Source organism: Streptomyces sp. NPDC020898, assembly GCF_044333925.1.
Lineage (GTDB): Bacteria > Actinomycetota > Actinomycetes > Streptomycetales > Streptomycetaceae > Streptomyces.
The window spans coordinates 1-57,671 of the sequence record NZ_JBIRRV010000014.1 but is presented as its reverse complement, the minus strand read 5'-3'; the positions used below and the strand labels follow the sequence as shown (position 1 = coordinate 57,671).

General features: G+C 69.5%; 44 protein-coding genes and 6 pseudogenes (1 of these 50 running past the window's edge). 30 read left to right on the top strand and 20 right to left on the bottom strand.

From position 1 onward, the window contains the following. Positions 1-359, bottom strand: the 5' end (the start) of a protein-coding gene (locus ACH4TV_RS34695; protein ID WP_398405227.1) for an RICIN domain-containing protein. The gene continues 1,738 nt to the left of window position 1, outside the view; the window shows 359 of its 2,097 coding nt (coding positions 1-359); its start codon is at positions 357-359; its stop codon lies off the left edge, out of view. 493 nt (positions 360-852) lie between these two features. On the opposite strand from ACH4TV_RS34695, the gene ACH4TV_RS34690 reads away from it, so the two are divergent. After that, positions 853-1,938: a LacI family DNA-binding transcriptional regulator gene (locus ACH4TV_RS34690; protein ID WP_398405226.1), complete on the top strand. Its 1,086-nt coding sequence runs from the start codon at positions 853-855 to the stop codon at positions 1,936-1,938. Positions 1,939-2,405: 467 nt separating this feature from the next. Here the strand turns inward: ACH4TV_RS34690 and ACH4TV_RS34685 are convergent, their stop codons facing one another. Further along, the gene (locus tag ACH4TV_RS34685) at positions 2,406-2,597 is read right to left on the bottom strand and encodes a DUF6381 family protein (protein WP_398405225.1); all 192 of its coding nucleotides are present in this window, start codon (positions 2,595-2,597) and stop codon (positions 2,406-2,408) included. Positions 2,598-3,335: 738 nt separating this feature from the next. Then, positions 3,336-3,857 carry a hypothetical protein gene (locus ACH4TV_RS34680; protein WP_398405224.1) on the bottom strand — a complete coding sequence of 174 codons (522 nt, stop codon included), beginning with the start codon at positions 3,855-3,857 and terminating at the stop codon, positions 3,336-3,338. A gap of 409 nt (positions 3,858-4,266) precedes the next feature. On the opposite strand from ACH4TV_RS34680, the gene ACH4TV_RS34675 reads away from it, so the two are divergent. The 4 genes from ACH4TV_RS34675 to ACH4TV_RS34660 all read left to right on the top strand — a co-directional run bounded on the left by ACH4TV_RS34675 (position 4,267) and on the right by ACH4TV_RS34660 (position 8,172). Then, complete coding sequence (locus ACH4TV_RS34675) at positions 4,267-4,674, top strand: sterol carrier protein domain-containing protein (protein ID WP_398405223.1); 408 nt, start codon at positions 4,267-4,269, stop codon at positions 4,672-4,674. A gap of 85 nt (positions 4,675-4,759) precedes the next feature. Beyond that, positions 4,760-5,545, top strand: coding sequence for a DUF899 domain-containing protein (locus ACH4TV_RS34670; RefSeq protein ID WP_398405222.1), 786 nt, complete (start codon positions 4,760-4,762; stop codon positions 5,543-5,545). A 335-nt stretch (positions 5,546-5,880) separates the two neighbouring features. Continuing rightward, the gene (locus ACH4TV_RS34665; RefSeq protein WP_398405221.1) at positions 5,881-7,029 is read left to right on the top strand and encodes an acyl-CoA dehydrogenase family protein; all 1,149 of its coding nucleotides are present in this window, start codon (positions 5,881-5,883) and stop codon (positions 7,027-7,029) included. A 105-nt stretch (positions 7,030-7,134) separates the two neighbouring features. Then, complete coding sequence (locus tag ACH4TV_RS34660; RefSeq protein WP_398405220.1) at positions 7,135-8,172, top strand: sulfotransferase; 1,038 nt, start codon at positions 7,135-7,137, stop codon at positions 8,170-8,172. Positions 8,173-8,264: 92 nt separating this feature from the next. On the opposite strand, the gene ACH4TV_RS34655 is transcribed toward ACH4TV_RS34660, so the two are convergent. Both ACH4TV_RS34655 and ACH4TV_RS34650 read right to left on the bottom strand, forming a co-directional pair. Next, positions 8,265-9,722: a DUF1996 domain-containing protein gene (locus tag ACH4TV_RS34655; protein WP_398405219.1), complete on the bottom strand. Its 1,458-nt coding sequence runs from the start codon at positions 9,720-9,722 to the stop codon at positions 8,265-8,267. 196 nt (positions 9,723-9,918) lie between these two features. Further along, the gene (locus ACH4TV_RS34650; RefSeq protein WP_398405218.1) at positions 9,919-10,497 is read right to left on the bottom strand and encodes a TetR/AcrR family transcriptional regulator; all 579 of its coding nucleotides are present in this window, start codon (positions 10,495-10,497) and stop codon (positions 9,919-9,921) included. A gap of 109 nt (positions 10,498-10,606) precedes the next feature. On the opposite strand from ACH4TV_RS34650, the gene ACH4TV_RS34645 reads away from it, so the two are divergent. Further along, complete coding sequence (locus ACH4TV_RS34645; protein ID WP_398405217.1) at positions 10,607-12,817, top strand: MMPL family transporter; 2,211 nt, start codon at positions 10,607-10,609, stop codon at positions 12,815-12,817. A gap of 127 nt (positions 12,818-12,944) precedes the next feature. On the opposite strand, the gene ACH4TV_RS34640 is transcribed toward ACH4TV_RS34645, so the two are convergent. Then, complete coding sequence (locus ACH4TV_RS34640) at positions 12,945-14,609, bottom strand: ABC-F family ATP-binding cassette domain-containing protein (protein ID WP_398405216.1); 1,665 nt, start codon at positions 14,607-14,609, stop codon at positions 12,945-12,947. Positions 14,610-15,367: 758 nt separating this feature from the next. Here ACH4TV_RS34640 and ACH4TV_RS34635 point away from each other — a divergent pair. Then, complete coding sequence (locus tag ACH4TV_RS34635) at positions 15,368-16,240, top strand: alpha/beta fold hydrolase (protein ID WP_398405215.1); 873 nt, start codon at positions 15,368-15,370, stop codon at positions 16,238-16,240. Positions 16,241-16,446: 206 nt separating this feature from the next. Here ACH4TV_RS34635 and ACH4TV_RS34630 read toward each other — a convergent pair whose 3' ends face one another. After that, entirely contained in the window at positions 16,447-17,265 is an 819-nt protein-coding gene (locus ACH4TV_RS34630; RefSeq protein ID WP_398405214.1) for an acyl carrier protein, read from the bottom strand. A 385-nt stretch (positions 17,266-17,650) separates the two neighbouring features. Then, positions 17,651-18,295: pseudogene (locus tag ACH4TV_RS34625) on the bottom strand (MFS transporter); the annotation flags it as partial. Positions 18,296-18,818: 523 nt separating this feature from the next. On the opposite strand from ACH4TV_RS34625, the gene ACH4TV_RS34620 reads away from it, so the two are divergent. Continuing rightward, positions 18,819-20,372 carry a hypothetical protein gene (locus ACH4TV_RS34620; protein WP_398405213.1) on the top strand — a complete coding sequence of 518 codons (1,554 nt, stop codon included), beginning with the start codon at positions 18,819-18,821 and terminating at the stop codon, positions 20,370-20,372. Positions 20,373-20,966: 594 nt separating this feature from the next. Continuing rightward, positions 20,967-22,106 carry a hypothetical protein gene (locus tag ACH4TV_RS34615; protein WP_398405212.1) on the top strand — a complete coding sequence of 380 codons (1,140 nt, stop codon included), beginning with the start codon at positions 20,967-20,969 and terminating at the stop codon, positions 22,104-22,106. A gap of 414 nt (positions 22,107-22,520) precedes the next feature. On the opposite strand, the pseudogene ACH4TV_RS34610 reads toward ACH4TV_RS34615, so the two are convergent. After that, positions 22,521-23,452 (bottom strand): annotated as a pseudogene (locus ACH4TV_RS34610) (ADP-ribosylglycohydrolase family protein). A gap of 631 nt (positions 23,453-24,083) precedes the next feature. Between ACH4TV_RS34610 and ACH4TV_RS34605 the strand changes: the two are divergent. Continuing rightward, the gene (locus ACH4TV_RS34605; protein WP_398405211.1) at positions 24,084-24,524 is read left to right on the top strand and encodes a VOC family protein; all 441 of its coding nucleotides are present in this window, start codon (positions 24,084-24,086) and stop codon (positions 24,522-24,524) included. 452 nt (positions 24,525-24,976) lie between these two features. Here the strand turns inward: ACH4TV_RS34605 and ACH4TV_RS34600 are convergent, their stop codons facing one another. Next, entirely contained in the window at positions 24,977-26,026 is a 1,050-nt protein-coding gene (locus ACH4TV_RS34600) for a GDSL-type esterase/lipase family protein (RefSeq protein WP_398405422.1), read from the bottom strand. A gap of 800 nt (positions 26,027-26,826) precedes the next feature. Further along, positions 26,827-27,186: pseudogene (locus ACH4TV_RS34595) on the bottom strand (DUF6461 domain-containing protein); the annotation flags it as partial. Positions 27,187-27,388: 202 nt separating this feature from the next. Between ACH4TV_RS34595 and ACH4TV_RS34590 the strand changes: the two are divergent. Next, complete coding sequence (locus ACH4TV_RS34590) at positions 27,389-28,123, top strand: dienelactone hydrolase family protein (RefSeq protein WP_398405210.1); 735 nt, start codon at positions 27,389-27,391, stop codon at positions 28,121-28,123. Between the two features lie 74 nt (positions 28,124-28,197). On the opposite strand, the gene ACH4TV_RS34585 is transcribed toward ACH4TV_RS34590, so the two are convergent. Further along, positions 28,198-29,142: a hypothetical protein gene (locus ACH4TV_RS34585; protein WP_398405209.1), complete on the bottom strand. Its 945-nt coding sequence runs from the start codon at positions 29,140-29,142 to the stop codon at positions 28,198-28,200. A gap of 143 nt (positions 29,143-29,285) precedes the next feature. On the opposite strand from ACH4TV_RS34585, the gene ACH4TV_RS34580 reads away from it, so the two are divergent. Next, positions 29,286-30,086, top strand: a complete 801-nt coding sequence (locus ACH4TV_RS34580; RefSeq protein ID WP_398405208.1) for a hypothetical protein — start codon at positions 29,286-29,288, stop codon at positions 30,084-30,086. Between the two features lie 430 nt (positions 30,087-30,516). Beyond that, positions 30,517-32,436 carry a hypothetical protein gene (locus ACH4TV_RS34575; protein ID WP_398405207.1) on the top strand — a complete coding sequence of 640 codons (1,920 nt, stop codon included), beginning with the start codon at positions 30,517-30,519 and terminating at the stop codon, positions 32,434-32,436. A gap of 622 nt (positions 32,437-33,058) precedes the next feature. Here ACH4TV_RS34575 and ACH4TV_RS34570 read toward each other — a convergent pair. The 3 genes from ACH4TV_RS34570 to ACH4TV_RS34560 all read right to left on the bottom strand — a co-directional run bounded on the left by ACH4TV_RS34570 (position 33,059) and on the right by ACH4TV_RS34560 (position 35,797). Beyond that, on the bottom strand, positions 33,059-33,664 hold the full coding sequence (locus ACH4TV_RS34570) for a Fic family protein (protein WP_398405206.1): 606 nt from the start codon (positions 33,662-33,664) through the stop codon (positions 33,059-33,061). After that, entirely contained in the window at positions 33,651-34,349 is a 699-nt protein-coding gene (locus ACH4TV_RS34565) for a hypothetical protein (RefSeq protein ID WP_398405421.1), read from the bottom strand. The genes ACH4TV_RS34570 and ACH4TV_RS34565 overlap by 14 nt, the downstream gene beginning before the upstream one ends. 518 nt (positions 34,350-34,867) lie before the next feature. Then, a complete protein-coding gene (locus ACH4TV_RS34560; protein WP_398405205.1) occupies positions 34,868-35,797 on the bottom strand; it encodes a serine protein kinase RIO in 930 nt (309 codons plus the stop codon). 211 nt (positions 35,798-36,008) lie between these two features. On the opposite strand from ACH4TV_RS34560, the pseudogene ACH4TV_RS34555 reads away from it, so the two are divergent. From ACH4TV_RS34555 to ACH4TV_RS34545, 3 genes and pseudogenes are all read left to right on the top strand, one after another. Then, positions 36,009-36,296 (top strand): annotated as a pseudogene (locus tag ACH4TV_RS34555) (hypothetical protein); the annotation flags it as partial. A 575-nt stretch (positions 36,297-36,871) separates the two neighbouring features. After that, a complete protein-coding gene (locus ACH4TV_RS34550) occupies positions 36,872-37,165 on the top strand; it encodes a hypothetical protein (RefSeq protein WP_398405204.1) in 294 nt (97 codons plus the stop codon). A gap of 364 nt (positions 37,166-37,529) precedes the next feature. Then, on the top strand, positions 37,530-38,489 hold the full coding sequence (locus ACH4TV_RS34545; RefSeq protein ID WP_398405202.1) for a DUF1152 domain-containing protein: 960 nt from the start codon (positions 37,530-37,532) through the stop codon (positions 38,487-38,489). A gap of 241 nt (positions 38,490-38,730) precedes the next feature. On the opposite strand, the gene ACH4TV_RS34540 is transcribed toward ACH4TV_RS34545, so the two are convergent. Continuing rightward, complete coding sequence (locus ACH4TV_RS34540) at positions 38,731-39,756, bottom strand: LD-carboxypeptidase (protein WP_398405200.1); 1,026 nt, start codon at positions 39,754-39,756, stop codon at positions 38,731-38,733. Positions 39,757-39,973: 217 nt separating this feature from the next. Beyond that, positions 39,974-40,153, bottom strand: coding sequence for a hypothetical protein (locus ACH4TV_RS34535; RefSeq protein ID WP_398405198.1), 180 nt, complete (start codon positions 40,151-40,153; stop codon positions 39,974-39,976). 419 nt (positions 40,154-40,572) lie between these two features. On the opposite strand from ACH4TV_RS34535, the gene ACH4TV_RS34530 reads away from it, so the two are divergent. The 4 genes and pseudogenes from ACH4TV_RS34530 to ACH4TV_RS34515 form a co-directional block, all read left to right on the top strand. Beyond that, positions 40,573-41,949 (top strand): erythromycin esterase family protein, encoded by a 1,377-nt coding sequence (locus tag ACH4TV_RS34530; protein ID WP_398405196.1) that lies wholly within the window; start codon positions 40,573-40,575, stop codon positions 41,947-41,949. 158 nt (positions 41,950-42,107) lie between these two features. Next, positions 42,108-42,359 (top strand): annotated as a pseudogene (locus ACH4TV_RS34525) (hypothetical protein); the annotation flags it as partial. Between the two features lie 97 nt (positions 42,360-42,456). Then, positions 42,457-43,080 (top strand): hypothetical protein, encoded by a 624-nt coding sequence (locus tag ACH4TV_RS34520; RefSeq protein ID WP_398405194.1) that lies wholly within the window; start codon positions 42,457-42,459, stop codon positions 43,078-43,080. Between the two features lie 41 nt (positions 43,081-43,121). Beyond that, positions 43,122-43,518, top strand: a pseudogene (locus ACH4TV_RS34515) (transposase family protein); the annotation flags it as partial. A 58-nt stretch (positions 43,519-43,576) separates the two neighbouring features. Here ACH4TV_RS34515 and ACH4TV_RS34510 read toward each other — a convergent pair. Together ACH4TV_RS34510 and ACH4TV_RS34505 are read right to left on the bottom strand one after the other, a co-directional pair. Continuing rightward, on the bottom strand, positions 43,577-43,969 hold the full coding sequence (locus ACH4TV_RS34510) for a nuclear transport factor 2 family protein (protein WP_398405192.1): 393 nt from the start codon (positions 43,967-43,969) through the stop codon (positions 43,577-43,579). A gap of 361 nt (positions 43,970-44,330) precedes the next feature. Then, a complete protein-coding gene (locus ACH4TV_RS34505; protein ID WP_398405190.1) occupies positions 44,331-44,693 on the bottom strand; it encodes a winged helix-turn-helix transcriptional regulator in 363 nt (120 codons plus the stop codon). 55 nt (positions 44,694-44,748) lie between these two features. Between ACH4TV_RS34505 and ACH4TV_RS34500 the strand changes: the two genes are divergently transcribed. The 7 genes from ACH4TV_RS34500 to ACH4TV_RS34470 all read left to right on the top strand — a co-directional run bounded on the left by ACH4TV_RS34500 (position 44,749) and on the right by ACH4TV_RS34470 (position 52,256). Further along, positions 44,749-45,996 carry an MFS transporter gene (locus tag ACH4TV_RS34500; protein WP_398405188.1) on the top strand — a complete coding sequence of 416 codons (1,248 nt, stop codon included), beginning with the start codon at positions 44,749-44,751 and terminating at the stop codon, positions 45,994-45,996. Positions 45,997-46,504: 508 nt separating this feature from the next. Then, the gene (locus ACH4TV_RS34495; protein WP_398405186.1) at positions 46,505-47,254 is read left to right on the top strand and encodes an SDR family oxidoreductase; all 750 of its coding nucleotides are present in this window, start codon (positions 46,505-46,507) and stop codon (positions 47,252-47,254) included. A 418-nt stretch (positions 47,255-47,672) separates the two neighbouring features. Next, the gene (locus ACH4TV_RS34490) at positions 47,673-48,509 is read left to right on the top strand and encodes a helix-turn-helix transcriptional regulator (RefSeq protein WP_398405184.1); all 837 of its coding nucleotides are present in this window, start codon (positions 47,673-47,675) and stop codon (positions 48,507-48,509) included. A 247-nt stretch (positions 48,510-48,756) separates the two neighbouring features. Then, complete coding sequence (locus tag ACH4TV_RS34485; RefSeq protein ID WP_398405182.1) at positions 48,757-49,350, top strand: TetR/AcrR family transcriptional regulator; 594 nt, start codon at positions 48,757-48,759, stop codon at positions 49,348-49,350. 113 nt (positions 49,351-49,463) lie between these two features. Beyond that, positions 49,464-50,201: an NADPH-dependent F420 reductase gene (locus tag ACH4TV_RS34480; RefSeq protein WP_398405180.1), complete on the top strand. Its 738-nt coding sequence runs from the start codon at positions 49,464-49,466 to the stop codon at positions 50,199-50,201. Positions 50,202-50,324: 123 nt separating this feature from the next. After that, positions 50,325-51,146, top strand: coding sequence for an NADPH-dependent F420 reductase (locus ACH4TV_RS34475; RefSeq protein WP_398405420.1), 822 nt, complete (start codon positions 50,325-50,327; stop codon positions 51,144-51,146). 813 nt (positions 51,147-51,959) lie between these two features. Continuing rightward, positions 51,960-52,256, top strand: coding sequence for a hypothetical protein (locus ACH4TV_RS34470; RefSeq protein WP_398405178.1), 297 nt, complete (start codon positions 51,960-51,962; stop codon positions 52,254-52,256). A gap of 127 nt (positions 52,257-52,383) precedes the next feature. Here the strand turns inward: ACH4TV_RS34470 and ACH4TV_RS34465 are convergent, their stop codons facing one another. Next, entirely contained in the window at positions 52,384-52,557 is a 174-nt protein-coding gene (locus ACH4TV_RS34465) for a hypothetical protein (protein WP_398405176.1), read from the bottom strand. 700 nt (positions 52,558-53,257) lie between these two features. Here ACH4TV_RS34465 and ACH4TV_RS34460 point away from each other — a divergent pair. From ACH4TV_RS34460 to ACH4TV_RS34450, 3 genes are all read left to right on the top strand, one after another. Then, the gene (locus ACH4TV_RS34460) at positions 53,258-55,651 is read left to right on the top strand and encodes a hypothetical protein (protein WP_398405174.1); all 2,394 of its coding nucleotides are present in this window, start codon (positions 53,258-53,260) and stop codon (positions 55,649-55,651) included. 50 nt (positions 55,652-55,701) lie between these two features. Then, positions 55,702-56,145: a Scr1 family TA system antitoxin-like transcriptional regulator gene (locus tag ACH4TV_RS34455; RefSeq protein WP_398405419.1), complete on the top strand. Its 444-nt coding sequence runs from the start codon at positions 55,702-55,704 to the stop codon at positions 56,143-56,145. A 67-nt stretch (positions 56,146-56,212) separates the two neighbouring features. Beyond that, complete coding sequence (locus tag ACH4TV_RS34450; RefSeq protein WP_398405172.1) at positions 56,213-56,971, top strand: GNAT family N-acetyltransferase; 759 nt, start codon at positions 56,213-56,215, stop codon at positions 56,969-56,971. Positions 56,972-57,671 lie beyond the last annotated feature (700 nt).

Here is a 57,671-nt window from a genome sequence, read left to right as displayed (position 1 = left end):
TCGTCGGTGACGATCCTCCCGTTGCTGTCACGGGCGCCCTGCCACCAGCCGTCGTCGATATTGACGTAGTCGTAGCCGGCGGCGGCCATGCCGGACGAGACGAGGGCGTCGGCCTGGGCCTTGATGGTGTTGTAGTCGATGCTGCTGGCGAAGCTGTTCCAGGAAGCCCAGCCCATCGGTGCCGGCGGAACCGCGACCTGGTTGCTGGTCACCGCGACGGGCTCGGTCCGGCCGAGGTCCGCCGACGGCGTCCGGCCACCGCCCGCGGCCGCGAGCCCGGCGAAAGCCAGACCGAGGGCCAACGCCTGGACGGCGATACGTCTTGTCCAGCGGGCCACGGCGGTTCTCCCTGATGACATGAAGTCGACCCTTTCCAATCCAATGTGCAAATAGCGGGCACCGGCCTCCTGCGGCCAAAAATGTTACCGTTCACATTTTTGCTCCGCAGGGCTCGGCAACGGACAGCGTGGCAAGGGAAGGCCGGGATGAGGCTTTCACCAAGGGGAATCACGAGGCGGAACCTGTGGGTGGGTTCCTGCACGCCTCCGGCACCGGTCGTTAACGTGCCGGTGACGCAGCAGCAGTGTGAACGGTAACAATTGGCCCCGCAATACTTCGCGTGGAACTTTTCTCCTGGCCTCCCGTCAGGCGACGGCGGAGGAGGCGCGGGGGTCGGCCAAACGGCTCGATCCGGAGCCGTCGAAGCAGGTCGTCACCGCTGCGGGTACGGTATGGCCGTCGGTCCTCAGGGAGTGGACGTCAGCGCCTTCTCAGGGGCATCGAGGACACCGCGATCGGCTGTCACCGCCGCTGTCACCCCCTGGCCAGTCCCGACGAGGAGCCGTCCCCACCATGCAGGAAGCGACGCCCGCCCCCCGCTCCGGCGGGGAACCGCAGGCTCCGAAGACCGTCAGCATCCGGGACGTCGCCAGGGAGGCGGGCGTGTCCCACCAGACCGTCTCCCGGGTCGTCAACGGTCACCCCAAGGTCAAGGAGTCGACCCGGGCCCGGGTCCTGAACGTCATCGCGGAACTGGGCTACACGCCCAACCGGATGGCCCGGGCCCTCGCCGGAGGTGCGGTGCGCTCGGTGACCGTGCTGACCTCCGACACCTCCTTGTACGGGGCCTCGGCGACCCTGAAGGGCATCGAGGAGGCGGCGAGGGCGGCGGACTTCGCCGTCGGGATCAGCGTGCTCGGCACCGGCTCGGCCCAGCAGCCCGCCGATGTCGCGGCCCGGGTCAGCAGGCCGGGGGAGGCGGTGCTGGTGATCGCCTTCGACGCACCGGGCGTACAGGCGTGGGAGGCACTGCCCGCCGGGTTCCCGGCAGCGGCGGCGGTGGAACGGCCCGAGGACGGCAGTCCCGGCGACCGGCCCCACCTCTGGCTGGACGACCGGGCGGCGGCAGCCCAGGCCACCCGCTATCTCCTCGGACTCGGCCACGAGACCGTGCACTACCTGGCGATCCCTTCCTCCACCACCCGCATCGGCCAGCGCACCGAGGGCTGGCGCGACGCCCTGCGGGCGGCCGGAAAGCCGCTCCCGGAACCTCTCGACGCGGGCTGGAGCCCTCGCTCCGGCTACCTCGGCGCCCGCTCGCTGCTGGTCGACCCGTCGGTCACGGCCGTGCTCTGCGGCAACGACGACCTGGCACTCGGTGTACTCCGCGCGGCCAGGGAGGCGGGCCGTGACGTGCCGGGGGACCTGAGCGTGGTGGGCTTCGACGACGCCCCCCACTCCGCCTACGCACACCCCGCCCTGACCACTGTCCGCCTCGACTTCGAAGGTCTCGGCCGGGGCTGCTTCGGCCTGCTCCACCGACTCCTGGAGCCCGATACCGCCCCGGCGTTGCCCCTGTGGGCCGAACCGGAGCTGATCGTGCGGGAGAGCAGCGGCCCGGCCCCGCTGTGGCGGGGCGGCCCTCGGACTCAGGGCTGAACACCTCGGCCGGCTGGCAGGCGTCGGGAAGATGGCCTGTACGAGGAACTGCTCGACCTCGTCTGATCGGTCACGCCCGCTTCGTGCAGGGCGAACCACACGCGGTCGCGGGTCAGCGGGAGCTGTGCGAAGCGGACGACGTCGCGTCCCGCAGGATGCTTGCCACGGGCGGGGCGAGGGGCGGAGCTTTCGCTCACCTGCCTTGCGTCGAGCGGCCGATGGCGTCCGGCCCTTCCATGAAGGGGAGATCGGTGTGCGAAATGGCGGCGTTCCGGGGAGCTGGTAGCGACTGAAGGCGGCCGACTCGATCTCGCCGCGTACGCCGACGCGCACGGCGCAGCGCAGAGCGAGCGCAGGATGGCGGAGCACTGCCGGCTGTGGGGGCGCAGACATGCATGACCGGCCGGTGGCCTCGCGCGGGAAGGGTCGCGGGGGAGGCCACCGGCCGGTGCAGGTGCAGGGTGCTGTTACACCATGGGGTCGGTGTCCCCGCTGCCCGTGCGGCCTTGCTGCTCGATCTGTTCCTTGAGCCGGCTGGCCTTGTCCTTGAGCCGCTGACGCTCGCCCGGGTCAGTGGCGCGCTCCGCGGCCTGTTCCAGTTCCTGTGCCTTCTGGCGCATCTGCTGGGCACGACCGCCGGATTCGCCTGCAACGCTCATGATCACTCCTTGGGTGATGGGGAAGAGCGGGCCACCCCAGCGAAACAGTGCGCACGCTGCCGCGCATCTCGAACGCTCACTCACCGTCATCCGCCCAGCCCCCAGCCTTGCCCAGGAGGGCGCGAGGATCTCCCCGGACTGCGATCGGGCCGCGTGACGAGCCGGACACCGACAACGGTGGCCGGCCGTTGCCGGCCACCGCAGTCGAGGGCCCGCACCACGCCCGCCCACGGCGCTGGGACGAACAGGCACCTCGGTAACGAGGTTGTCCGACAATCGCATGGCCCCGTACGGGGGACGCAGCCTCATTCGATGGGGCCAAGCAGGGAAGAGGGCGTATCACCCGCGTGCGCGGTCGCGTTGCAGAAGCATGAATGGCTTCGCCACCACCGGGCGTCTCCTCTGGGAGAACACGGAGCAACAGACGCCGTGCCGCCAAGGCACCAGAACGCCCCAAGGGGACCCGCCCATCTACGCCGCGCTCGTCAGGGAGTGGCAGGCGAGAGGCCGGCTGCTTCCAGGCGCGCGGGACGCACAATCGGCTTCCCTCGCCTCCGCCGACCCCGCCATGACCTCACAGCAACAGCACCCGGCCACCGTGCGGGGCCCGGGCCGGTGGGATCGCGTCGCCGAACTGCCTCTGGCGCGCCAGGCCGAGTAGGTCACCCCACGCTGAGGTACCCGCACGCGGGAGCGCTCGGTCGTGTATGGCTGTGCTCAGCAGTGGGTGCGCAGGCGTCAGCCCGGCCGGCCGCCAGCCCTGGGGCGGGATCCCGCGGTCGGTGCCCCGCACGTCGGGCACCGTCCCGTCGTGTCAGCCTGCGCGGTGCGTCTTCCGAGCGTCAGTTGCAGGGCCAGTTCCACGGCGGCGGGAACGAACAGCGCACCGGTGCCGTCGGGCGGGACCAGCCAGCGCAGGCGTCCTGCGGCTCGATGCGGTGCGGGCACCGCGATCCACGAGCCTTTGCCCGCGTACCGGATGCCGGTGCCGATCCAGCGGCCTGCGGGGTCCGGCGGCAGGAAGAAGGCCACCCGGCGGGCCGCGGTGTCCGCGAGCGCGGGACCGGGCGCCTGCGGGATGCACAGCAGGGCATCGAGGGCCGGCATGGCCAGCTCCTCCGGCACGCTCAGGACGTCCCAGTACCGTCCGCAGGCCAGCACCGCTGCCCCGGTCTCGCCGTTCCACTCCCGCTTGCAGTCCCGCGGGTCGGTCGCGGCGGCGGCAAGCCATTCCACGGCCTGCTTCGTGACGGTGCGCATGGTGTGCCTCCGGGATCCGTTGGCCCGCGCGAGCGGGCGCACTGCCCCCATCACCTGTTGGGGGCGGCCTGACCAGGCAGGTTCATGCTGGTAGATATTTCTACTGCGCGGAAGGGGTGGCGAACCGTGGCGAATACCTCCGAAATGTTCGCTCCTCGAATGCAGGTTCCCTCAGCTCCGGCAAGCCGTTCAGGATCATGAAAGTGAGGTCCCGGGAGTGCAGCAGCAAGAGGTCATCTGTGCGGAGTTCACCTCGCGATGGGCGGCGAACTGCGGTGGTATGCGTTGAAAAAGGGCGCGATCCACGGGACATGGGCCGCGCGACCCGGTCCAGCTCGGCGACCAGAACCGGTGTGAGGACCTGGAGCGGGTCGAGGAACAGTTGCACGTCCTCTGCCTTGCCGACGCAGTGGACGAGACGCTGCCACACCTGCTGACCGACCCGCGAGCGTTGGCCCTGACGGGACGCCGCTACGCCACTCCGCTGGATGTGGTCCTGAGCGTCGAGGACGACTTCTGCCCCTGGAACACCGGGCGTTACCGGTTGCAGGCCGAGGCGGACGCGGTCATCTGTGAGCGTACGGACGCCCCCGCCGATCTTCAGCTCACCGCAGCCGAGCTCGCAGCGGCCTTTCTCGGCGGCACCACGCTCGCCTCGCTCGCAGCCGCGGGCCTGGGCGAGGAACTGCGAGCCGGTGCGCCGGCCCGCATCTCGCGCGCCTTCCGCGCCGACCGCGAGCCCTTCCACCCCGGCGGCCGGGCGTTCCCCGCCTACCAGCAGACGGCAACTCGCCGAGGACGCCCACCGCCGCGATGAGTTCCGGCCGGGGCGCGAGTCTGTTCTGGTGAGCGTCGTACGACGTCGTACGGCGCTGCCCGCACGAGACACCACGGAGGAGACCATGACGACCACGCCAGGCAACGCGAGCAGCAAACTTCCCGGCAGGCCGCCGGTCGTCGACCTGGCCACCTGGCAGGCGGCGCGCGAGGAACTGCTGGTCCGCGAGAAGGCGCACACCCACGAGGGCGACGCGATCGCCGCGGCCCGGCGGCGGCTGCCGATGGTCGAGATCGACGGCACGGTCGAGGTCACCGGCGCCGACGGACCGGTCCCGTTCCTCGACCTGTTCCAGGGCCGCGACGAGCTCGTGGTCTACCAGCACATGTGGTACGACGGTGCGCCGCACCAGGGGCAGTGCGAGGGCTGCACCACCACGGCCTGGCATCTGAAGGACGCCGTCTATCTCAACGCCCGGGGCGTCTCGTTCGCCGTACTGACCTCGGGCCCGTGGGACGAGGTGGCCTCCTTCGTCGAGTTCATGGGCTACACCCAGCCCTGGTACTCGGTGCGGGGCGTGGAGGCGCCGGTCGGCGGCGACATGGGATACCTCGCCAGTTTCCTGCGCGACGGCGACCGCGTGTTCCTCACCTACTCCACGACAGGCCGTGGCAACGAGCCGGTCAACGGGTCCCTCAGCCTGCTCGACATGACGCCCTACGGCCGCGGCGAGGCATGGGAGGACCACCCCGAGGGGCAGCTGTCCGAGGGCCGCGAGGCCTGCTGGTACTGGCGCTCGGACGCCGACGGCGTCGCCACGTGGGGCCCGACCAGCCGGCCCGTGCCGCAGTGGACCCGCCCCGGTGCGACGCCCGTGGAGACCCTCGGCCGACACGGCCACCACCACTGACGCGTCTTCATCGGCTGCGTCGGCAGGAGGCGTCAGGCGCCGGGCGCCCGACGCAACCTCCGGACGATGCGAACCGCCCCACGCGCTCCATCGGCGGGCGGTTCGCCCGGAAGGCGAAGGTGGTCCCCGCCATCGGCGACCCCACCGACCACGCGTACCCCGAGCGCGCCCGCCACGGACCCCGTCCCGGCGGGCGTGTTCGCCTGTGGGAAGGTGAGGGGAACCCGCTCTTCGTCAAGTCCCCCTGTCTGAGCGACAGTTGACGCACCTGGCGTGAGGTGGGGCGGGAACCCGGGCGGGGGAGTGAGCCGGTCGGCGATGCGAGGGGATTTCTCATGACGACTTCGACACAGAGCCTGGACCGGGTGCTGGCGCTGGTCGAGGAGCGGCGGGCCGAGTTCGAGGAGAAGCGGCACGTTCCGCGAGACGTGATCGACGTGTTCAAGGACGCGGGACTCTACCGGGCGAGCGCGCCGAGGCGTTTCGGAGGCGATGCCCTTCCTCCCGCGGAGTTCCTCCGCCTCATCGAACGGATATCGGTCGTCGACGGCTCGGCCGGCTGGGTCGCGAGCTTCGGCTCGTCCCTGGTCTACCTCGCCGCGCTACCGCTCGACACCCAGGCCGAGCTGTACGCCGACGGACCCGATGTCGCCTTCGCGGGCGGCCTGTTCCCCGTACAGCCCGCCGAGCGCGTCGCGGGTGCCGAGGGCGGCGGCTACCGGGTCTCGGGCCGGTGGAGGTTCGCCAGCGGCTGCATGGGCGCGGACGTCCTCGGCGTCGGCATCAGGACCGGTGAGAACAAGACCGGTGAGGAAAAGGCCGGACGGCCCCGCACCGCCGTACTGCGACCAGGCCAGGTGAAGATCGTTGAGAACTGGGACGTCATCGGTCTGCGGGGCACCGGCAGCCATGATCTGGTGGTCGACGGGGTCGTCGTACCCGAGGAGTGGACGTTCGTCCGCGGCAGCGCGCCCACCGTCGACGAACCCCTCTACCGCTACCCGACCCTCCCCTACGCCTCCCAGGTCCTGGCCGTCGTCGGCCTCGGTGTCGCCCGCGCCGCACTCGACCACGTGATCGCGCAGGGTGGCCGGTCCGGCTACACCGGCGCCCCCAAGCCCGCCGAACGCGCCGGCTACCGCATCGCGGCCGGCCAGGCGGAGGCCCAACTCCGGTCCGCGCGCGCCTTCTTCTACGAGGCCACGGAGGAGGCCTGGGCCACGGTCCAGGCGGGCGACCCCGCGACCGCCGACCAGGCGAGCATGCTGCGCCTGGCCTCCACCCACCTCGCCAAGACCTCCTTCGAGGTCGTCCGAACCGCCTACCAACTCGGCGGCATCGACGCCGTCGCCGACGACAGCCCCCTCCAGCGCCACCTGCGCGACGCCTCGGTCGTACCGCAGCACGCCTTCCTCCAGGAGGGCATGTACGACGGCGCCGGCGCGGTCCTCATGGGCGTCCAGCCCTTTGCCGGCTACCTCTGAACGGGGCAGGACCTGTCGGATCGGGCAGAGAGAGTTGGACAGACCGACGGTGACCGGTCCCTCGTGGACGTACGACGCACCGGTCGCACCACTCGAAAGGGGATCATGCGTTCTCTGACCTTCGTCTTCGGTACGGGGCGCAGCGGCTCGACGGCGCTGTCACGCATCCTCAACGCCCACCCGGACGTGCTGAGCCTGAACGAGTACATGGCCTCGGTGGGCGACGCGTCCTTCCCCGAGGGGAAGGTGGACGGCGAGGAGTTCTGGCAGGCGCTCTTCGGGCCCGCGCCGCATTTCGAGCGGATGATCCGCAGCGGGCTGCCGCTGCCGGAGTTCCTCCACACCCGCCGCCCCGGCAGGTACTCGGCGCGGACCGCGGACATTCCCGCGCTTTCCCTGATGGTGCTGCCCCACCTCACCGACGATCCGGACGGACTCCTCGACGAGCTCGGCGCCGCGGTGGTCCGGTGGCCCGGGCGCCCCGCCGCCGAGCATCACCGCGCCCTGTTCGACCTGCTCTGCACCCGGTTCGGACGCACCGCCGTCGTGGAGCGCTCCGGCTACTCGACGGGCTGGGCCCCGAAGTTGCGGGAGGCATTCCCGGAGGCCAGGTTCGTGCACATGTTCCGCGACGGCCCGGACTGTGCCCTGTCCATGAGCCGCCATCCCGGATACCGCACGATCTTGCTGCTCCGCGAGATCAGGACCCGCTCCGGTGTCGACAGCTTCGCCGACCTGACCCCCGAGCACATCCGCGCGCTGCCCCCGGACCTGGCGCCCCTGCTCGACGAACGCTTCGACCCCGCCCTCGTACGCGACCGGCACATCCCGCTGCGGACCTTCGGTGCCCTGTGGTCCGAACTCGTCACCGAGGGAACGGAGTTCCTCGCCCGGCTCCCCGCCGATCGACGTACCACCCTCGGCTACGAGAACCTCCTGGACCACCCTGGCGAAGAGCTGACCCGCCTGGCGCAGTTCATCGGCGTGGACCCCGTGCCACGTTGGCTGCGCACCGCGTCCGCGCTGCTCGACCACGGCCGACGAGGCTCCGCCCGGAGCCTGCCCGCCGCCGAACTCGCGGAACTGCGGGACAGCTGCACGCCGGGCACCCACGTCCTGGCCGGGGCGACCGGTCTGAACTGACGTACCGCCGCGTTCCGTTCATGGCGGTGGGCGCCGTCAGCACGACGACGCCCACCGCTCGGTACCCGGTACCGGGTACCGGATATTCGGACCTAGCTGCACTTACGTCCGGTGTTGATGCACTGGACCGCCTTGTTCATCACCTTCGGGTCGAAGACGTTGATGAAGTCACCGTGGTCGGTGATCGGCTTGTGCGCCTGCTCGGGGAAGCCGTCCAACGCGTAGAACGGACTGGTCTTGCCGTTGTCCTTCACACTGGGCGCCTTCACGGCGTACACCAGTCGCTGCACCAACTGCGGGATGGCCTTGAAGCCGGTCGCGCAGTTGCCGTTGGCGTCAGCGAAGGCCACGTGCGTACGGTGGTTGGCGCTGTCGATGTTCGTGCCGTCCCAGCAGCTCTGGAACTTGAAGGTGCGCACCACGTTGCTGCCGCGGGGGCAGAGCGGGTACTTGTCCTTCAGCTGCACCTTGTTCTCGAAGCCGGTGCAGCTCCAGGAGGCGTTGGCGTTGGCGGTGCCGTTGACGAACGCCTTGGCGTCACCGGTGATGATGCGCAGGAACTTCGGCATCGCGACCACCTTGCCGCGGGGGCTGCCCACGAAGTCCAGGGTGGCCTGCTTGGCCGTGAGGATCCGGCCGGTGTTGCCTTCGGCGCCGCCGCCCAGCTTGTCGTTGTCGAACTCCTTGGTGCCGTCCTGCAGGCGCACCACCGGCCAGTAGTAGGACGACTTGTCGCCCTTGTTCTGGCAGCTGGTGCCGGCCTTGGCGAAGTCCTGGTCGCTGGAGAAGGCGTCGTTGTCCTGGTTGCCGACGTAGTCGTGCACGTGGTGGGCGCCGTTGGTGACACCGGGCGCGACGATGACGTTGTCGCTGTTGTACAGCTTGTTGGCGTTCACCCCGCACTTGGTGACGAAGGAACCCTTCGAAGCCTGCGCAGACCTGGCCGGCGCACGCACGTTGGACTTCACCTTGGTGATGTCCACGAAGTCGGCGGCGACGGGGCCGTTGCCGGTCGCGCCGGCATTGGTGTTGTTGCCACCCGGACTGGCGGTGGGCTGACCGGCGGTGGGCTGGCCGCCGGTGGCGCGCAGCGTGCAGGCCGCCAGAGCGTCAAGGCCCTGCGGCTTGGCCGTCACACGGCCGATGGCGATGGCGATCCGGTCGATCGTCGCCTTCCGCTTGTCCTTCAGCGGCCCAATGATCGCGTTCTGGGCGAAGTTGGGGTCCTGCGCGATCGCCCTCTGGGAGGTGGAAAGGCGCTGGTATGCCTCGGAGATCTGCTTGTCGAGGAGTGCCAGTTCCTTGTCGACCTGGGCCTTCGCCTGAGCGGGCACCGATGTCAACTGCTGGCCGACGTCGGGGCAGTCGATGGTGGAAACCGTTCCGCCCGCGAGCACCTGGTTCTGGGCAGAGCCCTTCGCCGCGCTGGTTTCGTCGGCCGAGGCGTAGATGTTGACCGCCACCAGTCCACCGGCTCCGACGGCCAATGCGGCCGCAGCGCCTACCGCCCGACGGGCAGTCTTCGATCTTTTTCGCGTGTTGCGTCTCATCAGGCCTCTCAAGGACATCTCCGGAGCCGGCAGGACTCCCGGCATGGGCGAAGCGCCGTCCTCAGATACGCATGTGGGCGCGGAATGCTCAGCGGATTCTCAGTTTCATAGGTTCCTCCAACCGCATAACGGTGCATCAACTCCCAACCCGGGCTTGGTTACCTTCCGGTAATCATTGGGGCCGGTTCCAGTGGGTCTACCCGCTCCGCGGGGTGTCGATGGCGTCGGCCCCGGCGCGCAGGAACGTCATCGCCGTGTCGATGTCGGCTTCCTGGGTGTGGTGGCAGAGCTCGCCGATGACCGCCGCCGCTGCCGCGGCCACCATCCGGGGGCCGAAGTCGTCCGGGGCGACACCCCGCTCCTCGGCGAAGATGCAGACGCCCTCCTGGATGGCCTCCGCCAGTCGGGCGTTGGTGACCGCCCTGAGTTGCGGATTGACGTCGAGCATCCGGTCCTCGAGGTCGTCCAGGTCGCCGCGCCCGGCGATCTCACTTCGCAGCCAGTCCTCCAGCGCGTCCAGGGTCGTCTGCCCGTCCGGCCGTCCGCGCAGCGCCGCGCCCAGCCGGTCCGCGAACGCGTCGAAGTGGGATGTCGCCAGCTCCAGCTTCGACGGGAAGTACAGCGTGACCGTACGCGGCGACACCTCCGCGGCCGCCGCGATGTCGGCGATCGTCGTCGCTTCGAAGCCGCGGTCGGCGAACAACTCGTACGCCGACCGGAGGATCGCCTCCCGGCGGCGCGCCTTGGAACGTTCCCGCAGACCCTCGCTCATCATGACCGGCACTTTACCATCGACGGTTAAGTTACAGTCGACTGCAAAAATGCCTTACGGTGTAGCGAGTCGGGGTCGGAAGGCCCGGACTCCGGACGAGAGGGGAACGGACATGGCGTCACGCCTGTACACCTGGGGGCGATGGGCGGTACGCCGTCGCGGCCGGGTCATAGCCGTCTGGCTGCTGCTGCTCGCCGTCGTGGGCGGCCTCGGGATCACCCTGCACGGCAAGGCGACCACCGAGTTCTCGGTGCCGGGGATCGAGTCCCAGCAGGCCCAGGACCTCCTGGGGGCGAAGTTCCCGGAGGCTGCGGGCGGGGTGGCCCGCGTGGTCTTCGCGGCGCCCGAGGGCGTCGGCCTCACCGGGCCGAAGACGTCGGCGGCCCTCGACGCGAGCCTGGCGAAGGCCGCCCAGGTGTCGGGAGTCGTGGACGTCTCCGACCCGCTGAGGGCGAAGACGGTCTCGGCGGACCTGCGGATCGGCTACGCCGACGTCCACTTCCGCCAGCAGGCCGCCGACGTGCCGGAAGCGGCCAAGGACGCGCTGTCCCACGCGATGGCCCCGGCCCGGGACGCCGGCCTCGACGTCGAGTTCGGCGGCTCGGCGATGGAGCCCAAGACCGAGGTCGGCGGCCCGGCAGAACTGGTCGGCGTGGTGATCGCGTTCGCCGTCCTGGCCCTGGCTCTCGGCTCCCTCGTGGCCGCCGGACTGCCGATGCTGACCGCCCTCGTGGGGGTGGCGATCGGCGTCCTCGGCGTGCAGTTCGTGTCCCGCTTCCTCGAGATGACCAGCACCGCCACGGTCCTCGCCCTGATGATCGGGCTGGCCGTGGGCATCGACTACGCCCTCTTCCTCATCTCCCGCCACCGCGAACAACTCGCCGACCTGGAGGCCGACGTCGAGGAATCGATCGCACGCGCCGTGGCCACCGCCGGCGGCGCGGTCGTCTTCGCCGGGGCGACCGTGATCATCGCGCTGGCGGCGCTCGCGGTCACCGGCATCCCGTTCCTGACGGTGATGGGGCTGGCCGCCGCGGTCACCGTGCTGCTGGCGGTCCTGATCGCCCTCACCCTCGTACCCGCCGTCCTCGCCCTGTTCGGAGAGCGGCTACGGCCGCGCAGCCGTCGTACGGCCGAACGCACCCCCGGTGCCTGGGGCCTGGCCTGGGCCCGCGCGGTCACCCGCAAGCCGCTGCTCGTGCTCCTCGCCGGTGTGATCGGACTGCTCGCGCTCGCCGTACCCGCCAAGGATCTGCGCCTCGGCCTGCCCAGCAACGCCTCGCAGCCCGTCGACAGCACCCAGCACAAGAGTTACGACCTGCTGACGGAGGGCTTCGGGCCCGGATTCAACGCCACCCTGACGGCCGTGGTCGACCTGAGCGGCATCCCCGCCGCCGACCGCACACCGACCGTGACGGACCTGCGGACGACCTTGGCGAACGACCGGGGTGTGGCCGTCGTCGCCCCGCCGGTCACCAACGCCGACTCGACCCTCGCCCTCATCGCCGTCGTCCCGAAGACCGGGCCCGACGCCCGGGCCACCACCGACCTCGTGCACCGGCTGCGGGACAACGCGCCCACCGTCGACAGGGCGGGCGGCACCCTCTACATCGCGGGGACGACCGCCGCCGCGATCGACGTCTCCGGCAAACTGTCCGACGCGCTCCCGCTGTTCATCGCCATCATCGTGATCCTGGCCCTGATCCTGCTGACCATCGCCTTCCGGTCACTGCTCGTTCCCGTCAAGGCCGCGCTCGGCTTCCTGCTGTCGGTCGCCGCGTCCCTGGGCGCCACCGTGTGGGTCTTCCAGGACGGCCACCTCAACGGCATCCTCGGCATCCCCTCGGCCGGCCCGGTCACCAGCTTCCTTCCGGTCCTCCTCATCGGAGTGCTGTTCGGACTCGCCATGGACTACGAGGTCTTCCTCGTCAGCCGCATGCGCGAGCACTACGAGCACTCCGGCGACGCCGCCGAGGCCGTCATCCAGGGCGTGGCGCGCAGCGGACGGGTCGTCAGCGCCGCCGCACTGATCATGGTCGCGGTCTTCGGCGGCTTCGTCTTCAACCACGACCCGATCATCAAGTCCATCGGCTTCGCCCTGGCCTTCGGTGTCCTCGTCGACGCCTTCGTCGTCCGCATGACCCTCGTACCGGCGGCCATGGCGCTGCTCGGCCGCCGCGCCTGGGGCCTCCCCGGCTGGCTCGACCGGATCACGCCGGACGTCGACATCGAGGGGGCGAAACTTCCGGGGCGGGAGCCGTCCGCAGAGGGTGGGGGAGCCGGGGCTGGGGGAGAGGGGAAGCGCCACGAGGTCGCCGTTTAGTGCGAGCCTTACGAGTCCTGCTGCGGCGGCTGCGGCGCTCAGGTCCGCAGCGCCGCGTCCACCGTGTCGTGGCCGAACGTCAGATGCCGGGCCCGTCATGGCGGAGGCGCCCTGACGGGCCACGCGGTCAGCACCTGCGGCCGGCACGCAGCTCCAACTGCTCCCCCTCGAAGCCCTCCTGGAAGCCGCGGTCGTGCGACACCATGACCACCGCCCCCGGGTACGCCGCGAGCGCCGCCCGAAGGTCCTCGACCAGGTCGAGCGCGATGTGGTTGGTCGGCTCGTCGAGGACGAGGAGGTCCACGGGACGGGTCACCAGGCGGGCGATCTGCAGCCGCCGCTGCTGTCCCGCGGACAGGGCGGCGACCGGGACATGCAGGTCCTCCTCGCGGAACAGGCCCAGTGCCAGGAGCTGTTCGGCGTACTCGTCCGGCAGCCCGGGGCGCCCGGCCGCGAACGCGGTGAGCAGCGGAAGCCGGGTGGAGTGCGCGGGCAGTTCCTGTGCGAGGTAGCCGATCCGGCCGGGGCGGCGGGCCGTGCCCGCGTCCGGCTCCAGGTCGCCGGCCAGGACGCGCAGCAGCGTCGTCTTGCCCGCGCCGTTCTCGCCGGTGACCAGCAGTCGCTGTCCGGGCGCGATCACCAGGAGCCCGTCCAGACGCAGCCGCTCGCCGACCCGTACGCCGTCGAACTCGGCGAGGGGGCCCGGGGCGGGGCCGCCCGCCGCCGACAGCGCCGCCGTGAAGCGGAGCGGCGCCGGCGGCTTCGCCACCGGGTTGCGCTGCAGTTGGGCCAGGCGCTCCCGGACCGAGCGCACCTGCCCGCCGAGCTTCGCCTCGTGCGAGCGGCGGTGCTTGCCGAAACCCTGCTTCGGATCGCGGCCGGTGAGGGCGAGGCGCCTCCCCGCGGCCTCCAGCAGCCCCTGCGCGCGAGCCACCTCCTCGACCCAGTCCGCGTACCGCTGCTCCGCGCCGCGCCGGGCGGCGGCCTTCGCGGCGCGGTAGCCGGCCCAGCCGTCGCCGTACCGGAGCACCGTGCGCGCATCCCGGTCGACCTCGAGGATCGTGGTGGCGACGCGCTCCACGAACCCGCGGTCGTGGGTGACCGCGACGACGGTGCCGCGGTGTGCGCGCAGGTGCTCCTCCAGCCAGCGCACGGCCGCCGCGTCGAGGTGGTTCGTCGGTTCGTCGAGGAGCAGCAGCTCGGGGGCAACGGCCAGGACACAGGCGAGCGCGAGCCGCGACTGCTCGCCGCCGGAGAGCGAGCCGAGCAGGCGGTCGCGGGTGATCCGGGCGAGCCCGAGCCCGTGCAGGGCGGCATCCACGCGGGCGTCCGCCTGGTATCCGCCGCGTTCCTCGAATGCGATCAGCAGATCCCCGTACGCGGCGAGATCCTCATCCGTCGCCTCGCCGAGGGACTCCTCCGCCAGCCGCAACCGGCGCTCCAAGTCGCGCAGTTCGGTGAGCGCGAGGTCGACGGCGTCCTGCACGGTGCGGTCCGTGTCGAGGTCGGGCGTCTGGGCGAGATGGCCGGTGCCGCCGGGGAAGCTGACGGTGATCTCCCCGGAGTCCGGCATCTCGGCTGCGGCGAGCAGCCGCAGCAGGGTGGACTTGCCGGAGCCGTTCTCACCGATGACGGCTGCCTTCTCGCCCGGCCGGACGGTGAAGGTGACCTGGTCGAGGACGATCCGGGTGCCGTAGGACTTGGTAAGGCCCTTGACGGACAGCTGCGCCACGCCGGCTGAGGCGTCGGCGGGTACTGCGGAATGGGCGGCGGTATGGGCGCGGTCGCGCATAGGACTTCCCTGGGCATGCGAAGGGTCGACGGGCAGCAGAAACGGCGGCATCGGCCGTGCCCGGACTCAGACGAAGAAGAGGAAAGCCATACCCCTACCCTAACAAGACGAACCGTCTCGCCTCAATGTCATTGTGCTTCTTTGCCCAGCCCGGTTCGGCCGGATTCGCTGGACCAACAGGGTGTCGAGGGCTCAGGGACAGAGGTCGCCGCCTGCGAACGGCTCGGACGCCATGGGCAGAATGTCCAGATCCCTGCTTCTGGCGGGTGAAGTCGGTTTGCTGGACGACTGACGTCCAGCAGCCTTCGGAACGAAGGCCGCCCTTGTCGCTCCGCTCCTCGGTATCAGCGATCGGACGATCCACGTCCGGCGTCGCCGGCACCTCGTCGAGACGGGGCAGCTGCCCGTCACGAGCAGCAGTGACCGGTCCGAACTCGCCGCGGCCCGCGAGCGTATCGTCGAGCTGGAAGCCGAGTCGGCCATCCGCCGACGGGCTGCCGAACTGCTGGGTGAGATGACGTCCCCAGCTGTGCCCGATCCCTCCCTTCGCCTCCCTGGATCCCGAACCCCGGGTTGATTCCCGCTGGCGAGAGTGAGGCTTGGAACCGCGTCCGGGCTGACCTACGGTGAATGAAGTACGCGCCGGACCTCAACCCGGTCGGATGCATCTGGCGTCTGCTGTGGCACGGCCGGCTGTCCGACGTTGTCTTCCCCGCCCCCGAGCACATCATCCGGACGATCCCGAGAGGGAGGATCCCATGTCGTTTGGACTCGGACCCGTTTCGCACCGCACCGTGGACGTCGATGGCATCGAGATCTTCTACCGCGAGGCGGGAGAACCCAACGCTCCGGTGCTGCTGCTTCCGCACGGCTATCCCGGGTCGTCCTTCGTCTACCGGCACCTGCTGATCGCCCTCGCGGACCGGTGGCGCCTGATCGCCCCCGACCTGCCCGGGTTCGGCTACAGCGGGACACCCTCAGCGGACGATTTCAACTACACCTTCGACGCCTACGTAGACTTCCTGTTCGATTTCACCCAGGCGATGAGCCTGGACCGGTACGTCATCTGGCTGCACGACTACGGGTCACAGTTCGGGCTCCGGCTCGCGATGCGCGAACCCGCACGGGTGGCCGGCCTGATCATCCAGAACGGCGACATCTACGAGGACGAGTTCGGACCGAAGTACGACGGCCTGCGGAGGTTCTGGACCCACCCCGGCCCGGAATCGCGGCGAGGCATCGCCCAGCACGTGAGTCTCGACGGATTCCGCGACGAGTTCACCGGCGAGCTCCCGGCGGAGGTGGCCGACCGTGTTCCTCCGGACCTGTGGACCCTTCACTGGTCCCTGATGTCCGACCCCGCCCGGGTGGCCAACCTCGTCCGGCTCCTGGAGGACCAGCCCACCACGCTGGCCTGGTTCCCCCGAGAACAGGCATACCTGCGCGAACACCAGCCCCCGACCCTGATCGTGTGGGGCACGCACGACGGCTACATGCCCGAAGCCGCCGCCCGCGCCTACCACCGCGACCTCCCCAGGGCCGAGTTGCACCTGCTCAACGGGGGACACTGGCTGTTGGAAACACACCTGGCCGAGGTTGTCCCCCTGGTCCGGGACTTCCTGCGCTGCTGATGGCCGCGGCCGCCGTGGCTCACCTGCGCCACGGCGACCCGCCGATGAGGGCCCTGCCCGCCGCCGTACTGGCCCTGGCGGCGGTGGCATACGCCGGCGCGGCGGTTGCCGCCGGCTGACGGCCCGGGAAAGCGCCAGGGTCACGTCCGCCGGCGATGGGAGTGACCCTGGTGCCGGGGCGCCCACGAGCCACCTTCTGCCGAGGGCTACGTGCGGGGGAGCGAGGTGTTGGTGATCGGGAGCGGCTGGTGCGCGCCCGTCACATAGAGGTCCCTGGGAGCCGTGCGCAGCGCGAATGTGTCGTCGTAGTCCCGGACGCGCACGGACATCACGAAGAAACCGTCCTCCTCGGCGGTCACCCGCACGCGGTACTGGGTCTCCCAGTAGGTCTGCAGGAAGACCTCGGTGCCCTGCGGCTCGACCCCCTTGGGGAGGGTGACCTTGCCCTGGACGGTGAGGATGTCGCCCGCCTTCACCTTCGTCTTGTTGACCTTGTAACTGACGGAGCTGGACCTCGCGGTGGTGGCCACGGAGGTGTCCGCGTAGTAGCCGTCCTGCGGGGTGTTGGGGTCGCCGTCCTCGTCGAAGGAAGCCGAGATCTGCACCTCGCGCTGGACGTTGAGCAGGCTGCTGCCGCTCGCGTTGATGGCGACGTCGGGGATGGTGAACGTCCCGGTGGCGTCGGTGACCGGCTTGCCCAGGTCGCTCGTGTCGTAGTAGTTGGGGTCGATCGGGTCGCCCCACGGATTCCAGGTGGTGAAGCGGAGGACTTGCCGGACGGTGACGGGGATGTTGGGCGCCGGGGTGCCGTCGGCCTTGGTGACGGTGCCGCTGACGTCGACGTAACGGCTCTCGTGGCTGGTGCTGGTCGGGTTGGTGCTCACGGTGAGTACGTAGGCGTCGCCGCGGGAGGCATCCGAGGGCTTCGCGGGCTGCGCCGAGGCGGCGGGTGCGGACAGGGTGCCTGCGGCGAGCAGGAGCGCGGCGGTGGCGGCAAGCCGCGTCGCCAGGGACTTTCTGGGCACAGGTCAACTCCAAGTTCGGTCGGGACTGGAGGAGTTGCGCCGGGCGGCACCGGTTCCGCCGCGGCGCAGGTGTGCGACACACCAGGTTCGACCGGCGGGACGGGGTGGGAGTTGTACCTGTGCGGCCACTGTTACACGGCTGTGGCATGAGGCGGTGTCGCCGACGTGGGTCGCCTCCCGCTCCCGGCCTGGCCACCGGGAGTGGTGGTTTCCGCCGGAGACCGGGAACCGGCAACGCCCGGCGCGTCGGGGAGCGGGAGCCGGCCGGCCACCGGGGGAGTGGCGGGTGAGGGACGCGCAGGACCTGGTGCGGTGTCAGAAGATCTCCGGGCGGCCAGGTGGCCGGGCAGGTCGAGCGGACTGGGAGCGTGGAGGGCAGGTTGCCTCAGCGCGCTGTGGTGCCGTGGGCCGTCGTGGCGCGCGTGGCCCGGATCAGCCACAGGGTGGCGGCCAGGCACAGTGCGGAGACCCCGCACAGCAGCAGCGGCAACGCGCGGAGCCCGGACCACTCGATGGCCTTGCCCAGCGTCGGACCCGCCACGACACCGCCGACCATCGACGCGGCGATGACCAGGGCACCGGCCCGGCGGGCCTGCGGAGCGGCCTTGTTGAGCCACGGCAGTCCGGTGGGGAAGATCGGCGCGATGAACAGACCGACACCGGTGTACGCGTACGGTGCGAGGCCCGGCACGGTGGCCGGCAGCAGCGACACCGTCATGCCCGCGCAGGACACGGTGATGATCGCCTGGGCGGAGAAGCGCAGCGCGATCGGGGCGACCAGAAAGCGGTCCACGGTCATCATCAGCCAGTACACGGAGGTGGCGGTCGCGGCGAACCCCGCGCCGTAGCCGACGGTCTCCAGATGGGTGGGCTCCCAGCCGCCGACGCCGGCCTCGATCCCGACGTGCAGCACGTAGAGCGCGACAAAGGCAGTGAGAACCGAGCCCGGACTGCGGCCGAGGACCGACCCGCCGCCCGCCTCCGCCTCAGCCGCGTCCCCCGACTGGGGCGTCCGGTCGCGGACACCTCTCCACTCCGCCGCGGTCGGCCCTGCCCATGCGTGGCGACGCCATGCCGTGCACCGACACCGACTCCCACTCGCCCGGCCGGCCGGACAGGCAACACTCCTCAATGCCGGACGGCCCGCCCAGGAGGGGGCGCCGAGGACACCGGCGGGGTCGCGTCCTCGGCGCCCGTGGTGAGCGGCAGGCGTGCGCCGACGCGGAACGCCTCGTGTGGCGTGCTGTGGTCGAGGGATGTCAGACCGTCCGGTCCCGCCCCCGCACACCGCCGCCGAGCAGGGCCCCTACCGTCGCGGTGCCGTGCAACCGGAACCCTCGACGGCGTCGGGGGTCCCGCATCATCGTCAGAACCAGTTCACCCGTATGGCCTAGTTGAGGTGTGTCGTACGCGTGGTCTTGATCCAGGGTGAGAGGTAGGCCTGTTTTGTGCCTTCTTCTATCCGGGAATCTCTGCTAATGCACTGGTACCGGTCACGGAAACAGCACCCACCATGTGTTCCGTCTGCCGGGCAGTAGGGCAAGGGAGACGACATGGCTGACGCCAGGCGACGACAGGGCCCACGCGAACCTGTTACGGATTCCACGCTGGGAGTTGAGGTGAGCACGGCGTGGGAGGGAGAGCCCCGGCACCGTCTGGTGACGATCGGGGACTCGCTGACGCATGGCTTTCAAAGCGGGGCGATCTTCAATACGGGGCTCTCGTATCCAGCGATCATCGCCTATGAGCTGGGGTGGGCTGAACGATTCCGGTATCCCTCGTACGACGGGTTCGGCGGCCTGCCGTTCAACATCGAACTGTTGCTGCGCGACCTGGAGGGGCGCTATGGCCGGAAGGTGGACTGGTGGGAGACCGCTCCCGCGCTGTTCCGGGCCCGGGGTCTTCTGAGCAGGATGCAGCACTACTGGGAGCAGGGACCCGGCGCGAACGTCCCGCTCACGACGGCCATCAATCACAACCTCTCGGTGTTCGGCTGGGATCTGCGCGACGTGCTCGCGAGGACAGCGGATGTGTGCAGGGAGCGCATCGACACGCCCAAGGACGAACTCCTGGTCCCCACCGTGCAGAACGCTGACGATCGGGCCGCGCTGCGCGTGCTCCCGACGCAGCCGCCGGATGCCGGATCGATGACCTTGCTGGACGCGGCCGCCAAGCTGGGCGAGGAAGTCGGAGACACGGACCCGCAGCACGGCATCGAAACGCTCATTGTGTTCCTCGGAGCGAACAACGCCCTCAAGACGGTGACCGAACTGAAGGTGGTGTGGAGCGGAACGGGCTACAACAAGCTGTCCGACAAGGGAGCCTTCACTGTCTGGCGGCCCAAGCATTTCGCGGCTGAGCTTCGGCTGGTGGTCGCCGAGGTCCGGCAGATCAAGGCACGTCATGTCCTCTGGTGCACTGTCCCTCATGTGACTGTTGCCCCACTCGCCCGCGGGGTGCAGCACAAACTCGAGCTGGGCTCGCGCTATTTCCCGTACTACACCAGGCCCTGGATCAGCGACCAGGACTTCGACGCCGGTCGGGACCCGTGCATCACCGGCGACCAGGCGCGGGAGATCGACGAGGCCATCGACGCGTACAACGACGCGATCGTCGAGCAGGTCCGGCAGGCAAGGGGCGAGGGCAGGGACTGGTACGTCCTGGACACGGCGGGTCTGCTCGACCGGCTTGCGTCACGCCGGTACGCCGAGGACGCGGTCGCACGTCCGGCCTGGTGGCAGCCGTACCCTTTGGCACCGGAACTCGGAGCGCTCACCCCGCCGCCGGATTCGCATTTCCTGGCCAGTGACGGGACGCGGCGTATCAAAGGCGGGCTGTTCTCTCTCGACGGGGTGCATCCGACGACGGTCGGGTACGGGATCGTCGCGCAAGAGTTGATCAATGTGATGCGGCGGGCGGGGGTCGAATTCCGCCGACCGGACAACCGCACCCCACGCCCCGACCCTGTGCTCGTGGACTTCGGTCGCCTCATCCGGCACGACACACTGATCAACAAGCCGCCGGGGAATCTGGATTCGGCGCTGGGCGTCATCGGATGGGGCGACGAGGCACTGGATCTGTTCCGGCGGGTCTTTTCCGTCTTCTGATCTTCCTTTCAGTCCTGCACCGGCTGAGCGAAGGCAGTCGCCCAACTTCGGGTGTGCGGCGAAGACATGGGAAGCAGCCTGCTTTGGGACGGCGGTCGAGTGAGAGCCTCATCGACGTGGCCGGGTTTCCGGGAGCGATGCCTGCCAGGGGTCGGTCGACGGCTTCCGCGGGAGCCCGGGTATTGACTTGTGTATGAGAGCCGGACCCGTCACGCACCGGTTCGGCCGCGTACCGCCGGCGAATTCCGGGAACGCGATGGCCATCGCACCCCTCCTGACGACTTTGCCGCCCCGGTCGGACGGTGCTGCCCGACAGCGAGTCCCGCAACGAGCCCTGGATCGAGCCACCGAGAGGCGATCGCCCTCCAGCCAGGGTTTCCTGAAGGGGAGTTGACGGTCGGTCATGGGTGATCCAGGCCGAGCGCGCCTTGCTGCGGAGCGGGAATGCGGGAATACGGTCCCCGGCCATTGCCCTTGCTCCGCGCTGCTGTTGGCACAACCATCCGGCGGGCGAACGGTCTCATAAGTGAGCAGACAATACGGGGGCGAATCGCACGACCCACGCTGCACCCCCGTGGACAACGGGGAGCAGCCATGAAGACAGGCCCGTATCTCAAGATCGCGATTATCGCGGCGCTCACGGCAGCTACCGTGACCGTCGCCCCAGCCGCAGTCTCAGCAGCGGACGGTGCGGCTGCCGCCGCGTCGGCCCCGGGCCAGGCCCCGGCCCCGGCCTGGCGTACCTCTCTGGCGGGGACGCTCACGGACAACTCCGCGCTCTTCGACATCGCGTCGGTCGGTCCGGACGCCGCCTGGGCGGTGGGAGGCCAGTACGTCGATGGCGTCGGCGAGGGCGTCATCCTGCGCTGGAACGGAAGATCCTGGCAGCAGCAGCCCACCCCCGCCGTGCCGCAGACCGGCGTGTGGCACGCCGTGGACGGTGTGTCTGCGCACGACGTCTGGGCGTACGGCTGGGGCCAGGACGGCGAGACCCTGGCCCGCTACGACGGCAGGCGGTGGACGCAGACGCCCCTGCCGGAGGAGAAGGGCTACGGCTTCGCGAAGCTCGCCGCCGCCTCCGGCAAAGCCTGGCTGGTGAGCGACACCGCGATCCACTCCTACGCCCACGGCGCCTGGCAGCGCACACCCCTGCCCAAGGGTGTCCGCATCAACGCCATCGAGGCGCGGACCGCCCACGATGCCTGGGCGGTCGGGCAGTTCGCGTACGCCGGCCAGCCGGGCCGATCCGTGCTCCTGCACTGGGACGGCCGTTCGTGGACCGACACCGCTCCGGCCGGCAGCGATCTCACGGTCGCGGCCGTGTACCAGGAGTCCGCCCGCAGCGTCTGGGTCACCGCTCTCACCCCGTACGTCGAGGACGAGCAGCAGCAGACCAAGGTGCTGCACTGGAACGGCCGCAGCTGGCGCGACGTCACCGGGCCGGTCGACGGGCTCTGGGCCACTGCCATCACCGGCGACGGCAAGGGCACCGTCTGGGTCTCGGGCGACCCCTACGGCTACGAGGGCACCGCCCTCTACTGGCGCCTGCGCGACGGCATCTGGACCTCCGTAGGGGGCGACGCCGTCCCCGGCGGTCACACCCAGGCGTACGACATCGAGGCCCTCGCACCCACTGGCCGCACCGGACAGTTCTGGTCCGCCGGCAGCTATGGACTGATCACCGGAGAGTCCACCTCGGCCCAGTACGAGCTGATCCAGCGTTCGACTCGCTGAACCCGCCCCTGACGAAGGAGCGACGGGAGTCGGCGAAGCGGCCTCGGCCGAGTCAAGGGTGACTTCGAATGAGTCTGTTGGCCCTGCGGGAGTCCGCCGTTCCGACGCGGCTTGTGCTCCACGGCGGACATCCTCCCGGGGCGGAGCCCCTGAACCAGGATGTCCGCCAAAGCAGATCAAGTCCGACCGGGAAGCGAACGTACCGGACGGGCCTCGTTCGTTGCCCGGCGTCAGAACCCGGGCGGCGGCTGGGCAAGCCGGTGCTGATGGACCCGGAGGGCGCAGAGGGGCCATCCGGTGATCGGATTCGATGCCGAAGTTGATCGAGTTGTCCTCTTTGCGGAGCCGCTGGTCAGGTGACTGCGGCTGAGGACTGGAATTCGTGAAGGGTGCCATCGCGGAGCAGCATCCGGTTCAGCCTCCGAGGCGGTGTGCAAGGTGGAGCAGATCCGCGAGGCGCAGCACCCGTCCGTCGAATCCTGGGAGGGGGACGTGGAGCGGCCGGGTCCAGTGGGCAGGGATTGCATCCAGCCCGTAGTACGCCCCCGCGAGGCCCCCGGTCACCGCGGCGACGGTGTCCGTGTCTCCGCCGAGGTCGATCGCCGCGCGTATCGCGTCTTCGAAGCTGATGGTCGTACGCAGGGCCCAGACAGCGGAGCCCAGGCAGGACCAGACGGCACCGTTGAACTCGGTCGCCTGATCGGGGTGCCAGTCGGGCGCGAGGACAGTGGCGTAACGGTCCCGGTGGTCGGGGTGGACAAGGGCCAGGATGGCCGGGAGCGCGGTGAGAGGGTCGGTGTCCTCGAACGTGACGCGGATCAGTTCATGGAAGATCGCGGTCCCTTCCCAAGCTGCGCGGTCGCCGTGGGTGAGGGCGGCGATGTGGCGGGCCGCGTCCATGGTGGCTTCCTGGCCGGCGGCTGCGAAGTGGACCGCGGAGGTCGATGCCCGCATCAGAGAGCCGTTTCCCGCTGCTCGCTGGTTGACCTGGAAATGGATCGCGGCGGCAAGGTCCCAGGGCATGCCGTTGGTCAGGACGTCTTCCGTCTGCAGGCCGATGTCCTTGGGCTCTGATATTGCCCACCGCTGAAAGCGGGCGAAGATGTCCGGCAGATCCAGCCCGCCCCGCTCTAGCAGGGACTCCGCGACCAGGACGGCCATCTGGGTGTCGTCAGTTGCCTCGCCGGGGTCCCAGCCACCGCCTCCGCCCATCTCGCCCCCGGCACCAGGCGCGGGGTACCGCGCGGAGAAGGCCCCCCCTGGAGACCGAACTCGAAGGGCCCACCCAGAGCGTCACCCACCGCTGAGCCGACGACCGCGCCGGCGGCTCGCTGAATCCGCTTCATTCGCGCAGGCTATCCGTGCCCGCGCCGACGGCCGCGCGGCCACCGCTCCAGACTTCCTGACGTCGCATGAGACATCAGGCGCCGACGCGTCGGTCACCCCACCGCCGCGATGTCGCCAGGGGTGTAGGTCATCCCGAATACGCAGGTAGCGCCCCGGGTGCGGGTGTGGGTGCTGGCTGCGGCCTACCGCTGTGTCAGCGCGTGCCTCGGCGAAGAGGTTCGGGTGAACGGCGACGTACCGGAGCTTGTTCCCAGAGCCCTGTCCAGCGCTGATCTGCATTCCCGTCCACGGATGCTCGGGCCCGCCGTGGGACAGTGCGGCCCTCAGCTCGCGTCGGCGCGGAGGGGCGCGGAGGGGCTCGGACGGGTGCGGCAAGGGCGAGCGGCACGGGAAACTCCAACCGCCAAGGGTGACCGACACCGTGAATTAAATGGGCAGGCGGAGTGGCCGCTGGCGTCGCGCTCGCTCGTGGTGGTGGTGTCTGGTTCGTGGGTCTGCTGTAGGGGTGCTGAGTGGCGTTCCAGATTTTTCGGAGTTCGGTGGTCTGCGGATGTCGAGAACGTGCCATCGGCTCCGTCCCAGGGACATCGGCGGCCACCACCGGCCGCACTAGGAAGAAGGAGAACCAGCATGGCGATTCAGCGGATGGACAACGTCGGTATCGTCGTCGAGGACCTGGAGGCCGCCATCGCGTTCTTCGTGGAACTCGGTATGGAGCTGGAGGGCAGGGCGGAGGTCGGGGGCCTCGTTGCCGACCAGTGCACCGGACTCGACGGTGTCCGCTGTGACATCGCGATGGTCCGGACCCCGGACGGTCACAGCCGGCTCGAGCTGGCGAAGTACCGCAGCCCTGCGGCGATCAGCGACGGGCCGCGCAACCGGCCGCACAACGTTCTCGGCACGCACCGCGTGATGTTCGCCGTCGACGACATCGAGGACACCGTTGCCCGCCTGCGCCCGCACGGCGCCGAACTCGTGGGTGAGATCGCCCGGTTCGAGGACAGCTATCTGCTCTGCTATGTCCGCGGTCCTGAGGGCATCATCGTCGGACTGGCCGAGCAACTGCACTGAGAAGGAGGAATCGAGCCATGCAGCCGAACGGGATCATCGAGGTTCTGAACCGCGACGAAGAACGCGCTCGAACTCTCGTGCGTCCACGGTCAGCCGGTCGGCGGAGGCCTGCGCACGGCCGACGGTGGTGGGGGTGCGGGGCATCGGCCGGCCTCCTTGCCTTGCCGCTGTCGATGACGGTGAACAGCCGTCATCGGAGTCCAGTTCGCACTGTTTCAACTCGGTGAGCGGGCCGGAGGCAGGGCCGACGGTGTGGTGGTGGCCCAACTCGCGGACATCGCCACCGGCCATCTCCCGATGCTGGCGCGGACCGAGGAGTGGCTTCAGCTCATCACCGACTTTCTCGGCACGTACCACGCCTGAAAACACACCATGGGTGAGGGCTACGCAGCGAACAGCGGCGTAGCCCTCACCCGGACTGCCCATTGATCACGATTCACGCAGGAGACGGTCTACGTCGCCGCACACGTGGCCGTCACCGAAGGCGTGCCGGCCGCCGCCGACGTACTCGCGAGGAAGCCGAAGGTGGTGCTCGCCCCCGCCGCCACCGTGCCGTTCCATCCGGCGTTGCGTACCGTCGTCCCGCTCAGCGCGCCGTTCCAGACCTGGGTGACCTGGCTGCCCGTCGGGAGTGCGAGGGTCACCGTCCAGGAAGAGATCGCCGCCGTGGACGAGGTGTTGGTGACTGTCACCTCACCCTGGTAGCCCCCCTGCCACACCGACGCCGCGCGGAAGGCCGCCGAGCAGCCACCGCTCCCGGGGTCCCCGGGACCTCCCGGGCCACCTGGAGTGAGCAGCGCCGACAGTGCCGGGTACCAGCGGGCCGCCATCTTGGCGTCGCCGGAGGCGTTGGGGTGGACGCCGTCGTAGGTGTCGGTGGCGGTGTCGAAGCCCGTCCACTGGTCGACGACGGTCACCGGTGACTGCGTGGTGGTGATGCCCTGGGCCCAGGCCGGAATGCGCTGGTTGAAGGCCACCGTACGAGCGGCGCACTCGGCGCAGCTGCTCGGATTGATCGGGATGAGCTGGGCGACCAGCACCTTCATCGCCGGGTTGCTGGCCCGCATCTGGCCCACCAGCTTGGTGTACGCGGCCAGGATGGTGTCCGGCGCGATGCTGCTCCAGACGTCGTTGGTGCCGAAGTGCATGACAACGATGTCCGGCTGGGTCGCCGCCAGCCATCCGGGCAGCAGGTTCTGGTCGGCGGTAGCGGTGGCCTGGAAGCCGCCGTGGCCTTCGTTGTCGGCGTCGTGCGTGAGGGCGCAGCTCTGGGCGTTCAGTGTGCCGACGAAGTCGATGTCGGTGTAACCGGCGCTCTGCAGCTGGCTCCAGAGGAGGGAGCGCCAGCAGCCTGGGGAGCCGGTGATGGAGTCGCCGAGCGGCATGATCCGTACGGGGGTCGCTGCGGCGGCGGGCGGGGCGCCGGCCAGGCCGAAACCGGCGGCGAAGACGAGCAGGGCGGCCAGGAAAGTGGCGAGGAGGGGGTGGTGTCTGCTGCGCACGGGGTGTCCTTCCCGGAGGGGGCGGGAGCGGGAGTGCGGTACGCAGATGTGGGAGCGCTCCCACATCTGCGTATTGTTCATCAAGCCACTGTTGTCGCTGGCACGTCAATAACTCGGACAGGCCGGACTCGGCACCCTCGGTGCTGCCGGAACCCCGTTCCAGGGTGGGCCCAGGCGTGGGGGTCTCGAAGGCCGATGGAGCGCGAAGCCGGTAAGGCCGGGCACACGGCTGGCGTCGACGGCGTCGATCCAGGGGCTCCGCCGGGTGGGGTGGGCCGAGACTGCCGGTCGTGGTGCAGGTGCGGTTGCCGGTCCGCTCGCTCAAGAGGACTTCTTCGCCGGGGAGTTGGTGGTGAAGGGCCGGGCGCCGGTCAGGCCCTCGACCTGGTCGACGGCATCCCTCCCGCCGCCGGACGGACCGGCCGCCCACGAAGGAACGACTTGAGCCTGTTCTGGTCGACAAGGTGTGCGACCGACTCGTGCGCTGTGCGCCGTGAACTTCGGCGTCGCCGGATCCGGGCGGTGATCTCCCGCAGGGGCGCCCTGAACGTCAAGGGCCTGGGAAGGCTCCGCTATGTTGTTGAGCAGACCTTCGCCCTGCTGCACCAACTCAAGCGTCGGCCGTGCGGTGGGAGCGACGCCTCGACCTCCGCAATGCCTTTGTCTAGCTGGGTTGCGGCCTCATCTGCTGGCGACGGCTCAAGAAGGCTGCCGAGCCATGATCGCAGAAGCCCCCGTGGCGGCAAGTTCCCTTGTAGAGGGTGGCGAGTACGCCGCGAAACCCTACCCGCGCTCGCTCGCTACTCACCTGTCTTCTGCCCCGAACGATCCCTGGCCGGCAGTTCGTTGTAGGTGATCGCGACCGGCGCGTTTGCCTCCGCCCGTACGCGGTCCGACGCCGTCGCGATCTCCTCGTAGGTCCATTCCCTGTGCAGGCGCTCCCCGTGGGCATCGGTGATGTCGATGACCACGCCGGTCCACTCCTCGGCGGGCTGTTCGGGGACGAGCCCCAGCTCGTACGTAGCGTCCTGGAGGAGGGACGCGGTGACGCGTATGCCGGTGAGTCTCTCGGCCAGAGCGAGGACCGCCGTCTTACCCGCATTGATCGAGTCCTCGGTGGCCGTGCCTTCGCTGAGGTTGGTGATTCCGCTCTCGCTGATCCTGGCCGGTGGGATACGTTGGACGGCGATGACTACCGGGACGGCCTTGCGCCACACACGGATTGGTGACCCGGTGCTCTCCTGAGCGCCGTACGGGCCGATGCCGGCTCGCTGTGGGATCGAGGGTCCGGCGCTGCTGCGCGGGATCCGCCTCCTGTCGTGTTGATCACAGCTCGACACGTCAACCACGACAGGAGAATTCATGCTCACCAAGACGCTGCACATTCCCACCGCGGACGGCCAGGCCGACGCTTTCGCCGCCTTCCCCGACGGTGGCGAGCGGCACCCAGGGGTGCTGATGTATGCCGACGCCTTCGGTATCCGGCCCGTGCTGCGGGAGATGGCCCGCGAACTGGCCGGGCACGGGTACTACGTGCTCGTCCCCAACTTCTTCTACCGGCACGGCCCGGCACCGGTGATCGACCTTCCCGAGCACATCGGAGAAGAGGCCCGGCCCCAGATCATTGCCCAACTGATGCCGTTGATCGAGGCGCACACCGCCGAACGTGTCCTGAGCGACGCCGACGCCTACCTCACGTTCCTCACCACCCGGCCCGAGGTCGGCGCCGGACCGATCGCGGTGACCGGCTACTGCATAGGCGGTCTCCTGGCGATGCGCACCGCCGCGGCCCACCCCGGTCAGGTGGCCGCCGTCGCCGCTTTCCACGGCCCCGTGGGCGCCGACGGGCCCGACAGCTTTGCCAAGCTGACCGCCCAGGTGCATCTCGGCCACGCCGAAGGCGACTTGACACCCGAGGCTCTCGGCGAGCTCAACAAGGCCCTGGACGCCGCGGGTGTCGACTACACCTCCGAGATCTATCCCGGCACCGTCCACGGCTTCACCATGTCCGACACCGACGCCTTCAACCCCGCCGCACTGCAGCGCCATTGGGACTGCCTGGTGCCCCTCCTCGACCGCACCCTGGCCAACAGTTGAGCGTGTTCCTTGACGTCCCGGTGGTCCCCGGGACGTCAAGGAACAAGGGTTCGTCCAGGTCGGTCGTGGGTCTTCTACGAGTCGGTCCAGCGGTGCGGGTGACCGGATGAATCTGTGGTGAGCCAGGTTCCGTCTCCAAGTGGCTGGATGTCGTAGGGATTGTCAGTGTGTGCGTCGAACTCGGTTCGGACGTGGCCCGAGCGCACATCGACGCGGTAATGGCGGAACCACTCCTGCTCGTCCTCGGTTTCGCCGGTGAGGGTGACGATGAGGGTGTCCGGGCTCAGGTACCCGCCGCTCCATTCCACGAAGATCTCGTCCGGGTCGTGTCCGAAGGCGTCGACGGAGAGGGCGAACGTCACCTCGCCGTCGGGGTAGGTGTGGACGGCGAGGTCGGTCTGCTCGTGGTGAACGGTCATGAAGTGGTGTCCGTCGGGCGCCAGGTCGATGAGGCAACGGTCGCTCCAGGGATAGCAGATGAGATCCATCTGTCCTCTGGTCAGCGACGCACGGTAGATGACCGAGCCGTCCTGCCCTTCGCCTACGTCGAGGAGGACCTGATCACTCGCTGGGTGCCGCAGTTGCTGTCCGCCATGCCCGACGGTCTGCAGATCCGCCTGCGCGATGACCGCTCCGGCCTCGGCGTCCAAGGCGACCCACTGGTCGGGTCGGTTACGGCCGGCCATGGCGTCAGGCCGGTAGACCCACACCACCCGTTCGTCCCACGACAGCACACAACTGGGCCGGTGTCCGTGTTGCTGGTCCGACTGTGGCTCGAACTGCGACCGCCAGACCTCGGCCCCGTCTGCCGTCACGCAAACGGCCGCGTTGAGGGTCGTGTAGTAGGCGTGCTGAAGACCAGCGGCAACGGCGTGGTCAACGACATGGTCCTCGGGAGTCGGCCGAAAGACCATGACGGGCGACAGCACACCCCTGGCATCGGCAGCCAGGTCATAGGCGCAGATGCGTCCGTCAACGAGCCGCGTGATGAGCTGCGGGGGGCGGGGGGATCGAGCCATGCGTCGGAGGTTAGCGTCTGAGCAGATTTTCGTTGCGGGGCCCTGGCAGGCGGCCTGTCGCTCAATTGTCGGTCCGGGAGGAGACTCCGGGAGGAGACGATGAGGGACACCAGGGGGCACGCTAGGCTGCGGTTCTTCGGTGGATGGGGCATGACATGTGGCAGCGGGGGATACGGGTGGTCGTGCTCGGCGCGGCCCTGGTGGTCCTCGTCGGCTGCGGTACCCAGACCGCCGAGACCGAGGAGGCGACAGACGCGGCCACGGCCTCCGGCTGGACGCTCGCCGCTCCGATGCGCATCGACGGCGTCCGTACCGCCGACGGCGGCCGGTCTCTGGTGGTCGATGCCGACGTGCCCGACGGGGCACGCGACTGCGTGCGCGGCCTGCGGGGTGAGCTCGACACCGTCGAGCACGGCACGGTGTACGCGAAGGTCACGTTCGAAACCCGCTCCCTGGACCAGGACTCCGGCTGCACCGGCACGCGGCGGGTCAAAGCGACGGTGAAGCTGGGCGAGCCCCTGGGCTCCCGCAGGGTCATGGTGAACAGCATGGACGTGTACACCCCCGTCGGTGCCACGCCGCCCGCTCTGCGGCAGTGCGGTGAGAACGGCTGCGACCCCACGCCGCCGCGTTGCACCTCTTCCTCGTACGGGCAGGCGGTCAACGACACGGACATCCCCAAGCACACGAGTTGGGAGGAACGCGGCTGCGACGACACGTGGTTGGTGCTGGACCTGTCGACCCGGATGGGGCCGGCGTGCGGTGACGCCGGCGACGGATGCTCCTCCTCTCATGTCTCCCAGCGCTGGTTCTACCGGGCCGAGTCCTCGGGCTGGCGGCCGGTCGCCACGAACGGCGATGCGGGGTGCGCCGGGATCCGCAAAGTCCTGCCGGAATTGCCCGAGCACCTCTGTGCGTCATTGCCGCGGCTCGACCGCGGCTGATACCCCGAGCCTGCGGCTGCTTGGTCACTGGAGCAGGATCATTTTGCGGAGTAGCTCGACTCGAATCCGGCCCGCCCGTAGAGCTGTCTTTTGATCTTTTTCATTCGATTCGCGGCACCCTCCACACTCTGTGCTCCAGTGGAGACTCAGCCCGGCGACCACGGCGTCCAGATCATGGGGCTACCCGCGGGCGAAGCCGGTGATGCCGGGCAGCCGCGCGAAGTCGCGTACCAACTGCGCGGCGCACTCCGGCTCGGGGTATGCGGCCGGCACGGCCTTTAACTGGTGCTGTTCGTCTTCGCGAGGGTGCCGGATGCCGGGTGATCCAGCTGAACGACCTCACAGCCAATGACGTGTTACGCGGGTGAGGGCCGGTTGCGCCCGGGCTGAGGACCTTGTCCCGCCGCCGGCTGACGGGGATCATGACCGCGTGCAGCCCCGAGAGGAACTTCGAGAACTGCTCGTACGTGCCGGGCTCACGGTCGTCGAGGAGGTGCGCCCGGGCAGCCTGTTCCCGCCGGAGGCCGGCTGGCGCATCGCGCGGGGGATCGCGGCGCCGGACGGTACGGCCCGGGAAGCGCTCGACGCCGTGTGGTGGAGCCGCCTTTCCGATGCCGACGGCGAGTTCCTGGTGGCCGTCCTCGGACATCGGATCGGCGGCAACGACTCCTGGTGGACCCGGGTCCACTACGTCGGCGGCGCTACGCCGGAGCTGACCGGCGACCCCGGGTTCATGGCGCTCTCCCTCGACGGGCAGGTGCTGCTGGCGCAGGTGCCCGGCGCGGACGGGCCCCGGGTGACGGCCCTGGACCGACTGCCGGAGCGGCTGGAGGAGGCCGCCGCGGCCGCCGGGTGCGAGACGGAGGCCGAGCGCGCCGAGGTGTGGGCGGCGGTGCCCGGCCGACGTGCGTGGCCATTGCACTGGGCGCAGGGAATCGGGTCCAATCCGGCCGCGCCGGACGAGTTGCTGATCCGGCTGCTGGATGTGGAGGTGGGCTTCCTGCACGGCTGCGACCGGCCCGCCGTCCTCGACGCCGCCGTGGCGCACCCCGATCCGCGGGTGCGATCGGCACCCGCCGACACCTTCCGGCCCAAGCTCACGTCCGAGCAGTGGGTACGCCTGGTCCGCGCCGAACCGTCGCCGGGCCGGCGCGTGCTCTGGGCCGAGCATGCCTGCATCTGGGGTGCCGAACTCCCCGAGGACCTGTACGACGACCTCCTCGCCGGCCCGTCCCGCGCCCTGGCCGCCGAACTCCCGGGGTTCCCCGCACACCACCTCCCCAGCCTCGCGGCCGACGCCGATCCCCGGGTACGGACGGCCGCCTGCGACCGGTGGGAAGACCTCGCCGCGCCGCTGCGGGCGCGGCTGCTGGCCGACACCGACAACGCGGTGCGCACGGCGGCGCTGCTCGCCCACCACACGGGCCTCCCCATGCCCCGCGAGGTCTTCGCCGCGCTGCCCGCGCCGCTTCGGGCGCTCGAACGGTGCCGCCTCGAGCCCGAGTTGGAGGCGGGGCTGGTCCGGGACGGGGACCCGGAGGTACGCCGGGCGCTGGCCGCCAACCCCAGCCTGGGCGCGCACGGCGTCGCCGTCCTGGCGGAGGACCCGCACGACGACATCCGCTCCGCGGTGGCGCTGCGCCCCGACCTCACCGAGGAGCAACGGGCCGCGGTGCGCTACGACTTCGACCCGACGTCGATGTCGCACACCCTGCCCTGGGTCGCGGATCTGCACGGCGACACCGACGCGATGCGCCGACTCGCAACGTCGTCCCATCCGCTCGTGCGCCGCAGTGTGGCCCGTGCCCGGCATCTCCCACCGGACGTCGTGGAGCGGCTGGCGCGGGACGAAGACCGGACGGTCCGCCTGTTCCTCGCCGAATCGTGCGAGGACGCGCCGGCCGACATGCTGCTGGAGGTCTGGCGCTGGTGGGACGGCAGCTTGAGTCACCCCGACCGGCCCCGCAGCCACCCCCACTTCCCCCGTGCGGGCCTGCTGCGCTACGCCGACGACCCCAGCGGGCGGATGCGCCGCCTGGCCCTGGACGATCCGGAGTCGACGGCGGCCGACGTCGCGCGCCTGGCCCGGGACCCGGAAGCCGAGGTGCGCCGCCACGCGGCCGAGGACCTCCGGCTGTCACCGGCCGATGCCGTGCGGCTGCTGGACGACCCGGCGGCCCACGTCCGCGAAACCGCGACACGCAATCCGCGCCTGCCGGCCCGCGTCCTGGCCGGGCTGCTGCACGACCGCGACACGGCATGTGCGGCGGTCACCAATCCGGCGATCCCGGTCCCTGTCCTGCACCGCATCCTGGCTACGGCCGCGGCAGCCGTGGCAGCCCCGCGCTGAACACCGATGCCCCGCACCGCGGCCGTGGCGGCCTGACGCTGAACTCCGGCGCGCCTTGAGCCGGTCACCCCTGCGCCAACCCCCCGAACACCCGCCGGAGCCCCGCTGTTCCTGCGTACGCCGTCGGCGGGCTCCGGCAGAGACCGGGATGCTCGAGTACCAGCGACTCCTGGAAGCCGATCCGTCGTGCCGCGGTGGGCTCGCAGAGGATTGCGGACGAAGAGCACCTGGCGCTCGCAGGTTCCGCCGGAGGTGATCCGTTCGAGTTCCACAGCCAGTGACCGGGGCACTGGCCGTCCCAGACAGGTAGCGAGCACGTGGGTGCAGATCGGCAGCCGGTCGAACACCTGGGCAGGTCCTGTGGCGGAGGCCTCCAACTGCCGTTGCCGTTGCCGCTGCAGAACGACGATCTCGTCGTCGGTGTCCGCGCTGATCCGGGCTGTGGGGAACGTGGGGCCGGCCGTCGAAGGCTGTACCGCCGACGCTGAACCGTACGAGCAGGAGGAAGTAGACCAGATGCCGTAGCCGCGCCCAGACGGCGCAACAAGGGCCGGCTGCCCGGCGGTTCGGCCCTGCTGTTGCCCCGCCCCCGCGAGGAGTAGAGGAACTTCGACGAAGGAGGTCAACGGCGGCGGTTGAGTACGCCGATGAGAGTGGCCAGGTCGGCGGCGCCTGCCGGGTCGTCCGCATAGCGGTTGATCTGGAGAGGGCCGACCTCTGGCAGGACGATGTCCTCGCGGGCCAGGAGGTGGACCAATGTCAGGAGAGCCGCTCGGGCATTGCCGTCGGCGAAGGGGTGGAAGAACGCAACGTCGAGGTACACGCGAGCCGCGCGGGCCGCCAGCGGGAGCTCCGCGTCGGTCGCCTCGCGCAGGCACAGGAGGAAGTCGGCCTGAGTGCGCGAGGTCAGTCCGTAGCGCTCGCGGCCGGCCTTCGCACAGGCATCGTTCGTACGGAAGGGCGCTTCTGCTTCGCCGAGGACTTCGCGCTGCCACGCGGACAGCAGCGCGAAGTCCAGTGGGGCGTGACGTTCAGCATCGGCACGGGCCAGGGCGTATGCGGCGAGTAGACGCTTTGCGCGGACGGGGTCGCGTCGGCTGACCGGCCCTTCGCACCACGTCCGGAATCCGTCGCTCGCAGGCAACACACGTCGCAGGACGGGGGCTTGGTGCCAGTTGGTCTCACGGCGTATGCGCAGCCAGACCGCAAGACTGTCAGTAGCGGTCATGGAGTTCCTCCAGGACTTCTCGCTCGCGGTGGTCCCGGTAAGGGGCATGGCCCGTGAGGCCGACGGCGAGGTCCTCACCCACAGACTCGATCAGTGTCCGCCCAGGAGCGACCCAGCTCTCGAACCGTCCGCCGATCGCGGTCTTCACCGCCTGATCGGCTTCGGCATGGCCCATACCGGTCGTGGTGAGGAACCAGCGCAGGACCACCGCGGCCTGCCCATGCCAGGCACCCTCCGCTCCCGAGTCCAACGCGACGGTCACGAGCCGGACGCAGGCTCGTTCCAGATACCAGCTGCGCTCTTCGGAAGGTGTCTCTGGTGGCGGCGCAAGCTCCGTAAAACGCTGCGCCAGTCGCTCCAGCCACTGGCGCCACTCCAACAGCGCGGCCACGACACGGGCTGCGGTCTCGTCAGGGGTTGTCACCGAGTCCGTCCCGGCGACCCAGCTACCGATGACTCCGCCGTACCGGTAGCTCCAATTCCATCCCTGAGCCCAGTTTCCGTAACGCAACCGAATGATCGCGTCCACCTGGCTCTCACACCAGCGTTCGCCCTCCCACCAGCCCGCCATACCGGAGAGGACTGGCGGTACCCATTCGCGGACCAGCGTGCAGAGACGGGCCTCCTCGTGCTCGTCCCATCGAAATGGGTGACGGGCCGGGTCGAAATCATCCCAGTTCTGCATGCCCACGGCCGGGGCAGAGGGTACGAGGTTCTCGGGCAAGTGCAGGTTGTCCCGGTTGTACGTCAGCGTCAGCCCGCCTTCTCGGTCCTCTGCGATGGGCTCAACAGTCTCGACTCCCAGACCTGGGGTTGGCGAACGGTTTTTCGCACCGTCATACGAGCGAGGCCACGGCGGTCGGAGACTCTTGATGGTCCGCAAGGCATACGGGACAACAGCCACCGCGTCCGCGCCACCTTCGCCGCGCGATGCTCACCGTTCCGGACAACCTGCTTGGCATCCGTCGTGGCAGAGAAGTCGGCGTCCGGCGCGAATGTGCACCCGAGGAAGGTCGCGTCGGCCAACGCGGAGCCAGGCCACGACCTCGCCCTGCCCGCGCAGGTTCAGCCCGCCAATCCGCCGCCCTCTCAACCGGGTCGCCGGCCGGCCTCGACCCGGTGGTCGAGGCCGGCCGGCGACCGACCTGGACCACCCGTCCTCGGCTGCGCCTCACGAGCGCACCCCAGCGCTGGCCGCCTGGTTCAGAAGGCGTGTGCCATCAGCTCCGCGAACAGCGCGTGCTCGTCGGCATCGAGGCCCCGCGAGCGGAACCAGCCGCAGATGTTTGCGCAGTCGCGCTGGAGGAAGCCCATCGCGTTGAGGTTGCCGACCAGGTCGACGATCTGTGGCAGGTCGATGATGACCAGCCGCTCGCCCGCCGCCAGGATGTTGTACGCCGAGAGGTCGCCGTGCACGACGCCGTTCTGCACCATCGTCGCGAGCGCATCGGTGAGCTGCTCGAAGTAGGCCGCCAGCAGCTCGGGTGAGGGTCGAGTCTGGGCGAGCCGGGGCGCGGTCTCGACGGCGCCGTCCTCGTCGACGACGGTGATCCACTCCATGAGGATCTCGGTGCCGTCGATCTGGACCGGGTAGGGCACCGGCAGCCCCAGGCCCCAGAGCCGCACCAGTGCACCCCACTCGGACACCGCCCACTCGCCGGCCGCGACCTGTCGGCCGAAGGTGCTCTTCCGCTTGAGGGCCCGCTCGTCACGCGAGCGCTTCATCGAGCGGCCCTCGGTGTAGGACGCGGCACGGTGGAAGGTCCGGTGCTCGGGAGAGCGGTACCGCTTGGCCGCCATGACCACGCCGGCGGTGGGGTCGAGCGGGTCGGCGCGCTCGACGAGGTGGACGTCGGCCTCCTTGCCGGTCTTGAGGACGCCGAGGTCGGTGTCGATCGCGCCCTGCGAGGTCACCACCCAGTCCGGGAGCGGCTCGGGGCCTCGGCAGAGGGGCTCGACGCCGAGCCAGGTCGACCAGCGCTGGCCGTCCTCGAGGTCGGCGTAGGGACGGAAGTCGAAGACGAACCGGTCGTCCAGGTCGTCCGGCGGCGGGACGCGGCGGTAGGCGTCCGTGCTGAAGGCGTCAGGAAATGCCGGGTCCTGAGGGTGCTGCGAGAGATCGTCGTGAGACATCGCTGGAGGTGCTCCATGAAGTGAGAGAGAGGCGGTCTGCGGGCAGGCCGAGGACAGTCGTAGTCACGGTCGTGCCTCCTCTCGTGGAGCACCGGGCAGTTCCCGGAGTCCCGCCCATGGTGAGGGGCGGACACCGGGAGCGGCAACCGAATAAAGCGGCCAGCGGCGCGCGGCCCAGCGGTGCCGTACGTTTCCGGCATCACCCACCGCACCGGGCTCGCAGGTTCCGGTGTGGTGGGAGGGCGGCTGGCCTGGTCGGAGCTGTCGGTGGACTATCAGCGCGTCCTCACCGCGCTCGCGGACCGGGACCGGGCTGCATCAAGGACCGCTGACCTGCCAGGAGTTGTCCGTGATGCTCGGTCTGGACGCGGTGCCGGCCGGATTGGAGGCGCTGCGGTCGAAGGCGAAACGCCTGGTCGCGCGGGGCTGGCTGGCCGTGCGGCAGCCGGGCCGGTTCCAGTCTCGCGCAGGGACTGGCGGGCAGGGCGGCGGGTCATGAGCAGGGTCATCGCTTCGGCGCTGGTGGTGCGGCGTTCGAGGTCGCGGGCCGTACGGCGGGTGTGCATCAGGTGGGCGAAGAGGCGCTCGACGATCCAGCGCTTGGGCAGGACTACGATGCCGCGCATGTCGTCGTTGCGTTTGACGCTCGTCAGGACCAGGGCGAGCACGGTGAGGCAGTGGGCGACGAGGCTGCCGGTGTAGCCGACGTCGGCCCAGACCGGTTCCAACTGGCGGTGTGTGCCAGCGACTTGCCGCAGCAGCTGGCGGGCGGCTGGGCATGCCACCAGCCCCCGCGCGTGAGACGACGGCGTGCCCGGCCCGCCCGGCCCGCCCGGCCCGCATGGACCCGGCGCGCCGTCGGCGTGAGGGGTGACGTGCCACGGGGCCGCCGTGGTCGGCGCTCTGTGGTTCAGCCCGGCCAGGTCCCAGCGTGGTTCATGGCGAGGTTCCGCTGCCGTCTTCGCGGAACGACGGCACCTCCTGGACGCCGGCGTCCGTGCGGGCTCCTGGTAGCTGGTAGGTGTTCAAAGGGTGCGGCATTCGCCTGTCACGGGTGTCTGATAGATCCTTGCTATGACGTTCCTGGTGGTGGTCGAGGGTGACGCGGGCGGATGGTGCATCGATCGGGATGCGCTGACTGAGGCCATCTGCGCTCGGTGGGCCGGGGCCGAGATCGACTCAACACACCGCAGCGCGGTACGCAGCTTCATATGGGAGTTCGAGACGGAGTCCGGCCCGGGCGAGGCGTATCTGCACGCGGACGGCACCTGCTTGTACATGGACGTCTGGCAGGAGGACGCGATCTGGTTGGCGACCGTCTTCCGCAGGCTGATGCCCACAGACCTTGACCTCGTGTTCTGCGAATGAGGGTTACACCTTCGACGTTCGTCTCGTGGCCGGGACTTCCGAGGCCGAACTCGCGGAGTTGGCCGCGGCCGCAGGATGAACTCCTGCGGGCCACTGATCGGCGAGCCGGGCCGCCCCGGCGCCGCGCCGGGCAAGCCGGTTCTGTGAACCGCTCGAACGGGAGGCGGCCGTGCGGCGTTCCATACGACCAGTTCGCCGTTGGTGTGAGCTGTCTGGGGTGTCTCATGAGCGGGTGCCGGCCAGGGCCCGTCACCGCATCAGGCCGACTCTGACGGTCGAGGCCGGAGGCCTTCATTCTTGTTGTTCCGCGGCTCCGTCGTCGGGCGGGAACGCGGGAGTGCGGGTTGCCGGGACAATGATCGGCATGACGTCTCTCCACTCCAACCCACTTTTCACTCGGCTTGCCGATGCCGAACGGATCCTCGTCGCGGGTGCGGGTGGCGGATTCGACATCTACTCCGGCCTGCCGTTGGCTCTTTCCCTCTTGCACCAGGGCAAGCAGGTGCATCTCGCGAACCTCTCCTTCAGCGCACTCGAGGGTCTTCCGATCGACGACTGGGCCGCCCCCGACCTGGCCGCGATCACTCCCGACTCCGCTTTGCACCAGAGCTACTTCCCCGAGCGGACCCTTGCCCAGTGGCTGCACCGGCATGGCTACCCATCCACCGTGTACGCCTTCCCCCAGACCGGGGTACGACCGCTGCGCGCCGCCTACCAAGCACTGATCGAGCTGCACCGCGTCGACGCTGTGGTGCTGGTCGACGGCGGTACGGACATTCTGATGCGCGGCGACGAAGCCGGGCTGGGCACTCCGGAGGAGGACATGGCCAGCGTGGCGGCACTGGCCGCGCTGGACGGTGTACCGACCCGGCTCGTCGTCTCGGTCGGCTTCGGTGTGGACGCGTACCACGGCGTGAACCATGTGCAGGTACTGGAGAATATTGCCGCACTGGAGCGCGACGGCGCGTACCTCGGTGCGTTCTCGATACCGCGTGCCACCCGTGAGGGCACTCTCTACCTTGATGCGGTGACGCACGCTCAGCAACACACCCCGGAGTACCCCAGCATCGTGAACGGTTCCATTGCGGCAGCCGTGCGCGGCGCGTTCGGCGATGTCCGGTTCACTGACCGCACCCGGGGCAGCGAGCTGTTCGTGAACCCGCTGATGTCCCTGTACTTCGCCTTCGACCTCCCGGGCCTGGCAGCCCGCTGCCTCTACCTGGACCGGATCGAGGACACCCACCTGATGCGCCAAGTCCATTCGCGGATTGCCGAGTTCCGCGAATCCATCGTCACTCGCCCGCCCCGCCGCTTCCCGCACTGAAGACCAGGCCGTTCACATCCGTCCAGCCCGAAGTCGGCCAACTTGAGGAAGCGTCAGGTACGGGGCGAGCGGCACGGCGCACCCCGGCAATCGAACACAACCCTTACTGTCCGTGACACCCCCCCCGTGATCGCTGACAGATCCGTGAAGTGGCCCCACCCTGGGTCTTGCGGTGGGACAGTGGATGTGGCGCGCCGAGGATGGGTGCTGCCGAGGCTGTCGGCTCGCTGATCCGCGTTGCTCAGGCGCCCGGTTGTCCGGTCAACGCGAGCGGGCGTACCGCCGGTTCGAGCAGCGACAACGTCCGCTGCTGCGCGTCGAGAGCAACACGGATCCCGACGGGCATCGGCAGATTCGGGCCGGCGTGTCCGAACTCGACGTTGCCCAGGACCGGGATGTCACGGTCGCCGAGGACATCGAGGACGATCTCGCGCAGGGTCCGGGACGCGTCGGGCGAGTCGAGTCCGTCGATCCCGTCCGGGATGCCCACGACCATGCCGGAGATCCGATCGAGGATGCCGGCGTGCCGCAGTACCTGCAGGTAATTCCACACATACGCTGCCAGGCCCCTCGCCTCCTCCCAGAACAGCACCGCACCGTCGAACTGTTCGAGCGGCAGCGCGTAGGGCGTCGCCTGGTTCAGCACGATGCGGTTGATCACTCCGCCGATCAGCCGGCCTTCGGTGCGACCGGCACGCCAGCACTCCCACGTCGGGGTCGCCGGCAGCGCGCCGATCGGCTCGGTACCGGTCAGCAGCGTCGAGTAGAGCTTCTCGAGTTCCGCCCTGCGTGCCGCAGTCGCGCGCTGCCAGTGTCCGCCGAGTCCGGGGGTGGCCAGGTCGGTGTGGAAGCCGACCAGACCCGTGCGCGCGTAGAGCACCAGATGCAGCAGCGAGATGTCGCTGAAGCCGAGGATCGGCTTGGGGTCGGCAGTGATCGCCTCGAAGTCGATCAGATCGAGGTATCCGAGCGCCGTCTGGCCGCCGTCATGCGCGATGATCGCGCGCACCTCGGGATCCCGCAGAAGAGCGTTGAGCTCTTCGGCGATCTCCGCCGGCCGAGCCGCGCTCCACCAACGGTGCCGCCCTCCTTCAAGGAGCGGTGCCCGACGCACACGGAATCCCATCCGCTCGAGCACGACCACGGCCTGCTCGAGGTCGGGCTCGTAGGCGGCATGGAGTGGCCCGGACAGCGATGCGACAACGACGAGATCTCCGGGCCTCACGGCACGAGGTCGAAGCGGTTGAGGCAGTGCAGTGAGGGTCACCGAGGGAGTATCCCGACTCCCTCAGCACCACGCGAAACATTTACCTGTTCCCGGACATCAAGCAGGTCTGAACAGAAGAACTTGACAGGGAAGGTCACCCGAGACCGGACCCGGCGCCGTCTCCATTACCGCGATGCGCCATCCGGCCCCGCCAGAGGCTGCGGCTGGCGTTCCCAAACCCGACCACGGAGCCGTGCCAGCAACCTGGGCACCCTGATCAGCGCCGCCACACCCACACCAAAGAAGGCCCGTACTCCCGCCGGTCGGCGGGAGTACGGGCCTTCTTGCGTTTCAGGGCCGTGGGAACACAGGCAGGCTGCCGCTCTTGATGGGTCAGTTCCTGGAGCAGCGCGCCGTACGGGTCCGGGTGCTGTCCGCACAGGATCCTCAGCCACACGCGAGCACCGCCGACTCCCTCTTCACGTGCAGGCGCGTGACCACCGAGAGGACAACGCGGTACGGCAACTGCCCAGGCGTTTCGGCCTCGTACTGCGTCGCCTTCTCCGGGTGCCGAACCTCCTGGGTGTTAACGGCGTCAACGCTGGAGGCCTCGCTCGTTTGCTCCACCGCGGGGCTGGCGCCGCTCGCGCTTCAGGGGTGTCGAGGCCCTGGTGGGAGGTCAGAAATTTCTGACCTCCGTCGCCGACTCTCAGCTGGCAGCGACTCCGGCCCAATCCGAGCGGGTGGAGGGCGCCGCAGGCAGGCGGCAGGTCCCGGAGTGGCATTTGCTCTACAGCGGACCTGTGGTTATCCCCAGGAGGAAAACTGGAGGTGGCAGGCTGCCCGGGACCTGCCGCCCATCGGCAGCCTTGATTCATGCCTGTATTTCACAGATCACATCGATTGCATCGGCTACTGCTGCTCCTGCTGGCGCTGACGCTCGGGGTCGGCACGCTGACGGTCGCCGCCCGGCCGGCGCACGCGATGACCACCACCGATCCGGTGCGCGAACTGGCGCGCGTCGCGGAGCCGCTGCGTTCCACGGAGGCCGGCGCCCCCGCCGGCGATCTGCGCCCGCTCGGTCGCATGATCGGCTCGGCGAAGATCGTCGGCCTGGGTGAGGCTACGCACAGCTCTCGGCAGTTCTTCACGATGAAGCACCGCGTCTTCCGCCACCTCGTCGAGGAGAAGGGCTTCACCACCTTCGCGCTGGAGGCGCCCTGGTCCACCGGCCTGGTCCTCAACGAGTACGTGTTGTACGGGAAGGGCGATCCGGAGAAGCTCATGCGGGAGGAGTTCCAGAGCTCGTACCGGATATGGAACACCCGCGAGTATCTCGATCTGCTGAGGTGGATGCGCGCCCACAACGTTCGCCACCCCGACCGCCCGGTGCAGTTCATGGGTGAGGACAACGGCTACGCGGGACCTGAGCTCTTCGACGCGGTCACGGACTATGTGTCCGCGCACCACCCGGAGCTGCTGCCGGAGTTCCGCCGCCTTTACCGCGAGCTCCGGCCGACGGGGAGCGTGGAGGAGACCGTCAACGAGAACATGGCCAGGCCCATCGCCGAGCGCGAGCGGACGGCCGTGGATGTGCGGCGCGCCTACGAGCTGCTTCAGGCGCAGGGGCCGGACGGGGACCGGCAGGCGTACGAGTGGATCCTCCAGCACGCCAGGGCCATCTCCCAGACCGGCACCCTCTACGCGTACTACGACTTCTCCGACCCGGAGAAGATCGCCCGGGCCATGCTCTACCGCGACCAGATCATGGCGGAGAACACTGTGTGGTGGCAGCGGCACACCGGCCACCGGATGCTGTTGTCGGCCCACAACGGCCATGTCTCCTACGAGTCCGACAACCCTGAGCAGTATCCGAAGACCCAGGGGGAGTTCATACGCCAGACGGTCGGGGCCGAGTACGTGAACATCGGTTACACCTTCGGGCAGGGCTCGTTCAACGCGATGGATCTGACGGATCCGGAGGAGCCCTACCGTCGCTTCTCCGTGAAGCCGCTGGGCGCGGGCAGCAGTGAGGAGGTACTGGAGCGAGTCTCGCGCCGGGACTACTACGTCGATCTGCGGGCCGTGCCCGAGCCGGCGCGAGACTGGCTGATGGCGAAGCGGCTGACCCGCTCCATCGGGAACGCCTGGCCGGAGGACCCCTACCAAACCTCACTCGGGCGCCAGTTCGACGTGCTGATACACCTCCATCGCGTCACGGCTGCGGATCTCCTGTCAACGACCCGGGACTGAAAGTCCCGGGCTGGCACAACCGAACGGCTGTGATCGTTCGCAGGTGCTGAGTCCGAACGAGTCGCGGCGGGAGCGCGATCACCTCATCCGGCTCGACTTCGACCGTCACTACAGGCGCCATGGCTGCTCATCCGCTCACGCTGACCTGGGACGACGGCCTGCTGATCAACGCCATTGCCGCCGCCGTCCTCGGGGGCACCAGTCTGTTCGGCGGCCGCGGCTCGACCTGGTCGGCGCTGCTGGGTGTCGAGCCCGCGGTCCAGTTCGTGACCACCGGTGGCGTGCTGCTCACCGCGGTGCTCTTCGATTCGCTGGCGCGGCGCGCGGCGGAGTCGGGCGGGCCCAGGGCAAGGACCCTGGCCAAAGGGTCCGTCAGCAAGCTGATCGTCCTTACTGACGGACCCTCATAAATGCTCGAGGCTAACCAAGATTTGTCCCGTAACCGGGCGGCGGCCCCAGACCGATCCCGGATCGCACCATGTCAGTGGCTGGTGACAGGATCCAGGGGTGCTGATCAAGGGATACGGCGACGGCCCGTTGGTGGCGGGCGAGTCGCTGCTGGCCCGCCCAGGCTTCTGGTCGAACTACCTCCTGGCGATGTGCAGTGACGGGGCTTGTGCTGAGCGGCCGGTTCCAGAGTGGTTCGGTGATGACAGCGCCGATGCTGATGCCCTGTCCGAGGTCCTCTTCGATCCCGAACGCTGGCCGGTGTTCCGAGTGCCGGCCGAAGACGGTCCCGGAGCTGTGGTGATCTACCGCAACCTGGTCGGCGACTACGGCACCGACTACCTCCTCACCCATCCAGGCAGGAGCTCCGCCCAGCAGATCGCCAGCTGGGAAGGATATTTCTCGGGGACTGGGCTGAGGTGGCACGAACTGGTCCGCCTCGCTGACAGCCCGTCCTCCACGGCCGAAGGTGTCCAGGACCCAGCCGCCCGGCTCCTGTTGGCCCTTCCCCTCCTTACCGACCTGGACGTACCAGGGCCAGCACAGGCAACACTCATAGTCGCTCTGACCTCGGCTGGAGCACCGCAAGGCACTGCGTTCACCACGGCGGAGCACCTGCTCGCCCACCTCACGAGAAATTCCCGACACGATCCCGGGTGGGAGTCTCCGCTGAGTGGCAGCTGAAAGCGGGCCACGTCTCAGGCACTCCGTGGAACGATCTTGGCATGACTGGTGTGATCACGGCGTCGGAGCCGTCCTGGACAGCCCCGTTCACCGGACTGAGCTTGTGCCAGTTCGGCAAGCTGGTGACCGTGCTGCGGCGCGAGGGTGCGGAAGCGGGTCTGCGCCGGTCGGTCGTGGGGCCTTCCGCTGGAGGACCGGCCGCTGCTGGTCGCGGCGTACTGGCGGACAAATTTGACGATGCGGCAGATTGCCCCGCTCTTCGGCATTTCGAAGTCTGCAGCTCACCGGATCATCGACCGCCTCGGCCCGATGCTCGCGCTCCAGCCCCGCAAACGGTTCGCCAAGGACACCGTGCTCAACGTGGACGGAACCCTGGTGCCCACCCACGACCACACCGTCGCCGCGCAGTCGAAGAACTGCAGGTACTCCACCCATCACCCGCGCACTGACCGGCGACCTCGATGCCGTCACTGCCGGGCTCACCCTCAGCGGCTTCCTAGAAGCGATGTGGCCACGTGAGATGGATGACCCGCCGGGAAATGCGCCAGCCGTCATCAGTGCGTCGCAGGTCGTCGGCGTAGACGACGCTGGCGACACCGCCGCCCTCCAGCAGGCTCAGACCTTTGGATCGGGCCCGCACCTCGTCGCCCGGGCCTTCCGACACGACGATGTTCGTCGTGTGGTGGGCTTTCGCGTGTCCGGGGGCGTTCATGAAGGTCGCGATCGCGTCCAGCCCGACGACCGGGTCGCCGCCGAAGACGCTGCCGTCCCACACTGCGTCTTCGGTGAGGCATTCGCCGAGACGGTCCAGGTCGTGGTCGTCCATGATGTGCGCCCACAGCGCCAGGGCCCTGCTGATTTCGACGGTGTCTTCATGGGTGGGTTTCACGTTCGGCTCTCCCTCTTGTGCGTTGCTGGATCAGGCTTTTACGCCGCTCAGCATGGCCAGCACCGGGTCGTAGGCGCCGTTGGCCTCGGCGATTCTCTCCTTCGCCGCAGGGGCCGGGCGCACCCGGCAGCCTCGACTATGGGGGTGTATAGGCGGGGGCGGGAGAGGATCACCTATCCATGGACCGACGATCCTCCCCAGCCGGCCACCGTGGAGAGCGGGGGTGTCCTGGCTAGCTCGATTTCGCGGACGTTTTCCCAAGCCAGAGCTGACACCACCTTTACGACCAACCATGATCGGAACCACAGCTGCCGTGACTGTGCCCGCGCCGCGCGATTCGTGGCCGGATCGGCGAACGGGGTTACCGTTGCGCGTCGGCATGTGCGCGGGCGCGTTCGATGTCGGGGACGTGGCTCTCGGCCCATTCCCGGACAGCGCGTAGGGGTGTCAGCAGCGACCGGCCGAGGTCGGTGAGGGCGTATTCGACATGCGGGGGATTTGCGGGAATCTCCGTGCGAGAGATCAGACCGTCGTACTCCATCGCGCGAAGCGTCTCGGTGAGCGCCTTCGGTGTGATCCCCCGGATGTGCGCCTTGAGCTCGGTGAATCGCATCGGCCTGTTGTCCAGCGCGTTGACGATGAACACCGTCCAGCGCGCCCCGATCCGGTGCAGAACGGTGCGACTGGGGCAGGTCGCGGCCATGATGTTGTAAGCCTTACCCATGCACGACTCCCGGTAGCGTTGTGGATACCGGTATAGAATCTATACCGTCCGGGTCGTGTCTACTCCCGATTGCACGGTCCGTCCCTCGATAGCTCGGCACGGCCGATTCGTCGCAGCGATCGTCATCGACTCGCTCGGCACCGGCGTCTTCATCCCCGTTTCGATGCTGTATTTCCTGGCCACGACGTCGCTGACGCTGGTGCAGGTGGGCGCGGCGCTGACGACGGCCGGGCTGCTGGCGCTCCCGGCGGGTCCTCTGGTCGGCGGACTGGTCGACCGGTACGGCGCCAAGCCGGTACTGCAGGCGGCAAACCTGGCCCAGGCGCTCGGCTTCGCCGGCTATCTCGTCGTGGGCCAGACATGGCAGATCGTCATCTGCGCCTGGTTGAACAGTGCCGGGCGGGCGGTGTCCTCCAGCTGCTACGGCGTGACCGTCACGGCGCTGGCCGCGCCCGGCCAACGCGAGCGCTGGTTCGGTCTTCTGGGGTCGGTACGCAACCTCGGCTACGCACTCGGCGGGCTCCTCTCCGCCGTCGCCGTCAGCATCGGTACTCAAGGCGCCTACGCCGCGATCGTGGTCGTCAACGCCTTGTCCTATGTCGCCGCCTTCGTGCTGATGCGGGCCGTGCCGAATGGCCGTCCCGAAGCGGGCCAGGAGGCTGCTGGAGGCTGGGGGCGCGTGCTCCGGGACCGGCGGTACCTGTCACTGGTCGCGCATCAACTGTGTTTCGCGATCTCCTTGTTCGCCCTCAACATCGCGATACCGGTCTACGCCGTGGACGTGCTGGGACTGCCTGGATGGACTGCCGGCGCGGTCTTCACGCTCAACACCCTGATGGTCGGCTTCGGCCAAGGCCTCGTGGTCGGGTGGCTCAGCGGGCGGATCCGCAGCCGCGTCCTCGTCGCCGGACACGCCTGCTTTGCGGCCGGCTACCTCCTGTTCCTCGCCGCCGACCGCGTGGCTGCGCTCGCCCTCGCGGTCGGCTTCGTGTTGCTCGGTGCAGGCAGCTACACCTTCGGTGAACTCCTCGGCGGCCCCATCACGTCGACTGTCGCCGCGGAGAGTGCCCCAGACGCTCTCCGCGGCCGGTACTTGGCCCTCAACCAGCTCGCCGTGACTGTCGCAGGAGCGGTCGCTCCGGCCGCGCTCTCCGGGTTGCTGTCTACCGGGGCAGCCTCGATCTGGCTGACCCTGGTGGGCGTCAGCGTCCTCGGAGCCTCGCTCGCCACTGCGATCGGCAAGGTGGTGCCGGCGGCGCAGAGCCGCATCGGAGGTGTCCAACCGGCGGATCTCCATGCGTAGTTCGCGCCCGCAGTAGACCTCTCACCCCGTCGCCGCCCCGAACGCCTTCGCCCACGCCTGCCCGGCGATCGTGGCCTCCACGGCCACCGTCTCTTGATACGTCCTTACAAACGTTCATGATCACGGTGGCCGTACCCATGCCCACACCCGCCCCTGACACGCCCGACCTGCACCAACACCAGAACTACAACTGCCGTGTCAGTGACTCCTGCTATCTGGTGTCGTGCGATTCATGCCTTTCACCGCGCTGCACTGCGAAGCCGGGCGCCTCATCAACCTGCAGAGCGTCGTCCAACACCCCGCCCTCGACGTCGCCTCTTCCCACGCCGACCGCCTCACCATCGCCACCTCCACCGCCACGACACCGGATCCGCTGCGCAGAGCCGCTTCACGAGGCAGAGACGGCCGATCCATGGATAAACCTTCCTCTCCCGCCCCTGTGCTGGGGTCTCTACGGTCGAGGCTGCGGGCGTGCACCGGCCCGCCGTAGCGAAGGAACAAGACCCCCATGAAGATGACTGGCAACACGATTCTGATCACCGGCGGGACCTCGGGCATCGGCCTCGGTCTGGCCCTGAGCCTGCACGAGGCCGGCAACAAGGTGATCGTCGCCGGCCGGCGCAAGGAACTCCTCGACGAGATCACGGCCGGGCACCCGGGCATCGACGCCCTCGTCCTCGATGTCGCGGACCCCGACTCGATCGCCCGGGCCCGCGAGAGTGTGGCGGCGAGCCACCCGGGGCTGAACGTGCTGGTCAACAACGCCGGCATCATGCTGCCGGAGAACCTTCTCGACCCGGCCGAACTCGCGGTCGCCGAGGATCACATCACGGTCAACCTGCTCGGCTCGATCCGGATGACGTATGCCTTCCTGCCCCTGATCGCGGGCAAGGACGACGCGGCCGTCATGAACGTCACCTCCGCGCTGGCGTTCGTCCCGTACGCGATCGCTCCGACCTACGGCGCGACGAAGGCCGCGCTGCACTCCTTCTCCGAGAGCCTGCGCATCCAGCTCGCCGGTGCCGATGCCGGTATCCAGGTGATCGAGATGGTTCCGCCGGGTGTGCGCACGACCCTGATGGGTCAGCAGGATGCCGACGACGCCATGCCGTTGGACGAGTTCCTCACCGAGGTTCTCGGTCTGCTGCGTGAGAAGCCCGACGCGAAGGAGCTGGTCGTCGAGCGCGCCGGGTTCCTCCGCGACGCGGTGGCCAACGGCTCCTACGGCGACGTCCTCGCCATGATCAACAGCAGCTGACCGCCCGGTCATGACCGACGCGGAACAACAGCACGCGAGCGGGTCCTGTGGGGCCTTATCAGGGACGAACGCGAGCTGACCCGCATCGGGGAGGTCCTCACCGAAGACGCGCCCGTCACACGACGAACACGGTCGTGTCGGCAAGGCCGGGCGACGAGGCCCGGGGCCGGTCAAGGCGTTGGGTGTCCTTGAGGGGGACCATCGCCGCAGGCCGTCGGCCAGACCGATGGCCTGGGGCGCACCGCCGACAGTCGGCGCATTCCCCAGCGGGTCATGCAGGTCAGGTGACCATCGGGTCGTCTCGCCGCGAGCGCCTTCAGCGTCGGTCGTACGAGCGGCTTCGCGCTGAGGACAGGAGGGCTCAGCCATGGATCGGCGGTCTCTGGATAGCCGGGCGGGATGTCGCGAGGATGAGGGCATGGACAAGAAGGAACTAGCGGAATTCCTGCGGCACCGGCGTGAGATGTTGCGCCCCCGCGACGTCGGGCTGGTCGAGGGGGCGCGCAGGCGTACGCAGGGGCTGCGCCGCGAGGAGGTCGCGCAGCTCGCCGGCATGTCCACCGACTACTACGCCCGGCTGGAGCAGCAGCGTGCGCCGCAACCCTCCGTCCAGATCACCACGGCCCTCGCCCGGGCACTGCGGCTGACCCTGGACGAACGCGACCACCTCTTCGTCCTCATCGGCCACAACGCCCCGGCCCGCTTCCACCGCTCCGAACACGTCAGCCCGACGCTGCTGCGGGTCCTGGACCGCCTGGACGACACCCCGGCCCTGGTAACCACCGACCTGGTCGACACCCTCGCGATGAACCCCTTGGCCATCGCGCTGCTCGGCGACCAGACCCGCCACACCGGTCTGGCCGGCAGCGGCTACTACCGTTGGTTCATGGACCCGGCCGAGCGTCTGGTGTATCCCGAGGAGACTCACGAAAGCCACGGCCGCGCCCAGGCGGCACGCCTGCGGGCCGCGCTGACCGCCGGCAGCGACACTCCCCGGGCCGCCCGGATCCTGGCCGAACTCCAGGAACACAGCCCCGAGTTCGTCCGCATGTGGGAACTGCAGGAGGTCGCCCGCTACGGCGACTGCAAGACCATCCTCCACCCCGAACTCGGCCGCATCGACGTCGACGCCCAGCTCCTGTACACCGAGAACCGCGCCCAGACCCTGGTGGTACTGACCACCCGCCCCGGCACGGAGAGCCATAGCAAACTCGAACTGCTCTCCGTCATCGGACACCAACAGCTCACCCCCTGATGTCCTGGACCGGGGACCGGGCCGGGCCGGGCGCGGGAGGGGCCGGACAAGGGCACCCTGGAATGGTGCAGCCCGTACGGCTATGGCCGCGCGCTCTGTGGTCGGAGATGGCGGCCCGCTGGGCTGTCCGGGCTCCGTGGTCGGGCCGCCCATTTGACCGGATGCCGCCTCCGCTTTACGCTCAAGTCCATACGGAGGCGGTGTCCGTTTTGCTGCGGCCGCCAGATCACTGCAGGCAGGAGGGCGCATGAGCGCCGGTGAACAGCGGGGACGCAAGCCCCGCGCGGACGTCCAGCGCAACCGCGCCGCCCTCCTGGAGACCGCGCAGCGTCACTTCCTGCAGCACGGGGTCGGCACCTCCCTCGAGGCGGTGGCCAAGGAGGCCGGCGTCGGACCCGGCACCCTGTACCGGCACTTCCCCACCCGGGAAGCACTGCTGGCGGCTGTGCTGCAGACACGCTCCGAGGAACTGGTGGCCCGCCAGGCGGACATCGAGCGCCTCGGCGACCCCGCCGAGGCGCTGGAGCAGTGGCTGCGCGCCATGGAGGAGTACTTCAGCGCCTTCAGCGGGCTGCCCGACCCGCTCATGGCCGCGGCCCGGGCGCAGGAGCCGGACAACCCGCTCACCATCCCCTGCGACATCCTCATCACGGCCACCGACCAGTACGTGCGCGCCGCGCAGCGCGCCGGGCGCGTGCGTGCGTCCGTGCGGGGGCACGACCTGTTCCTCGCGGCCTGCTCCGTCGCCTGGATCAAGGGCACCGGCACCGAGGAGGAGCCGCTCGACCGGCTCCGCACGCTCATCGCGAGCGGCTACCGCGAGCGGGACACCCCGGCGTAAACCGCCCGCCACCCCGCACCCCGCCCCGGCCCCCGCAACGCCAGGCGGTACCCCTGCACGGCCATCACCTCGCGCTGCCCTCAGGGGCGGCACAACCTCGCAAGGAACAAATCATGAAAATTACTGTCATAGGCGCCGGTGCCATCGGTGGGAATCTCGCCGCCAAGCTCAGCACGGCCGGTCACGACGTCCAGGTCGCCGACGCCCGCGGCCCCGAGGCCGTCCGGGCCGAGGTGCTGCAGTCCGGGGCCCGCGCGGCGGACCTCGCCGACGCCGTCCAGGGCCGGGACGTCATCGTCCTGTCGATCCCGTTCGGGGTGGCGGGCCAGCTGGCGGACCTGTTCGCGTCGGTGCCCGACGAGACGGTGGTCATCGACACCGCGAACTACTACCCCGGCATGCTCAGCGAGCCGATCGAGGCGGTGGACAACGGCCAGGTGGAGAGCGTGTACACCGCCGAGCTGCTGGGGCGCCCCGTGGTCAAGGCGTGGAACGCCGCCCTGGCCGAAACCCAGCGGACCAAGGGTGTTCCGGCCGGAACACCCGGCCGCCTCGCCATCCCCGTCGCCGGCGACTCCGAGGAGGCGCGGAAGGTGGCCATGAGCCTGGTGGAGGACACCGGCTTCGATGCCTACGACGCCGGGACGCTGGCCGACTCCTGGCGCCAGCAGCCCAACAGCCCCGCCTACTGCACCGAACTGACCCTCGACGAGCTGGCGGCGGCCCTGGCCGCAGCCGACCGCGCCAAGGACGCGGCCATCCGCGACAGCCTCCCGGAACGCTTCGCCGCCCTCGGTGCCCATCCCACCGTCGACGACGTCGTCGAGATGAACCGCGCCGCCCACCGCTGAACCACCCGACACGGCTCTCGTGCCCGCAACAGCACGGGAGCGGCAGTCCCGGCACGCCACGACCACACACGACGAACACGAAGAGCGGCGCTCACTTCGGCAAGGTCGTCAGCACTCACCTACATCACCGCGTCCGCGGCCGGCCCGCAGCCCCGGTCGCGCCGCAAAGACCAAGCCCCGGAACGGACAGGGAGTTTCACCATGAAGATCGGCGTTCTCGGCACCGGGAACATCGGCAAGACGTTGACCAGGCGGCTGAGCGAGGCCGGGCACGAGGTGAAGGCGGCCAATTCGCGCGGCCCGGAGACGATCGAGGCGGACGTGCTGTCCTCGGGCGGACGCGCGGTGACAGCGGCGGAAGCCGTAGTGGACGTCGACGCCGTGATCCTCTCCATTCCCTTCACCCGCATTCCGCAGGTCGCGCCACTGATCGCCAACGTGCTGGCTGACACGGTTGTCATCGACACGTCGAACTACTTCCCGCATCGGGACCACGGAATCGCGGCGATCGAGGCCGGCCAGGCCGAGAGCGTGTGGGCCGCCAAGCAGCTGGGCCGGCCCCTCGTCAAGGCGTGGAACTCGATCGGATCCGAGTCGTTCGCGCACAGGAACAAGCCGGCGGGAAGTACCGACCGCATCTCGCTCCCCGTCGCGGCCGACAGTCCGCGAGAGCGTGACCTGGCAATGGCACTCGTCGAGGACACCGGATTCGACGCCTTTGACGCGGGCCCGCTCGCGCAATCGTGGCGGCAGCAGCCCGGCACACCCGCCTACTGCACGGATCTCACCCGTCAGGAGCTGCCGGACGCACTCGCGGCGGCCGACGCGGCGCGATCACCGAAGCGGCGCGACCTCATGCTCGCCGTGGTCCAGGAACGCTTCGGGGCCGGCACGCAACCGGACGCGGAATACCTTGTCCGGCTGAACCGCGCAATTTCCCTGTGAGGAAGGACGGGGGCTGACGCGGTGACCCGTGAGAGGCCCTCGTATCTCGCCCCCGTCTCCAGTTGCTCCGCGACCAACGCCGCCACCCCCGGTGGCACGTCGGCCGACACCGATAGGAGGGTGCCCAGCATCCGTACGGTGCCCCACTGCACCGCCCAGCCCCGGCCGGCTATGAGACCGGCGCTTGGCCCGGGCCTGTTCCAAGGCCACCAGCGGTATGGCCAGGACGGGCCACTGCCACGCGGCGCCGTAGGCGCACCCCAGCACGGTGGCGAACGCACAGGCAACCGTGCGGTGCACGGACACCTTCCACACGGCGGTCAGAGCAGTGGTGAGCGCGCACAGGGCGGCCATAGCGAAGGCGGTGGCGGTCACCGGCTCTGCGGCGTCCATCAGGACCATGACGGCCGTCACATACAAGTTCAGGCCCACCGCGAACGGCAGACGCTGAGCCCGCACGCTCAGGTGCCGGTCCGCCCAACGGCCCTTGCGTACCTCGGCGCGGACGAACAGGCTGGGCGGGACCACGAACACTCCGGCCGCCGGCAGGCCCCAGCCGATCCCCACCGCTTGGCCGCCGCGTGCGCCAGCCAGTGGGAAGGCGGCGAACAGCAGGTACTTTGGGTCGAGGCCGTTCGTCACCCGACGGGCGAACAACGCTGCCGGAGAGGGTGTGCGAGGGACCGGATCGTTCAGATGGGGACCTTGACCGGTTGCCAGTGAAGGTTGGCCAACGCCGGTTTGTGACACTGCAGTTTGATCGCCGCAGCGGACATAGGCTGATGCCACCATCAGCCGGAGGAGCGTCACACCATGGAACCGACCGTCGACGGGCCAGCGCCGCAGGTTACCGCCACAGACATCCGTACCCTTTTGGACTCTTCAGCTGAGCTCCCCGTCCTGTACATCAGCTACGGTCCTGGCGACGGGGGCACCGAAGCGGAGTTGGACGTGTGGGCCACAGGCCTGGTCGACCAGCCCGACATCGTCCTCACCCGCGCGACCGCTCTGGACCTGCTCGGTGAGGACCCCAATAGCGAGACCATCGCGGGGTTCCTGCCTGAGGTTCAGAAAACCGTGGACCAGATGATCTCGGCCCGAGGCATGTGAACGGCCAGGTCGTGCCCGGCACCCCAGGCTGCACAGTTGGGCCGACCTGTGTCATCAATCTGCGGTCGGATCCTGGGCCCGGTGACCACCCCAGAACCTGGATTTGGGCCTAGGTTTCCGACGGCCGTCAGTAGCCGTCCTGTTCGAGGGCCTGGCGCACGTTCCTGCGCACGCGTGCCTCCCACAGTGAGACCGTGCCCTCCGGCGCCGGGTGGTCCAGCCGCAGCAGTCGGCGCCGGGCGTCCTCGGTCCGTGCCCGGCACTGCGCCCATGTCCCGCCCGGGTCGTGCGTGCCGCACACGCAGCCGTACGCGATCGGCCCCTCCGGCCGCTTCCTTCTGCGTCCTGGACCCGAGAACCGGACGAGGGATCGAGGACGTCGTCGTGCTCCATGCCGGAGGGGGATCGGTGCCCCCAGTCCGGCGAGCCGATAGTGGCTCCTGCCGTTCCCCGTCCCGTTGTGGACGGGCTGCTGCGCATGGTGCCCCCGACGCCGGCCCAAGGGTGTGCGAAGCCGGTCACCAGCGGCAGCGGCTCCAGCGTGTACGCGATGTCGGCCGGCCTACCGGGCCACGGGCGACGTCGCCGCTAACCACCCACCCCATACCCGGGCCGTGTGGGCCGGGTTCTGGTAAGTCGCGGCAAGTTCGTGGCGTCCACAGCGTGCGGCCCACCGGGCTGGTCCTCGCATCGGATCTCCGGGAACAGGGGGCCAGGCATGACGGCGGACAACATGGCGGCGAGTGACGACGACGTGCAAGCGGTGCGCCGCTGGGTGCGGCTCTCGTGCACCGAGCCGGGCGCCCACCTGCCTACCTCGCGAACTCGGTCAGAAGGCCACTCCCTCACTCACCTACACAGCCAAGCCGGCATCCCTGGTGCTGCCCCTGGTGCCTGCCCCTGGGATCTACCCCTGGGGGTCTACCCCTGAGGCCTTTGTCCGGGTACGGTCCGCCTCGCGCAGGAGGCGGACCGCAGCCCCGCCCATGTCTGCTGGAGCCATGGGCTTGAACAGGCGTACGGCGATGAAGGCGGGCCTCCTGACGACCGCGGCGTCAGCGATGGGGCTGAATCCGGCACGGGCACAGGGCACTTCGAGGACCGTCCCGGTGCTCACGGTCCAGGGCGAGGCGGCGATACGGACCAACATCCCGGTCGTACGGGACCGCCGCGCGTCCGGGGGCCGATACCTGACCCTGGCCACCGGGAAGAGGCCGGGCCGGCAGGGCTGGTACGCCACGTACGTCGTCCACGCCCCCGAACCCGGCGTGTACGCCCTGACGGCCGTCGCCACCGCCCCGGTCGAGGCACCACACACCGAGACGACCGCCTCGTACATCCAACTCTCCCTGAACGAGGACCCGTTCACCGAGATCGCCCGCTCCCAGCCGTACTGGTACGAGTCGAAGCCCGCCTGGGGAGACCTCTCCGTACTCGACCTCGGCGAACTCGAACTCCGGTGCGGCGCCAACACGTTGACGTTCCGGGTGACCGAACCGACGGTCCGGGCGGACGGGGCGGTGTACGCGCTCTCGCTGGACCGCTTCACCCTGAGGCGGCGGGAGGGGGTGAGGCTCCGGGAGGTGTCCGCGGGAGAACGGGGCATGTACCGGCGCGGAGAGCCCGCGCACCTGCGCCTACGACTCGACGGCAGCACCGCCCGGCCGCACCGCGTGCGCTACGACGTCACCGACTACTTCGGGAAGCGGGTCTTCGAGGGGTACGCGACGGTCGCGGCCGGCGAGACGACCGCGACCGTCGCCCTTCCTGAACTCCCCCCGGGCAACTACCGGATCGAGGCCGCCGGTGTGACGGGCCACTTCGCCTGCCTGCCCGCACGGCTCGCCCCGTCCGGCCCCGCAAACCGCTTCGGCGTCAACGTCTGGGCCACCTCCCTCATATCCCCCTCCCGCCTGGACGACTTCGCCGCCGCGATGAAGGACATGGGCGCGGGCTGGATACGGGACGGCCAGGCATGGCCCGCCGCCGAGCCGTCGCCGGGCGCGTACGACACGGAGCACCACGACCGGGTGACCCGCACCCTGCGCAAGCACGGCCTGTCGCCCCTGGAGGTCATCTCGCCGGCCCCCGAGTGGGCCATGACGGACGCCTCGCTCCCGCTGCCCGCCGACCTGCGGCACGCGTACCGCTACGCCCGCCGCCTCGCCTCCGGGCACCCGGCGGCCGTCCAGCTCTCCAACGAGCCCGACGTCGACGTCACCAGCAGCACCGGCGACGCGCACGCGGCCTTCGTGAAGGCGGCAGCGCTGGGCATCGCCGACGCGCCCGACCCGCCCCTGGTCGTCCTGCCGGGCATCGCGCAGGCGGGCCCCTTCCAGGACCTGATGCTGGCGAACGACGTGGTGCGGTACGCGGATGTCTGGGCGTTCCACGGCTACCCGGACCCCGCCGAGCAGAACGAACCGGAGGTCCCCGGAGCGGCTGAGGAGCAGCGCGAACTGGCCCGCCGGCACGGGGCACGGGACGTGCCGCGGTGGATGACGGAGTGCGGCGCGTTCCTCACGGTACGGCCGCGCGTCGACCTCACCCCTGCCCAGCAGGCGGTCCAGGCCCGTTATCTGGTCCGCTCCACGGTGGAGGGGCTGGCGGCCGGGAACGGCCGGCAGTTCTGGTTCGCAGGACCGCCGCTGCACGACGACGGGGTGTACTTCGGACTGCTGAGCCGGGAGTTCCAGCCCTTGCCGGCGTTCAGCGCGTGCGCGGCGCTGACCTCGTTGCTGGGGGAGGCGCACTTCGTAGCGCCCGCACGGGGTTTGCCGACCGGAGTGGTCGGCTTCGACTTCGACTCCGGGCGCGGCGAGTCGGTGAGGGTCCTCTGGATGACGTCCTCGAAGCCGGTACGGGTCACCGTGGGGGCGGACGCTGCCGTGTACGACGTCATGGGCGGGCGGTTGGAGACGAGCGGCGGGGCGGTGACGGTCACCCGCGACCCGCTGTACGCGGTGACCACGGGCGGAGCCCCGACACGATCCGCGCGCCCGGAAGAGCGCCGCCCCGGACTCTCCGCGGCCGAACACATCGTCCTCAGCCAGCGTTACCCCGCCCGCAACGCGGCCCCCAACAAGGACAACGGCGACGCGGAACCCCCGCTGGGCTACCGCCTGACCCGCCGCACCCGTATGTCCCTGGACATCTACAACTTCACCGACACCACACGGACGGTGACCGTGAAGGCCCGCCCCGCCGGGAGCTGGTCGGCACGGGCGGACACCCCGGCCCGGGTCGAGGTCCCACCCCAGGGCCGTACGACGGTGAAGTTCACGATCACGGCGGACAGCGGGACTTTGCGCCGAACGGACCACCGCCTGACCTTCACGGCGACGCTCGACGGCGCCGAGGTGCCGCCGTCGGTGTCGCTGGTCCAGCTCAAGTAAGCGAGCCGCACTTTGGGCATCGGCACAGCGGGAAACGCGTCGGCGACTCGATCGGCGAGACCTCGCGGACCGGTTCGTACGTCGCCTTCGGGACCCAGGTACGCCAAGGCGACGGTGATCAAGGAGTACGGCCGCAAGCTGGTGCCGGGCAGTCTGCGAACGCCCGTGTACGCACGAGAGGTACTCGGATCCTGTCCGTCCGGCGAAGAGAGATCAGGAGCGACGAGGAGCGTGACAATCTCCTCGTCACGCGCCTCCGACGTGCCCGCATCCTCGACGACTTCCGCCCACCCGAGGCGTGCGCGCTCTCCGACGAGACCGACCTCCGACGCCATATCGGCGGCCCAGCAGTGGTGTGTGCGCAGCTCCGGCACATTGTCGAGTCGGGCCAGAGCCGCCGCATCCGCGTGCACGTCCTCTCCTTCTCGTCAGGGGCTCAGGCTCTGCCGTGTCGGCGGCCACTTCACATTCCCCAAGTACGGCCAGATATGTGATCACAGTCGGTGATCGATGAGTGCTGATACGCAGCGGGGTTCCAGGAGCGCCTGGTAAGCAAGGCGCATGGAGGAACTTGCACGACTCAGCGATGTCGAGCAGGCCGCGGCCGGCCACGGGCAGTTGATCTGGGCGGCCCAGGGACAGGGTGACAGCCTGGGGCCGGGGGTGCGGGCCTGGCGCCACGGCGCGGCGTTGGCGGTGGCCAGCCCGAACCGGCAACAGGACCGGCTTGCAGTCGAGGGTGACAGCGTCGACGCAGTCGTATTGGTGCGGCGGGTCCTGAAGGAGATCGGCGCGTCCTATCGGCTCTTGGGGGAGGCTGCCTTGATCGATGCGCTGGTGCGGCAGCTGCCCGGCCTGGTGCCTGTCCACAACTTCTTCTGGATGGAGACCACGTCCCCTTCCGGTGTCGCCACCGCAGGCGTGCGGTGGCTGGACGCCCGCGAGGAGAAGGAGGCGACGTCGCTGTTCGATCGCTTTTTCCCCGACTCCTATGCGCAGCCGGGGCGCGCGGGCGTGTGCCGCTGGGCCGGGGTCGTCGGTGAGGTGGACGGCAGCGTCGGGGTGGAGCCGCTGGCTGTCGCGGCGGACGCGTGGTCCGCGGCCGGGTGCGGGTTCATGGGTGGGGTGGTCACCCACCCCTCCGCCCGCGGCCGCGGTCTTGCCCGGGTCGTGTCCGGCTTCGTCCTGGACGCCATCGTCAACCGCTACGGCCGTGCCGCGCTCATGGTGCTCACCAGCAACGCGCCGGCCGTCGCCACGTATGAACGCCTCGGCATGGCCAAGCGTCGGTTCGGAGCAGCGCACATCCCGGCCCGGTGAGGCCAGAGCTCCAGCGCGGCAAGCCGACGCGGCACCCTCACACGGAGTGATCACTGGCGGCCGGACAACTCCCCGCCAGCTGGCCGCCAGTGGGGAATCTCAACTGGCCACTGTCACTCTGCTGACAGGCTTTCTGTCTCCGATCCGGTTCGACGACCTCCCGCCCATCACACGGCCCTCCCCACCCGCATCCCCGTCCGAGAGAGCAAGGCCCCCTCCGGCCCCGCCAACGCCTTCTCCGCCCCTGTCTGCAGGGCCTTCGTCACTTCTGCTTCTCCCGGTCGAACCAGGCCGTGGTGGTGTCACCTTCTTCGGGGGCGCTTATCGTCGTCTTCGGGAGTCACGCATCGCCGTTGGAGGATCAATATCGGCGAGAACTGCAGCCAAGTCGCTCACGCGTGCGAGTGCTCGTGCCGGCGTGGAGGAGGCAGGGCCGTAGGGACTTCTCGGCAAGGCGGTAGGGGCAACGGCCGTGGAGATCACCGTCCAGTGGATCCGGACCATCTGGACGAAGGAATGGGCTTGATGCCGGCGTGCGGGATGCGGTCGGCGGTCGGCGCTGTCCGGGTGAGGTCGGCACCGGTCTCCGTTGCCGGGTCGGGTGGTGCCGGGGGTGCCGGATGCGGTGGGGCTGTCTGCATGGTGGAGAATCGCTGCCATGAGTGAGAACGTCTATTTCCAGGTTTCCGCGAACGGTGAG

Bases quoted from the DNA above. Each gene is read 5' to 3' on its own strand.
- ACH4TV_RS34690 (WP_398405226.1), top strand. From the start codon at position 853: ATGCAGGAAGCGACGCCCGCCCCCCGCTCCGGCGGGGAACCGCAGGCT.
- ACH4TV_RS34685 (WP_398405225.1), bottom strand. From the start codon at position 2,597: ATGAGCGTTGCAGGCGAATCCGGCGGTCGTGCCCAGCAGATGCGCCAG.
- ACH4TV_RS34680 (WP_398405224.1), bottom strand. From the start codon at position 3,857: ATGCGCACCGTCACGAAGCAGGCCGTGGAATGGCTTGCCGCCGCCGCG.
- ACH4TV_RS34670 (WP_398405222.1), top strand. From the start codon at position 4,760: ATGACGACCACGCCAGGCAACGCGAGCAGCAAACTTCCCGGCAGGCCG.
- ACH4TV_RS34665 (WP_398405221.1), top strand. From the start codon at position 5,881: ATGACGACTTCGACACAGAGCCTGGACCGGGTGCTGGCGCTGGTCGAG.
- ACH4TV_RS34660 (WP_398405220.1), top strand. From the start codon at position 7,135: ATGCGTTCTCTGACCTTCGTCTTCGGTACGGGGCGCAGCGGCTCGACG.
- ACH4TV_RS34655 (WP_398405219.1), bottom strand. From the start codon at position 9,722: ATGAGACGCAACACGCGAAAAAGATCGAAGACTGCCCGTCGGGCGGTA.
- ACH4TV_RS34650 (WP_398405218.1), bottom strand. From the start codon at position 10,497: ATGATGAGCGAGGGTCTGCGGGAACGTTCCAAGGCGCGCCGCCGGGAG.
- ACH4TV_RS34645 (WP_398405217.1), top strand. From the start codon at position 10,607: ATGGCGTCACGCCTGTACACCTGGGGGCGATGGGCGGTACGCCGTCGC.
- ACH4TV_RS34640 (WP_398405216.1), bottom strand. From the start codon at position 14,609: ATGCGCGACCGCGCCCATACCGCCGCCCATTCCGCAGTACCCGCCGAC.
- ACH4TV_RS34635 (WP_398405215.1), top strand. From the start codon at position 15,368: ATGTCGTTTGGACTCGGACCCGTTTCGCACCGCACCGTGGACGTCGAT.
- ACH4TV_RS34620 (WP_398405213.1), top strand. From the start codon at position 18,819: ATGGCTGACGCCAGGCGACGACAGGGCCCACGCGAACCTGTTACGGAT.
- ACH4TV_RS34615 (WP_398405212.1), top strand. From the start codon at position 20,967: ATGAAGACAGGCCCGTATCTCAAGATCGCGATTATCGCGGCGCTCACG.
- ACH4TV_RS34605 (WP_398405211.1), top strand. From the start codon at position 24,084: ATGGCGATTCAGCGGATGGACAACGTCGGTATCGTCGTCGAGGACCTG.
- ACH4TV_RS34590 (WP_398405210.1), top strand. From the start codon at position 27,389: ATGCTCACCAAGACGCTGCACATTCCCACCGCGGACGGCCAGGCCGAC.
- ACH4TV_RS34585 (WP_398405209.1), bottom strand. From the start codon at position 29,142: ATGGCTCGATCCCCCCGCCCCCCGCAGCTCATCACGCGGCTCGTTGAC.
- ACH4TV_RS34580 (WP_398405208.1), top strand. From the start codon at position 29,286: ATGGGGCATGACATGTGGCAGCGGGGGATACGGGTGGTCGTGCTCGGC.
- ACH4TV_RS34570 (WP_398405206.1), bottom strand. From the start codon at position 33,664: ATGACCGCTACTGACAGTCTTGCGGTCTGGCTGCGCATACGCCGTGAG.
- ACH4TV_RS34565 (WP_398405421.1), bottom strand. From the start codon at position 34,349: ATGCAGAACTGGGATGATTTCGACCCGGCCCGTCACCCATTTCGATGG.
- ACH4TV_RS34560 (WP_398405205.1), bottom strand. From the start codon at position 35,797: ATGTCTCACGACGATCTCTCGCAGCACCCTCAGGACCCGGCATTTCCT.
- ACH4TV_RS34550 (WP_398405204.1), top strand. From the start codon at position 36,872: ATGACGTTCCTGGTGGTGGTCGAGGGTGACGCGGGCGGATGGTGCATC.
- ACH4TV_RS34545 (WP_398405202.1), top strand. From the start codon at position 37,530: ATGACGTCTCTCCACTCCAACCCACTTTTCACTCGGCTTGCCGATGCC.
- ACH4TV_RS34530 (WP_398405196.1), top strand. From the start codon at position 40,573: ATGCCTGTATTTCACAGATCACATCGATTGCATCGGCTACTGCTGCTC.
- ACH4TV_RS34505 (WP_398405190.1), bottom strand. From the start codon at position 44,693: ATGGGTAAGGCTTACAACATCATGGCCGCGACCTGCCCCAGTCGCACC.
- ACH4TV_RS34495 (WP_398405186.1), top strand. From the start codon at position 46,505: ATGAAGATGACTGGCAACACGATTCTGATCACCGGCGGGACCTCGGGC.
- ACH4TV_RS34490 (WP_398405184.1), top strand. From the start codon at position 47,673: ATGGACAAGAAGGAACTAGCGGAATTCCTGCGGCACCGGCGTGAGATG.
- ACH4TV_RS34485 (WP_398405182.1), top strand. From the start codon at position 48,757: ATGAGCGCCGGTGAACAGCGGGGACGCAAGCCCCGCGCGGACGTCCAG.
- ACH4TV_RS34480 (WP_398405180.1), top strand. From the start codon at position 49,464: ATGAAAATTACTGTCATAGGCGCCGGTGCCATCGGTGGGAATCTCGCC.
- ACH4TV_RS34470 (WP_398405178.1), top strand. From the start codon at position 51,960: ATGGAACCGACCGTCGACGGGCCAGCGCCGCAGGTTACCGCCACAGAC.
- ACH4TV_RS34460 (WP_398405174.1), top strand. From the start codon at position 53,258: ATGGGCTTGAACAGGCGTACGGCGATGAAGGCGGGCCTCCTGACGACC.
- ACH4TV_RS34450 (WP_398405172.1), top strand. From the start codon at position 56,213: ATGGAGGAACTTGCACGACTCAGCGATGTCGAGCAGGCCGCGGCCGGC.